Source organism: Undibacterium sp. RTI2.2 (genome assembly GCF_035018705.1).
Classification (GTDB): Bacteria; Pseudomonadota; Gammaproteobacteria; order Burkholderiales; family Burkholderiaceae_D; genus Undibacterium.
Map to the genome: position 1 here is coordinate 1 of NZ_JASJXN010000003.1, position 57,671 is coordinate 57,671.

The 57,671-nt window shown below is 47.9% G+C and carries 47 protein-coding genes and 1 riboswitch; of the genes, 22 read left to right on the forward strand and 25 right to left on the reverse strand.

From position 1 onward, the window contains the following. Window positions 1-159: 159 nt before the first annotated feature. Window positions 160-1,968: a gamma-glutamyltransferase gene (gene ggt / locus QN395_RS02075; RefSeq protein ID WP_322121176.1), complete on the forward strand. Its 1,809-nt coding sequence runs from the start codon at window positions 160-162 to the stop codon at window positions 1,966-1,968. A gap of 304 nt (window positions 1,969-2,272) precedes the next feature. Here the strand turns inward: ggt and hpf are convergent, their stop codons facing one another. The 7 genes from hpf to QN395_RS02110 form a co-directional block, all read right to left on the reverse strand. Further along, entirely contained in the window at window positions 2,273-2,617 is a 345-nt protein-coding gene (gene hpf / locus QN395_RS02080; protein ID WP_323492199.1) for a ribosome hibernation-promoting factor, HPF/YfiA family, read from the reverse strand. Window positions 2,618-2,770: 153 nt separating this feature from the next. Then, a complete protein-coding gene (locus QN395_RS02085) occupies window positions 2,771-4,267 on the reverse strand; it encodes an RNA polymerase factor sigma-54 (protein ID WP_323492200.1) in 1,497 nt (498 codons plus the stop codon). Between the two features lie 17 nt (window positions 4,268-4,284). Further along, a complete protein-coding gene (gene lptB / locus QN395_RS02090) occupies window positions 4,285-5,025 on the reverse strand; it encodes an LPS export ABC transporter ATP-binding protein (RefSeq protein ID WP_322121174.1) in 741 nt (246 codons plus the stop codon). A 4-nt stretch (window positions 5,026-5,029) separates the two neighbouring features. Next, a complete protein-coding gene (gene lptA, locus QN395_RS02095; RefSeq protein ID WP_322121173.1) occupies window positions 5,030-5,614 on the reverse strand; it encodes a lipopolysaccharide transport periplasmic protein LptA in 585 nt (194 codons plus the stop codon). A gap of 40 nt (window positions 5,615-5,654) precedes the next feature. Continuing rightward, on the reverse strand, window positions 5,655-6,287 hold the full coding sequence (gene lptC / locus QN395_RS02100) for an LPS export ABC transporter periplasmic protein LptC (RefSeq protein WP_322121172.1): 633 nt from the start codon (window positions 6,285-6,287) through the stop codon (window positions 5,655-5,657). After that, on the reverse strand, window positions 6,284-6,847 hold the full coding sequence (locus QN395_RS02105; protein WP_322121171.1) for an HAD family hydrolase: 564 nt from the start codon (window positions 6,845-6,847) through the stop codon (window positions 6,284-6,286). Before QN395_RS02105 ends, lptC begins: the two co-directional genes overlap by 4 nt. Next, window positions 6,847-7,884 carry a KpsF/GutQ family sugar-phosphate isomerase gene (locus QN395_RS02110; protein ID WP_322121170.1) on the reverse strand — a complete coding sequence of 346 codons (1,038 nt, stop codon included), beginning with the start codon at window positions 7,882-7,884 and terminating at the stop codon, window positions 6,847-6,849. Before QN395_RS02110 ends, QN395_RS02105 begins: the two co-directional genes overlap by 1 nt. 464 nt (window positions 7,885-8,348) lie before the next feature. Between QN395_RS02110 and QN395_RS02115 the strand changes: the two genes are divergently transcribed. Both QN395_RS02115 and QN395_RS02120 read left to right on the forward strand, forming a co-directional pair. Beyond that, window positions 8,349-10,343: a cation:proton antiporter gene (locus QN395_RS02115; RefSeq protein ID WP_322121169.1), complete on the forward strand. Its 1,995-nt coding sequence runs from the start codon at window positions 8,349-8,351 to the stop codon at window positions 10,341-10,343. Between the two features lie 79 nt (window positions 10,344-10,422). Next, entirely contained in the window at window positions 10,423-10,965 is a 543-nt protein-coding gene (locus QN395_RS02120) for an adenine phosphoribosyltransferase (RefSeq protein ID WP_322121168.1), read from the forward strand. Between the two features lie 282 nt (window positions 10,966-11,247). Here QN395_RS02120 and QN395_RS02125 read toward each other — a convergent pair whose 3' ends face one another. Beyond that, the gene (locus QN395_RS02125) at window positions 11,248-12,351 is read right to left on the reverse strand and encodes an alkane 1-monooxygenase (RefSeq protein ID WP_322121167.1); all 1,104 of its coding nucleotides are present in this window, start codon (window positions 12,349-12,351) and stop codon (window positions 11,248-11,250) included. Between the two features lie 321 nt (window positions 12,352-12,672). Next, window positions 12,673-12,751, forward strand: a riboswitch (S-adenosyl-L-homocysteine riboswitch). Between the two features lie 26 nt (window positions 12,752-12,777). Here QN395_RS02125 and ahcY point away from each other — a divergent pair. The 3 genes from ahcY (at window position 12,778) to metF (ending at window position 15,505) form a co-directional block, all read left to right on the forward strand. Further along, on the forward strand, window positions 12,778-14,232 hold the full coding sequence (ahcY, locus tag QN395_RS02130; protein ID WP_416200138.1) for an adenosylhomocysteinase: 1,455 nt from the start codon (window positions 12,778-12,780) through the stop codon (window positions 14,230-14,232). 104 nt (window positions 14,233-14,336) lie between these two features. Further along, window positions 14,337-14,678: a phage holin family protein gene (locus tag QN395_RS02135; RefSeq protein WP_322121166.1), complete on the forward strand. Its 342-nt coding sequence runs from the start codon at window positions 14,337-14,339 to the stop codon at window positions 14,676-14,678. Continuing rightward, window positions 14,678-15,505 (forward strand): methylenetetrahydrofolate reductase [NAD(P)H], encoded by an 828-nt coding sequence (gene metF / locus QN395_RS02140; protein ID WP_322121165.1) that lies wholly within the window; start codon window positions 14,678-14,680, stop codon window positions 15,503-15,505. The genes QN395_RS02135 and metF overlap by 1 nt, the downstream gene beginning before the upstream one ends. A 46-nt stretch (window positions 15,506-15,551) precedes the next feature. Here metF and argE read toward each other — a convergent pair whose 3' ends face one another. Continuing rightward, the gene (argE, locus tag QN395_RS02145; protein WP_323492198.1) at window positions 15,552-16,718 is read right to left on the reverse strand and encodes an acetylornithine deacetylase; all 1,167 of its coding nucleotides are present in this window, start codon (window positions 16,716-16,718) and stop codon (window positions 15,552-15,554) included. Window positions 16,719-16,861: 143 nt separating this feature from the next. Continuing rightward, window positions 16,862-17,773 carry an NAD(P)-dependent oxidoreductase gene (locus tag QN395_RS02150; protein WP_323492197.1) on the reverse strand — a complete coding sequence of 304 codons (912 nt, stop codon included), beginning with the start codon at window positions 17,771-17,773 and terminating at the stop codon, window positions 16,862-16,864. A 193-nt stretch (window positions 17,774-17,966) separates the two neighbouring features. Between QN395_RS02150 and QN395_RS02155 the strand changes: the two genes are divergently transcribed. Both QN395_RS02155 and QN395_RS02160 read left to right on the forward strand, forming a co-directional pair. After that, window positions 17,967-18,506 carry an acyloxyacyl hydrolase gene (locus QN395_RS02155; RefSeq protein WP_322121162.1) on the forward strand — a complete coding sequence of 180 codons (540 nt, stop codon included), beginning with the start codon at window positions 17,967-17,969 and terminating at the stop codon, window positions 18,504-18,506. Between the two features lie 177 nt (window positions 18,507-18,683). Further along, a complete protein-coding gene (locus QN395_RS02160) occupies window positions 18,684-19,172 on the forward strand; it encodes a hypothetical protein (protein ID WP_322121161.1) in 489 nt (162 codons plus the stop codon). A 100-nt stretch (window positions 19,173-19,272) separates the two neighbouring features. On the opposite strand, the gene uraD is transcribed toward QN395_RS02160, so the two are convergent. From uraD to QN395_RS02175, 3 genes are all read right to left on the reverse strand, one after another. After that, window positions 19,273-19,794, reverse strand: coding sequence for a 2-oxo-4-hydroxy-4-carboxy-5-ureidoimidazoline decarboxylase (gene uraD, locus QN395_RS02165; RefSeq protein WP_322121683.1), 522 nt, complete (start codon window positions 19,792-19,794; stop codon window positions 19,273-19,275). Between the two features lie 39 nt (window positions 19,795-19,833). Beyond that, window positions 19,834-20,772, reverse strand: coding sequence for an allantoinase PuuE (gene puuE / locus QN395_RS02170; protein WP_322121160.1), 939 nt, complete (start codon window positions 20,770-20,772; stop codon window positions 19,834-19,836). A gap of 90 nt (window positions 20,773-20,862) precedes the next feature. Further along, window positions 20,863-21,609: a GntR family transcriptional regulator gene (locus tag QN395_RS02175; RefSeq protein ID WP_322121159.1), complete on the reverse strand. Its 747-nt coding sequence runs from the start codon at window positions 21,607-21,609 to the stop codon at window positions 20,863-20,865. Between the two features lie 504 nt (window positions 21,610-22,113). On the opposite strand from QN395_RS02175, the gene uraH reads away from it, so the two are divergent. From uraH to QN395_RS02205, 6 genes are all read left to right on the forward strand, one after another. After that, on the forward strand, window positions 22,114-22,467 hold the full coding sequence (gene uraH / locus QN395_RS02180; RefSeq protein WP_322121158.1) for a hydroxyisourate hydrolase: 354 nt from the start codon (window positions 22,114-22,116) through the stop codon (window positions 22,465-22,467). Window positions 22,468-22,609: 142 nt separating this feature from the next. Continuing rightward, entirely contained in the window at window positions 22,610-23,836 is a 1,227-nt protein-coding gene (locus QN395_RS02185) for a urate hydroxylase PuuD (protein WP_322121157.1), read from the forward strand. Window positions 23,837-24,008: 172 nt separating this feature from the next. Then, window positions 24,009-25,019, forward strand: a complete 1,011-nt coding sequence (gene alc / locus QN395_RS02190) for an allantoicase (protein WP_323492196.1) — start codon at window positions 24,009-24,011, stop codon at window positions 25,017-25,019. Between the two features lie 63 nt (window positions 25,020-25,082). Next, window positions 25,083-25,613 (forward strand): ureidoglycolate lyase, encoded by a 531-nt coding sequence (locus tag QN395_RS02195; protein ID WP_323492195.1) that lies wholly within the window; start codon window positions 25,083-25,085, stop codon window positions 25,611-25,613. Window positions 25,614-25,662: 49 nt separating this feature from the next. Beyond that, complete coding sequence (locus tag QN395_RS02200; RefSeq protein ID WP_322121682.1) at window positions 25,663-26,583, forward strand: LysR family transcriptional regulator; 921 nt, start codon at window positions 25,663-25,665, stop codon at window positions 26,581-26,583. 237 nt (window positions 26,584-26,820) lie between these two features. After that, window positions 26,821-27,675: a hypothetical protein gene (locus QN395_RS02205; RefSeq protein WP_322121681.1), complete on the forward strand. Its 855-nt coding sequence runs from the start codon at window positions 26,821-26,823 to the stop codon at window positions 27,673-27,675. 166 nt (window positions 27,676-27,841) lie between these two features. On the opposite strand, the gene QN395_RS02210 is transcribed toward QN395_RS02205, so the two are convergent. The 5 genes from QN395_RS02210 to QN395_RS02230 form a co-directional block, all read right to left on the reverse strand. Continuing rightward, window positions 27,842-28,036: a cation:dicarboxylate symporter family transporter gene (locus QN395_RS02210; RefSeq protein ID WP_323492194.1), complete on the reverse strand. Its 195-nt coding sequence runs from the start codon at window positions 28,034-28,036 to the stop codon at window positions 27,842-27,844. After that, a complete protein-coding gene (locus tag QN395_RS02215) occupies window positions 27,954-29,276 on the reverse strand; it encodes a cation:dicarboxylate symporter family transporter (protein WP_323492193.1) in 1,323 nt (440 codons plus the stop codon). Before QN395_RS02215 ends, QN395_RS02210 begins: the two co-directional genes overlap by 83 nt. A gap of 357 nt (window positions 29,277-29,633) precedes the next feature. Beyond that, the gene (locus QN395_RS02220; protein ID WP_322121153.1) at window positions 29,634-30,311 is read right to left on the reverse strand and encodes a hypothetical protein; all 678 of its coding nucleotides are present in this window, start codon (window positions 30,309-30,311) and stop codon (window positions 29,634-29,636) included. A gap of 30 nt (window positions 30,312-30,341) precedes the next feature. Then, window positions 30,342-32,453 (reverse strand): alkaline phosphatase family protein, encoded by a 2,112-nt coding sequence (locus QN395_RS02225; RefSeq protein ID WP_323492192.1) that lies wholly within the window; start codon window positions 32,451-32,453, stop codon window positions 30,342-30,344. 381 nt (window positions 32,454-32,834) lie between these two features. Continuing rightward, window positions 32,835-34,073, reverse strand: a complete 1,239-nt coding sequence (locus QN395_RS02230) for a RimK family alpha-L-glutamate ligase (protein ID WP_323492191.1) — start codon at window positions 34,071-34,073, stop codon at window positions 32,835-32,837. Window positions 34,074-34,653: 580 nt separating this feature from the next. Here QN395_RS02230 and QN395_RS02235 point away from each other — a divergent pair. Next, window positions 34,654-36,231: a methyl-accepting chemotaxis protein gene (locus QN395_RS02235; RefSeq protein WP_323492190.1), complete on the forward strand. Its 1,578-nt coding sequence runs from the start codon at window positions 34,654-34,656 to the stop codon at window positions 36,229-36,231. Between the two features lie 75 nt (window positions 36,232-36,306). Here QN395_RS02235 and QN395_RS02240 read toward each other — a convergent pair whose 3' ends face one another. Next, complete coding sequence (locus QN395_RS02240) at window positions 36,307-38,616, reverse strand: S41 family peptidase (protein WP_323492189.1); 2,310 nt, start codon at window positions 38,614-38,616, stop codon at window positions 36,307-36,309. 897 nt (window positions 38,617-39,513) lie between these two features. Between QN395_RS02240 and QN395_RS02245 the strand changes: the two genes are divergently transcribed. The 5 genes from QN395_RS02245 (at window position 39,514) to QN395_RS02265 (ending at window position 50,032) form a co-directional block, all read left to right on the forward strand. Further along, window positions 39,514-40,962 (forward strand): MdtA/MuxA family multidrug efflux RND transporter periplasmic adaptor subunit, encoded by a 1,449-nt coding sequence (locus tag QN395_RS02245; RefSeq protein ID WP_322121147.1) that lies wholly within the window; start codon window positions 39,514-39,516, stop codon window positions 40,960-40,962. Continuing rightward, the gene (locus QN395_RS02250; protein ID WP_323492187.1) at window positions 40,959-44,108 is read left to right on the forward strand and encodes an MdtB/MuxB family multidrug efflux RND transporter permease subunit; all 3,150 of its coding nucleotides are present in this window, start codon (window positions 40,959-40,961) and stop codon (window positions 44,106-44,108) included. The genes QN395_RS02245 and QN395_RS02250 overlap by 4 nt, the downstream gene beginning before the upstream one ends. Beyond that, window positions 44,105-47,338, forward strand: a complete 3,234-nt coding sequence (locus tag QN395_RS02255) for an efflux RND transporter permease subunit (RefSeq protein ID WP_323492186.1) — start codon at window positions 44,105-44,107, stop codon at window positions 47,336-47,338. The genes QN395_RS02250 and QN395_RS02255 overlap by 4 nt, the downstream gene beginning before the upstream one ends. Further along, on the forward strand, window positions 47,335-48,897 hold the full coding sequence (locus QN395_RS02260; protein WP_322121144.1) for an efflux transporter outer membrane subunit: 1,563 nt from the start codon (window positions 47,335-47,337) through the stop codon (window positions 48,895-48,897). Before QN395_RS02255 ends, QN395_RS02260 begins: the two co-directional genes overlap by 4 nt. A 172-nt stretch (window positions 48,898-49,069) precedes the next feature. Further along, on the forward strand, window positions 49,070-50,032 hold the full coding sequence (locus QN395_RS02265) for a 2-dehydropantoate 2-reductase (protein ID WP_322121143.1): 963 nt from the start codon (window positions 49,070-49,072) through the stop codon (window positions 50,030-50,032). A gap of 105 nt (window positions 50,033-50,137) precedes the next feature. Here QN395_RS02265 and QN395_RS02270 read toward each other — a convergent pair whose 3' ends face one another. Together QN395_RS02270 and QN395_RS02275 are read right to left on the reverse strand one after the other, a co-directional pair. Beyond that, entirely contained in the window at window positions 50,138-50,503 is a 366-nt protein-coding gene (locus tag QN395_RS02270; RefSeq protein ID WP_322121142.1) for a type II toxin-antitoxin system death-on-curing family toxin, read from the reverse strand. An 11-nt stretch (window positions 50,504-50,514) separates the two neighbouring features. Continuing rightward, the gene (locus QN395_RS02275) at window positions 50,515-50,676 is read right to left on the reverse strand and encodes a hypothetical protein (protein WP_322121141.1); all 162 of its coding nucleotides are present in this window, start codon (window positions 50,674-50,676) and stop codon (window positions 50,515-50,517) included. Window positions 50,677-51,052: 376 nt separating this feature from the next. Here QN395_RS02275 and QN395_RS02280 point away from each other — a divergent pair, with 376 nt between their 5' ends. After that, entirely contained in the window at window positions 51,053-52,315 is a 1,263-nt protein-coding gene (locus QN395_RS02280) for a branched-chain amino acid ABC transporter substrate-binding protein (protein WP_322121140.1), read from the forward strand. Window positions 52,316-52,347: 32 nt separating this feature from the next. Continuing rightward, window positions 52,348-52,974, forward strand: coding sequence for a glutathione S-transferase (locus QN395_RS02285; RefSeq protein WP_322121139.1), 627 nt, complete (start codon window positions 52,348-52,350; stop codon window positions 52,972-52,974). Window positions 52,975-53,096: 122 nt separating this feature from the next. On the opposite strand, the gene pcaD is transcribed toward QN395_RS02285, so the two are convergent. The 4 genes from pcaD to pcaH all read right to left on the reverse strand — a co-directional run bounded on the left by pcaD (window position 53,097) and on the right by pcaH (window position 57,531). Beyond that, window positions 53,097-54,359, reverse strand: a complete 1,263-nt coding sequence (gene pcaD / locus QN395_RS02290) for a 3-oxoadipate enol-lactonase (protein WP_322121138.1) — start codon at window positions 54,357-54,359, stop codon at window positions 53,097-53,099. 112 nt (window positions 54,360-54,471) lie between these two features. Then, window positions 54,472-55,848, reverse strand: a complete 1,377-nt coding sequence (pcaB, locus tag QN395_RS02295) for a 3-carboxy-cis,cis-muconate cycloisomerase (protein ID WP_322121137.1) — start codon at window positions 55,846-55,848, stop codon at window positions 54,472-54,474. Window positions 55,849-56,233: 385 nt separating this feature from the next. Beyond that, complete coding sequence (locus QN395_RS02300; protein ID WP_322121680.1) at window positions 56,234-56,761, reverse strand: protocatechuate 3,4-dioxygenase; 528 nt, start codon at window positions 56,759-56,761, stop codon at window positions 56,234-56,236. Window positions 56,762-56,838: 77 nt separating this feature from the next. Further along, window positions 56,839-57,531 (reverse strand): protocatechuate 3,4-dioxygenase subunit beta, encoded by a 693-nt coding sequence (gene pcaH, locus QN395_RS02305; RefSeq protein ID WP_322121136.1) that lies wholly within the window; start codon window positions 57,529-57,531, stop codon window positions 56,839-56,841. Window positions 57,532-57,671 lie beyond the last annotated feature (140 nt).

Genomic DNA, 57,671 nt, shown 5'->3' on the forward strand with positions numbered 1-57,671 from the left:
ATGGCCGCTCCTTTCTCATCTATTTTGCGCTTCTCGCAATAAAATTACTCTCCGGTGTTTCGTTTTGCAAGAACCTCAACTAATAAAAATAATCCTGTCTGCCTGAATAAGAACGATCAAGTTAAAATCGATTATATTGAAACGCCCCAAGGACAATCCATGCGCGCTCCGCTACTTTTCCCAATGCCTTGCCCACTTCTATCAAATTCAACAAGCTTGTTGCGCGCATCACGTTTGGGATTAATCGTGCTGACGCTGGTATCAAGCATTACTACCGTACAAGCGCAATTCGTAACTAAAACCACTCGTATTAATCCCGTCGTCAAATACGATATTGGTTATGACATCGTCAGTCCAATCCATGCGCAGCATGGGATGGTGGCGAGCGAACAAGGCTTAGCAACGCAAGTTGGCCTAGATATGCTAAAGCGTGGCGGGAATGCGGTCGATGCTGCGGTGGCGGTTGGCTTTGCGCTGGCGGTGGTGTTGCCAAATGCAGGCAATATTGGTGGTGGAGGTTTTATGCTAATCCATGATGCCAAATCGGGTAGAGACATCGCACTGGATTTCCGCGAAATGGCACCCATCAAAGCAAGCCGCGACATGTATCTGGATAAAGCAGGCAAAGTCATTCCAGGCAAATCACTCTACTCGCATTTGGCGATTGGCGTACCTGGAACTGTCGCCGGATTGACGCAGGCGCTAAGTAAATACGGCACCATGAGATTATCAGATGTCATTGCACCTGCGATACAACTGGCAGAACAAGGCTTTGAGGTAAGTCCACATTTAGCCAGCATCCTCGACGCAGAATATGATCATTTGGGTGCGTGGGAATCAAGCAAAGCGATCTTTTTTAAAAATGGCAAACCTTTGGTCGCTGGTGAAAAATTAATCCAAAAAGATCTGGCTGCATCCCTCAAGTTAATTGCAAAAGAAGGCGCAAGTGCTTTTTATCAAGGGGCCATCGCAAAGAAAATTGTTGCAGAAATGGCGCAGCATGAAGGCATTATCAGTGCAGAAGATCTGAAAAATTATAAGGTCGTCGAGCGCGAACCCGTCAAAGGTAATTATCGCGGCTATGAAATCGTGTCCATGCCGCCACCCAGCTCAGGCGGCGTACACATCGTACAAATGTTGCATATTCTTGAACACTTTCCGATTAAAGAACAAGGCAGTAACAGTGCACAAAACTTACACCTGATGGCGGAGACCATGAAGCTCGCTTATGCCGATCGTTCTGAATATTTGGGCGACCCGGATTTTGTCAAAGTACCTATTAAAGCACTGACATCGCGCGCCTATGCTGATGAGTTATCAAAGAAAATTAATCCAGAACATGCAACGCCGTCCGATCAAATCAAGCCCGGTAAACTAGCGCCTTACGAAAGTGATCAAACTACCCATTTTGCTACAGCAGATCAGTATGGTAATGTCGTCGCAACCACCTACACGTTGAATCTGAATTTTGGTAGCGGCATCGTTGCTAGCGGCACCGGCATTACCTTAAATAATGAAATGGATGATTTCTCCGTAAAAGCGGGTGCTCCCAACGCGTTTGGATTACTTGGTGGCGATGCCAATGCGATTGCGGCATACAAGCGCCCGCTCAGCTCAATGTCACCGACAATTATTTTAAAAGACGGACAACCATTTTTGACCACAGGCAGCCCAGGTGGCAGCCGGATTATCACCACCAGTTTGCAAATTATTATGAATGTGATTGACCATGATATGAATGTTGCCGAAGCCAGCATTGCGCCTCGTATTCATCATCAATGGATGCCAGATCAATTGCGCGTAGAAAAAGGGATCAGCATCGATACCTTAAACATACTGGAGCAAAAAGGTCAGCATCTGAAATTGTCACCGACTATGGGTCGCACACAAACTATACAAATGAGCAATCAGGGATTTGATGGTTATTCAGATCCGCGCAATCCTGACGGAAAAACTTTGGGGTATTAAGGTCAAATTTAAATGCGTAGAAATTTAAACGGGTACAAACTAATCTGTGCGGCTTAAAGAAATGAATAGCTACGAGTATCGCTTATTTCTCCAGTTATTCAATATAAATACTCTCCCCAAGTATATTTTAGTTGTCCAGGTAATTACTGGACAATAAGCCATATTTATAAAAATAATAGGGGAGTATATTTATATCAGCACATAATCTTCGAAACCAAATCAAGTGTTACGCAAACAAAAAAAGGACGCCGAATTGCGTCCTTTTTTGCTATTTTCTAATCGAAAAAGCGACTAAGTCATCTGCTTACACTGGCGTCGGATCGGGTATGTGTTTGATCGCGTCATGTTGATGATTTTGGATTTTGTCTTTATGTTTAATGACTTGTCGGTCTAGTTTGTCGATGAGAGTGTCGATGGCGGTGTAGAGATCTTGTGCCAGGCTTTCAACATGAATATCTTTGCCACTGATGTGCAGATTAATGTCTGCTTTATGGCGTTTTTCCTTTTCTTTGAGCTTATCCACGGTCAGGATGACGGCGATATCAATTACTTGATCGAAATGCCGCCTGATACGTTCAAGCTTATTTTGCACATGTTCACGAATTGCAGGAGTTACTTCGAGGTGATGTCCACTGATGGTGAGATTCATACTACGCTCCTTGGTAATCTTACTTGTTACAAACATTTTATCTTAACTCAATTAATGTAAATTTAATCAGACGATGAATTGGCAGACTAATATTTAAATTATTTATTGAGCTAAATTATATATAGCAACATACGAGGATATTTCAAGAACAAGTTACAAAGATTTGCGCAGGCTTACTGGCGGGATTTTCAAAGCTTCGCGATATTTGGCGACTGTACGTCGCGCAATTACCATGCCTTGTTCTCCCAGCATGTCTGCAATCTTGCTGTCAGAGAGTGGGATTTTCTGGTCTTCTGCTCCTATCAACTGCTTGATGAGTGCACGTATCGCGGTGGATGATGCTTCCCCCCCTGCTTCCGTCGCGACATGGCTACCGAAGAAATATTTCAACTCAAACATACCATGCGGGGTCAGCATGTATTTTTGCGTCGTTACACGAGAAATAGTGCTCTCGTGTAAACCCAGTGTATCAGCAATTTCGCGCAACACAAGTGGTCGCATTGCAACGGCACCGTGCGTGAAAAAATTACGTTGTCTTTCAACTATCGCTTGTGAAACCCGTAAAATCGTATCAAAGCGTTGCCGCATATTTTTGATTAGCCAGCGCGCCTCTTGCAATTGGGAACCTAGCGTACCGTCACCACGATTTTGCTTCATGATGCTGGCATACATACTATTAACACGTAGCTTTGGCATCACATCTTGGTTGAGTAATACTTGCCAGCCGTTCACTGTCTTTCTGACGATCACATCCGGCACGACATAATCCGAAGCGGCCGCGGCAAATTCAGCACCCGGTTTGGGATTACATTGACGAATAACCACTTGCGCTTCGCGTAAATCCTCGTCATCACAATTGAGAATTTTCTTCAACTTATTAAAATCTCTTTGAGCGAATAAAGTGATGTGGTTCTCAACAATTTTTTGCGCCAGCCGACGCGTCACAAAAGGAATTTTAGGGAAACGTTTAATCTGCAAGGCCAGACATTCGGATACATTTCTGGCACCGACACCGCTAGGGTCAAAGTTCTGCAACATGTTCAGCGCAAAGGATAATTCTTCTGGCTCAACACATAACTCCAACGGCAAGCTGGCATGAATTTCTTCCAGTGTTTCCATCAAATAGCCATTGGTATCCAAGGCATCAATCATCAGCTCAATCAGAGCCCGATCTCGCGGCTCACGGATGTTCAGCCGCATCTGCTCCAGCAAATGATCTCTGAGGCTGGTTTGCGCTGCCTCTAATTGCGGACGTCCGTCATCTTCTTCTGACGATTTGCTGCCTTGAGGAACATCATCAAAGCTCCACTCTTCTTCATTCGCGCTGGTACTATCGGCAGAGGCAGCGACTTCGCTAAGGTCGGCATTTTCAGAACTGGCACTTGCTGTAGCAGCATCGCCATTCTTTTCTGGCGCGGCGAATTCAGTTTCAGAATTATTCATAGTCGCACTGATGGCGCCGTCGGCAAGCAAGCGCACTGCATTATCCATAGGATCATCTACCCGCTCCAACATGGGATTGTCGGAAAGTAGATTTTCTAACTCTTGATGTAGCTCCAGCGTGGACAATTGCAGCAAACGGATAGATTGCTGCAATTGCGGCGTTAACGCCAAATGCTGTGACGTGCGCAGTTGCAGGCTTTGCTTCATCATCATATGGCTTCCCGCTACATGCGGAAATGCTCTCCCAAATAAACTCTGCGGACGGACTCATTATTGATGATGTCGTCGGGCTTACCTGCGGCAAGCACTGCACCTTGATTGATGATGTAAGCGTGATCACAAATACCCAAGGTTTCGCGCACATTGTGATCGGTAATCAGTACCCCTATCCCTCTATCTTTCAGGAAGCCCACAATACGCTGAATTTCAATCACGGCGATTGGATCAACGCCCGCAAAAGGCTCATCCAGTAAGACAAAACGAGGACTAGTTGCCAGCGCCCGGGCAATCTCTACCCTGCGACGCTCACCGCCGGACAATGACAGAGCCTGATTCTCTCGAATACCCTCAATCTGCAATTCAGCAAGTAAGGTGTCTAATTGTTGCTCAATGGCAGCCTTAGTCAGAAATTTACCTTCTGGATTTTTTTGCAATTCAAGTACGGCGCGGATATTGTCCTCTACCGATAACTTACGAAACACTGAGGCTTCTTGCGGCAAATAGGACAAACCCAACTTGGCTCTTTTATGTATCGGCAGGCGTGAAATATCTACGCCATCAATATTAATTTCACCGCCATCCGAGGTGACCAAACCAACAATCATATAAAACGATGTCGTCTTACCTGCGCCGTTAGGACCCAGCAAACCAACGACTTCACCGCTCTTCACATCCAATGACACATCGCTTACCACCTGGCGTGCGCCATAACGTTTTTGTAAACCTTTAATCGACAATGTACTCATCTTGTTATTTGACTTTTTTGTCAGATTTTGGCGCGATGAACAAGGTAGTCCGGCCAGAGCCAGGCACCGTTGTACCGGAACTATTATTCTCAGCGACAAAAAGATCGTTCAGGCTGTCGTAAGACAAATATTCACCCTTTTGTTCTTGAGTGACTACAGTCCCGTCGAGATATTTCACATCGGCTTTAGAAATAAATTTCGTAATCTCGGTTTTGTCATCATACTCAACCCTGTCAGCAACGCCCTCGACCCATAAATCAGCGCCGCCATCTCTTTTTTGGCGGAAAAACACCTGCACTCCCGGTGCTGAAAAAAGCACATAACTAGTACTGGTTGCCGTCTCAGTCATTACGGCACGAGCCGCTTTTACTATTAATGTCCCACGGATAATGATCACATCACCGGTCAACGTAGTTACATTCGTTTTACCGTTACGATCAGATCGGTCTGAGGTGATTGCTGTCATCTTTTGGCTATCTGCTTTCTCAGCAAACGCAGGGGAATGAGTCAACGACAGACTTGCAATTATCAATGCAAATGATATCGATGCTTGATGTTTGTATTTACGTTGATGTTTAAAAAATGTCATGAATATATCCTCATACTGTTACTTGAATTTGGCAACTGATCTACTGTTTTTTAGGCTGGATCTGAATTTGAACTTTACTTAGCAGATTTACTTCCTGAGTTTCATTATTGGCGAACATTCCGATCGCATGCGTTTCCGTATTTTGTGAAAAAAGACTCACTGCCTTGTCAGTTTTCATAATATTCAGATCAGGTAAAAGTAATAAATAGTCGGACTGCAACTCCATGTATTTTGTCGTTGGGCTCTCGGGTCTGGTTACCTTGGCGTGCCCAAATAAGTGAATTTCATCACTATCTCGCGGTGCTATTTTGACGGCTGTCTGCGCATTTTTTTGTTCGATTACCGCTTTGTCAGCTTGCATAAATAAAGGAGTTTTATTTTCGTCGAAGCTATTAATACGCGGCTGTGATATTTCAAAATTATCATAACGCGGACGATGAATTAAGCGATCACCCGAAATACGATAGTTCATTTTCCCCTTGTTTGGCAGCCGAATAAAATTGAAATTTTCAACATAATAATCAGGCTCAATTCTGGTTTGAAGATTTGAGGTATTTTGTACATCATGTTTGCGCATGACTTCTAAAACCCAAAAACTACACAGTACGACAATACCAAGAATCACAATGGATAGCCAAATCCGGAACCGGTCTAAAGAAATAAAGGTTTTCATATTAAAAAAGGCACTAAAGCCTGGTCGTATTTACCTTGAGCCTGCAATATAAAATCACAGACTTCGCGGACTGCGCCGTTACCGCCAGTAGCCCGCGTCACATAATCAACGCGGGAACGTACTTCGGCATGTCCATTCGGCACGCTGACGGCAAAACCAACTCGCGTTAACACGGGTAAATCGATTACATCATCGCCAATAAAACCGCAATACTCTCTTGCGATATTCAGTTCCATACACAACTCTTCAAAAGCAGATCGTTTGTCATGTATGCCCTGGCGCAAATGAACAATCCCCAAATCGGAAGCACGGCGCCCCACAATCGGCGACTGACGTGCGCTGATAATCGCGGTCTGAATACCAGCTTGTTGCAGCAGTCTTATACCTTGACCATCCAGCACATTAAAGCTTTTCATCATTTCGCCCTCAGGGCCAAAATGCAGGCTGCCGTCAGTCAAAATACCGTCCACATCAAAAATCATTAATTGGACTTGGGCTGCCTTGGCAACTCTATTTACTTTCAAGCTCTTCGCTGTCGTTGTCGTTATCGTTGCCGTCATCAAATCACCTTAGCACGAGTCAGATCGTGAATATGTAAAGCACCAACCAACTTGCCTTGTCCATCTGTCACCAGCAACTGATTGATTCTGTGTGTTTCCATAATCTCCACCGCCTCTACCGCCAGTTGCTCTGCGCGAATACTACGCGGATTTTTGTGCATGACTTCGGCAATCACAATTTTAGTAAAATCCTGAACACTCTCCATCAAGCGACGTAAATCACCATCGGTAAAGACGCCAACGACGCGCTGCTCAAGGTCAACTACGGCCGTCATCGCCATGCCTTTTTTGGTGATTTCCATCAACGCAACGGTCAATTTAGTGTCAGGCGTCACTTGAGGAATATCATCGCCGCTGCGCATCACATCACGTACATGCGTCAGCAAGCGTCGACCAAGCGCGCCACCGGGATGGGACCGGGCGAAATCTTCTTCACGGAAACCACGTGCGTCCAGCACCGCAACGGCAAGTGCATCGCCCAGCGCCAGTGTGACTGTTGTACTAGCCGTAGGTGCAAGGTTAAGCGGGCAAGCTTCTTTATCGACATGTACATTTAAATGTACATCTGCCAGTTTGGCCAGACCAGACGTTGGATTACCAGTAAGGGTAATCAATTTGACGCCTAAACGTTTAATGATAGGCGCAATCGCCATCAATTCCGACGCTTCACCTGAATAAGAGATGCCGATAAACACATCTTGCGGCGTTACCATGCCCAAGTCGCCATGCGCAGCTTCTGCCGCATGAACGAACAAAGCAGGCGTTCCGGTCGAGGCGAAAGTTGCGGCAATCTTGCGGGCGATATGGCCAGACTTGCCAATCCCAGAAGCGACGACCCGTCCCTGGCAATGCAACAGCAGATCGGTAGCCTGGGCGAATGCCGCGTAATCGTCAGAAAGCCGAGATTGCAGAACCTTAATGGCGTCTGCTTCTATTTGCAAAGTTTCACACGCTAGGCGCAGCGCACGACGCGCAAAGGCATCGCCAGAAGGAGCCGCTGGCGGGGTTTGTGATGGAATAAGGTTAAAAGTGCTCATCCCCAGAGTATAAACGAATTTGACTAAGCAAAAACTCTGCCAGTTACCATATGTTACCTATATCTAGCCAATACTTGCTTTTTGAATATTTAAATAAATTTTTATTATGAAGATAAAGGATAGTGATAACAGCAAAAGAAACCGACAAATTTTTATATTTGCGATCACCGCCACTAGGCACATACTTAATGAGTATTAATAATAGGACTTATGCAAAAAACAAAACCCCTTACGATAGAGGCACAGAGGAAGAACAAACAAAGGCAGGATTTCGCTGTTCTCCTGATTTTCTCTGTGCCTCTGTGTCTCTGTGGTGAGAGGTCTTGATGTTTTATGTTAGGCCATCTGATCCATGTGAATGGCAGCAAGTAACTTTCGGTTTTTACGTAAATCCTGAATAAATAAGAATTGATCGTTTTGATTTATCGTTTTGATTTAAAAAAAGATTAAGCAATAATGGTCGCATGACCGCACTTGACACCACCCTCCTCTTACTCGCCGCCTCCGTTCTGGGTGTCGTCGCTTTCCGTATGCTGCAATTGCCTCCGATGCTGGGTTATCTAGTGGTCGGTATCTTGATCGGCCCATTTGGTCTGGGGCTGGCAGAAGATAGTGCGGCCACGCATGAGCTGGCCGAATTTGGCGTCGTGTTTTTAATGTTTTCTATTGGGCTGGAGTTTTCGCGATCAAAACTGATGTCGATGCGCAGAACTGTGTTCGGGCTGGGTCTGGCACAAGTGCTGGTCACTATTGTCAGCAGCATGGGGATTGGTTTAGCCGCATCTTACTGGCTGCCCCAACATTTTAATATCAGTTGGGAAGCTGCCTTCGCGCTAGGCGGTGCACTGGCCATGTCGTCTACTGCCATCGTTTCTAAAATGCTGACCGAAAAACTGGAGCTGGAAAGCCCGCACGGCCGACAAATTATCAGCATTTTATTGTTTCAGGATCTGGCATTTGTCCCTTTACTGATCCTGGTACCGGCGCTGGCATCGCATTCCAGCAATTTGATTGAAGCTCTCGCATGGGCCAGCGGGAAAGCCGCTCTGGTCTTGTTTCTGCTGTTATTTGTTGGACAAAAATTAGTACGCGGCTGGTTTAGCATCGTTGTCAAACGCCGCTCGCAAGAACTCTTCATGCTTAATCTGTTGTTGATCACGCTAGGTGCAGCATGGCTGACTGAGCACGCGGGTTTATCCATGGCGCTGGGTGCCTTTGTCGCTGGCATGCTGATCTCAGAGACTGAATACAAGCATCAGGTGGAAGAAGACATCAAATCCTTCCGCGATGTCTTGCTAGGTTTATTTTTTATCACCATCGGCATGCTATTGAATTTACGCCTGGTGTTTGAGCATCCCTTACTCGTGTTGATCTTGCTGCTGGGACCGGTATTGCTCAAATTTTTACTGATTACCGGTCTTGCCAAACTATTTGGCAGCACAGGCAGCGTCGCGTTGCGTACCGGTTTGGGATTGGCACAAGCGGGGGAATTTGGCTTTGTCTTATTAAATCAGGCTGGCGGTTTGCAACTGCTTGATCCGCTGTTATTGCAATTAATACTGGCGTCAATGGTGTTGTCGATGCTGGCATCGCCTTTTATTCTGGCCAAATCTGACGCCATCGTGATGAAGTTGTCCGCTAACGAATGGATGATGCAATCGCTGGCACTGACCCAAATCGCTGCCCGCACCATGAGCACCAAGCGGCATGTCATCGTGGCTGGTTTTGGTCGTAGCGGGCAAAGTCTGGCACGCGTGTTGACCGAGGAAAATATTGACTACTACGCACTCGATCTGGACCCAGATCGCATCCGCGAAGCTCAGACTGCCGGTGCCAATGTATCGTATGGCGACGCAGCTCGGCGCGAAAGTCTGATCGCCGCCGGCATCAAACGCGCCGCCTCGTTGGTGATTACCTACAAAGATACTCAATCCGCATTAAAAATCTTGCATCTGGTGCAAGAACTCAATCCCAGCCTGCCAGTGATTGTGCGTAGTCATGACGATAGCGACATCAATAAATTACGCGAGGCCGGTGCAACCGAGGTCGTGCCAGAACTGATGGAAGGCAGCCTGATGCTCGCCTCGCATGCCCTGGTACAGCTTGGTGTGCCGCTGCGCCGTGTAGTACATCGGGTGCAGGCTGCGCGTGAAGAACGTTATGAATCTTTGCGCGGTTATTTCCACGGTGCCAGTGACGCTGCTGACGGACCAGAAAACATGCAAATTCGTTTGCACACGATTGTTCTGGGTGAGCACGCCAATGCCGTCGGTAACACCTTAGATAAATTAGATCTGGAGAATCTGGATGTAGATGTCACAACGGTGCGCCGTGGCAAGACGCGACTAGAACAAGATCAAGGGAAAAATAGGGGCATCATTTTGCTGGCAGGTGATGTCATCGTGGTACGCGGTACGGCAGAAGCTGTCGCTAGAGCAGAGCAACGGCTGTTAAAATAGCGGGCATTTTTATGTTTGCTCTATCAATTGCTACTTCGGCAATTTGCATCATTCAACCCATTTAAGAAGGCAAGCTGTGATGTTCAATCCATCCGACTATATTAAAGAACATATCCGCACTGTGGAAAACTGGCCACAGCAAGGCGTTATGTTTCGTGACATCACCCCTTTGCTACAAAATCCCAAAGTATTCAGGGTGCTGATCGACATGTTTGTACATCGCTATATGGATGAAAAACTCGATGTCGTCGCTGGTCTGGATGCCCGTGGTTTTATCATCGGATCGGTGCTGGCTTATGAACTCAATCTGGGTTTTGTGCCCATCCGCAAAAAAGGCAAACTGCCCTTCCACACGGTATCCGAGCAATATGAATTGGAATATGGCAGTGCCACGGTAGAACTGCACTCTGACGCCTGCAAACCTGGTGACCGCGTCGTGCTGATTGACGATCTGATCGCCACTGGCGGCACTATGATGGCGGGTAAAAAACTATTGGAACGTCTAGGCGCAGAAGTCGTCGAAGGTGCGGTGATTGTCGATTTGCCAGAACTGGGCGGATCAAAACTGATTCAGGCTAGCGGCATGCCTTTGTATACCGTTTGTAATTTTGATGGTCATTAAGCAAATCAGGAAAATGCCGGGTTGCTATTGTTGTAATCAACAACGCTGAGCAAACCGTCAACACAAAAAAAGAGCCAATTAATTTGGCTTTTTTTACATTTAAAACACATTGCCCAGTTAGATCAAATAATATACTGCACCATGTATTTTTAAGTTGTCCAGAGAATTGCTGGACAATAGGCTATATTTTAAAAAATTAATGGGGAGTATATGAATTCCTTCTGCATTACCTGCCTTGTCAGCTAGCCCAAAACAAGCCCAGCCAACACCTGCTAAAACGCATCAGACATCGGCTTGCCGTACATGCGCGGGAATCCGCGGATGAATAATCCGGAACCATAAAGGCGGACAAAACGCCAGCACCACCATCGCCCCATAACCGCCCGGTAATTGCGGCGCCTCTTCAAAATGGCGCAACTCCTGGTAGCGTCGAGATGCGTAGGCATGATGATCAGAATGCCGCGCCAGATTCATCAAAAACCAGTTCATCAAACGATAGCTGGAATTCCATGAATGCTCTGGACGAACACGCTCATAACCGTTTTCAGTGCGTTGCCGGGTCAAGCCGTAATGCTCGACGTAATTGATCGCCTCCAGCTCACAAAACGCCACGACAGCCTGACCGACAAAAAAACACACACCAGCCCAACCAAAGAGTAAAAACGCTGCCGCAGCAAACACAGTAGATACCGCAGACCAAAGCAATACCTCATTGCGCCAGGCGGACAGTCCACGTTTTTGAAGACGATTTTTTTCGAGTCGCCAGGCATTCAGAGTGTTGTGCCAGACCGCTTGTGGAATAAAGCCATACACCGTTTGCCATAACTTGGCGGACGACGCGTCCTTAGGGGTAGATACGTTCACATGATGTCCATACACGTGCTCAATTTTAAATCCGCCATAACAGACGGAAGACAACAAGATGCCACCAACCCACTGCTCTAAGCGCGTTGGTTTATGGATCAACTCATGCGCCACGGTGATCGCCAAAATCCCCGATACGGCACCGACTGAAAAGATCCAGCCCAGCTTGCCGATCCAATTAAAATCCGTCGTCGTGAACACATGCAAACCCCACCACAGCGACAATAATTGCACCGGCAATGCAGCCAGCGCAATCCACCGATACAGAGCTATATGGCGCACGTTCTCCTCAGGCTGTGAGGTATCTTGACCAACCACGTAATCGATCAGACTCAAAACCCCATACATCACAAAAAAAGGCCAGAACGCAAATAGATTCGGCATCTCCAGAGCACGACCAAATCGCCAGGCATCAAACAAAGACATCGGCACCAACAGGATCAAAAAAAAGCGCAGCGGCCAGATCCAACGCGCAATGAGCGAGGGAGATTGAGCAGGTAAAGATGGCTGTTGGGTCGTCATAGCAAAAACTTTCAGTCGTCGATCAATTAAAACAATATAGCAGGTCAATTAGATTGTTGATGTTGCGATGCATCACGCATGAATAGAATGAATCAGAGGCAAAAATCCAGTGTCTTTGGATTAATACCCATCGAAATATATTCCCTCAACGCCTACTGCGCCAAAACACAATTCTGAATAACCCCGACCTAGACTAGAAACTGATCACCAAGCTTATCGACAATTATTTTTCTTAAAATTGTGACATCAGCACCGTCAAACTGACCCGCAACTGGCAGCGCAAAGTACAGACGTGGCATTCCAAGTGCGCTATACTTCAGCCAATCCGAGGAGCGTTGCGACGAAATCTTGCTATTTCGCCAGGCTTGGATGTTCAACACTGCAACTGCGCTCACGTTACTTTTTTCACTTAGAAAGGAGGGCGTGATGAACGCCACCACCATGACTACCGCAGCCGCCACACCTGTTTCAAACTCAGCAGCAAAATCCACTCAAGACTTTTTCGTCGCCGATATCAGCTTAGCTAGCTGGGGTCGCAAAGAAATCCAGATCGCAGAAACAGAAATGCCAGGTCTGATGGCAATTCGTGAAGAATTCGCTGCCAGCCAGCCATTAAAAGGTGCGCGCATTACTGGCTCCCTGCACATGACAATCCAGACTGCGGTACTGATCGAAACGCTGAATGCACTCGGCGCCCAAGTACGCTGGGCTTCCTGCAATATTTACTCCACTCAAGATCATGCTGCTGCGGCAATCGCTGCGGGCGGCACGCCGGTATTCGCATTTAAAGGCGAAAATCTGGATGAATACTGGGATTTCACACACCGTATTTTTGACTGGACCGACGGTGGTTATTCCAACATGATTTTGGATGACGGCGGCGACGCAACATTGTTGCTACACCTCGGTACACGTGCAGAGAAAGATATTTCTGTTCTGTCAAACCCGGGGTCAGAAGAAGAAATCTGCCTCTTCAATGCCATCAAATCCAGGCTTGCAACTAATGCTACCTGGTACTCCAAACGTCTGGCAGCCATCAAAGGCGTGACAGAAGAAACGACCACTGGTGTGCACCGTTTGTACCAGATGCACAAAGAAGGCAAACTCGCTTTCCCAGCGATCAACGTCAATGATTCAGTCACTAAATCCAAGTTCGACAATTTGTACGGTTGCCGTGAATCTTTAGTCGATGGCATCAAGCGCGCAACTGACGTCATGATCGCCGGTAAAGTAGCCGTGATCGCTGGCTATGGTGACGTGGGCAAAGGTTCGGCACAAGCAATGCGTGCACTATCTGCACAAGTCTGGGTGACGGAAATCGATCCTATCTGCGCATTGCAAGCAGCGATGGAAGGCTATCGTGTTGTGACCATGGAATATGCGGCGGAACACGGTGATATTTTCGTGACGACGACCGGTAATTACCACGTCATCAGCCATGCTCACATGCTGAAGATGAAAGATCAGGCAATTGTTTGCAACATAGGCCACTTCGACAATGAAATCGACGTCGCCGCACTCAAGCAATACACCTGGGAAAACATTAAGCCACAAGTCGATCACGTGATCTTCCCTAGCGGTCGTCGCATTATCTTGCTGGCCGAAGGTCGTCTGGTCAATCTGGGTTGCGGCACTGGTCATCCATCGTATGTGATGAGTTCTTCTTTTGCGAATCAAACCATCGCACAAATCGAACTGTTCTTAAACAATGACAAGTATCCGGTTGGCGTCTACACATTGCCAAAACATCTGGATGAAAAAGTCGCTCGCCTGCAATTGAAAAAACTTAATGCGCAGTTGAGTGAGCTGACAGATGAGCAAGCAGCATATATCGGCGTCAGCAAAAATGGCCCTTACAAGCCAGAGCAATATCGTTATTAATAAGAAGATTTAGTAGAATGCAATAGCCCGTCACCAGTTTGTTGGGGAGGGGCTATTTTTAATACTACTTCTGTTTTTCAATTCGCCATCACACTGGAGAACCCATGCGCCTGCTAGCCACCTGGATCATCAACGGCCTCGCCTTACTTGCCCTACCCTACCTTATGCACTCGGTGTCGATTGACAGCTTTGTTACCGCACTGATTGTTGCCTTGGTATTGGGTTTTGTGAACGCCATCATCCGCCCTATTCTGCTGATTTTGACACTGCCAGTCACTGTGCTGACGCTTGGCCTATTCATCTTCATCATCAATGGTCTGATGTTTTGGGGTGTCGCCAATTTAGTTGATGGTTTCCATGTCGCTGGTTTCTGGTCAGCTGTGGGTGGCGCATTGTTATATAGCGTGATCTCTTGGACGCTCTCCACCTTACTGTTTAAAAAATAATGTCCGAGCACAATTTCAGTATCGAATTTTTCCCGCCTAAAACAGCGGAAGGCGCAGAAAAATTGCGTGTTACACGTGCCAAACTGGCAGAGTTGCAACCTAAATATTTCTCAGTCACCTTTGGCGCTGGCGGTACCACGCAACAAGGTACGCTGGATACGGTGATCGATATCCGCAAAGAAGGTTATGCCGCAGCACCACATCTGTCTTGCGTCGGCGGCACCCGCGATTCTATTCGCGATATTCTCAAACAATATCAGGCCAATGACATCCATCGTCTGGTCGCCTTACGTGGCGATTTACCCAGCGGTTATGGTGCAGCAGGTGAGTTCCGTTATGCCAATGAGTTGGTGGAATTTATTCGTGCAGAAACCGGTGACTGGTTTCATATCGAAGTTGCCGCTTATCCAGAAATGCACCCTCAAGCACGCTCGCCACAAGATGATTTACAAAGCTTTGTGCGCAAGATCAACGCGGGGGCAAACGCGGCGATCACTCAGTATTTTTATAATGCCGATGCCTATTTTCAGTTTGTAGAACTGGCACAAAAAGCGGGCGTTACCGCACCGATCGTGGCTGGCATTATGCCCATCACGAACAGCAGCCAGCTGATGCGCTTCTCAGAAATGTGCGGCGCAGAAATCCCACGCTGGGTGCGCTTAAAACTAGCCAGCTTCGGCGATGACACGGCCTCCATTAAAGCCTTTGGTCTGGACGTGGTAACGCACTTGTGCGAACGCTTGCTGGCAGGCGGTGCCCCTGGCTTGCATTTTTATTCGCTGAATCAGGCGGCGGCGACGACTGCGATTTGGCAGCGCTTGGTTTAAGCGGGGTTTTCTAAATGGTCTAAAGACGCTGGCACGCCAATAATCTTTATTCAGTGGATGCAATTAAACGCTGCATAAATTGTTCGCATTGCGCTAATTGGTCCAGTTCTACATACTCATTCGGAGTGTGAGCCTGCTCAATACTTCCAGGGCCACAAATCACAGTTGGAATACCCGCTTGTTGAAATAGGCCGGCCTCTGTTCCATACGACACAGCACCGTTTGGTGCGTTGCCTGCCAGGCGTGCTGCTAGCTGCACAATCGCATCAGACTCTTGCATTTGCAAACCAGGTGCCGATGCCAGCCATTCAAAATCAATCCGGGCTAGCGGCTCTACTGCTAACATTTGCGGTAACAAACCTGCCGCATAGTCTTGGATTTCTTGATACAAGTTTTCCGCTTTCATCTCTGGCAAGGTGCGTGCTTCAAATTGAAATTCGCAATCGCGCGGCACGATATTGGTTGCTAGGCCACCGCGCATCAATCCGGTTTGTAAGGTGCTGTAGGGAACTGTATAGGCATTATCGCGTTGCTCTTGTTTTGCTAAACGATCAGCGATATCACGGATATAGACGACAATTTTTGCCGCATATTCAATCGCATTAACACCTTGCGTGGTGTAGCTGGAATGTGCTTCGCGTCCACGTACGCAACAACGAAACCGATGAGTACCTTTGTGAGCGATGATGGGCTGCATTAACGTGGGTTCACCAACGATGCATGAGGCTGGCTTAAGACCGATCTCCTCCAGATCACGGATCAGGCTGCGCACACCCAGACATCCGACTTCTTCATCATAGGACAAGGCAAGATGCAAGGCAGTATCTTTGTCCGCTGCGAGGTAGTGTGGCACTGCTAATAGCGCCGCCGCAATATAGCCCTTCATATCCGCGGATCCCCGCGCGTAAACCCGACCATCTTTAATCGTGGTGACAAAGGGATCGCTATGCCAGTCTTGCCCCTCTACAGGCACCACATCGGTATGACCAGACAAGATAATGCCGGGCTTTTTTCCCTCACCGATCGTTGCGAATAAATTGGCTTTTTTGCCAGTGCTGTCATAAGTTAAACGTGACTCCACACCGTAGTTTGCAAGATAGTCCTTGACCCAGAAGATGAGCTCAAGATTTGAATCTTTCGACATTGTTTTGAAAGAAACCAGCTGCCCTAATACATCGAGCAAATTGGAAGAGGCTGTTAAGGTGGTTGTCATAAGATTTTCTCTGCGGCGGTATGATTTTGGGCTTTAGTATTAGTGTCAGATTCTTATCTGTTGAGGACTTACGCAAAATTGTCCCAGTAAGACACTGCAACGCAGCTGAGGCGGTTTTGCATATCTCCTGTCTCAATTGTATTTTATACAGGAAAAATATCTTCCTTAGTACCCAAACGTTTACCGGGATTTTTTTGCTCTAAAGCGAGCAATGCGGCTGAATGATCGGCACCGGGCAAGCTGCCCAAAATACTGCGATATATTTCAGCAATCAGTTCTGTCACGGGCAATTCAAGCTCAGCAAGTTGCGCGGCCTTTCGGATATTTTCCATATCTTTTGCCTGACTTTTTACTTGCCCGCCGGGTAGAAAATTACGCTCCAACATACGTTGTCCATGTACCTCTAAAATCCGGCTCTCAGCAAAACCGCCCCGCAATGCATTGCGTACCGCAGCAGGATCGGCTCCGCCAGCTTGTGCTAACAATAATGCCTCTGCAACGATGCTAATGGTGCCGCCAACAATTAACTGATTACAAAGTTTAGCTAACTGCCCGGTACCCGGCGGGCCAACACGAGTAGGCTTCCCCATCACGCTAAGAATAGCCCGAACACGAGCGTAATCAGCCTCATTCGCACCAGCCATAATCGCCAAAGAACCCGCTTCTGCACCGATCACCCCACCGGAGACTGGTGCATCTATAAAGCCTAACTTTTTATCACGTAGTACTTGATCGAATTGCTGTGCCTCTGCTTGTTGGGTAGAACTCATATCTATCCAAATTTCATCACCACACAATGCAGGCAAAGTCTGTTGGATCATATCCGCGACGATATTCCCTCTTTCCAGCATGCTGATAACGATATTAGCTTTATGACAGCCATTGATGGCGGCCAATGGCGTCTCAGCGATATCGGCCCCTAGCGCACCTAAGGCGCTACATTTGCTGCTGGTGCGATTCCAGACAGTCAATGGATATTCTGCTTGTATAAGGCGTGTGGCCATCGGCTTTCCCATCAAACCGATCCCTAAGAATGCAATACGAGGTTTTGTCATATGAATTGTTGGTTGACCTATGATTTGAGAATGCGAATGAGCCTAAACGCCGAATCTCTTTATACTGCAATATTGGATAAGCTTGCTAAGGTCTGTTATTACTCAAGCCGGGAGTGCGAATAAGTGATAACAGACCCTAATTGGTACAATAGCAAAAATTCTCTTTTTTTATTATTTAATAAGGCATGGTTTTATGAAATCATCTGCAAAAAATTCGCTGTTATGCGCCTTGGTCATTTTATCAACCCAAACGCTGGCACATGCCGTGGATTCGGCGTCATTAGAATTCGCAACAGGAAATAAAACAAAAATGGTACGCGGCGGTGCTCAATGGAACTGGGATCAGCAATGGTTTAAATCTAACGGCACCAATCTCAGTGGTTATTGGGATGCGACCCTAGCTGACTGGCAAGAAAATAATTATCAGGGACATGGCGTAAAACAAAGTCTGATTGATGCTGGCATAACACCTGTTTTCCGTCTGCAAAACGATAGTAAAAAAGGACTTTATGGAGAAGCCGGTATCGGCTTACATATGTTGTCGGAGATATATGACAATAATGGCCGGACATTTTCGACGAATTTCCAATTTGGCGACCACATTGGCGTAGGTTACGTACTCACCAATGGTTGGGACATTGCTTTTAAGATTCAACATTATTCAAACGGTGGCGTAAAACATCCAAACCCCGGCGTCAACTTCGCAGTAGTCAAAGCCGGCTACGCATTTTAAGCTGATAGACAATACGGCAAAATAGCCAGTCTGGTAGGACTTACACAAACCGCACCAGCTTCGATGCTGCACCTTGGCGGGACAATTTTGCGTAAGTCCTATTCATTCTATTGATTACTTCATTAGCAACTTGCATGAATTAATTACCACTCACCCCAGCTGCGACCGATACCTACTATGTCTGACGAAATAAACCAAGATAGTGACACTAAAACCCAAGAGCCACGGCTGTGGCGTGATAAGGGCTGGACTGCGCGCGTAATCAAGAACGACGATGATGAAGGTTGGGCGGTGGCGATGATCAAGGATGGTGAGCCAGAGCCTGCGCTCGTCGGTCCATGGACCATGGGACGCGATAAAAAAAATCCTAAGCCGCTAGATGCGAACGCATTTGGGACGTTGGTAAAAACCGCATCCGAAGTCATTCGCCGTCACGAGCAACAATTGCATGCCATTTTGCACAAGAGTCTGATGGTCAGCACCGACACGGCTGACTTTAAAATTAGTCTGGATATCGTGCCGGATGACGACGATCCCTATGCGATGCTCAGCGCACATGATGCGGATAACACGGAACTTGCCAAAGTGCGGGTTGCGCCGACATTTAAGCTAACGAAAGCCAGCGCAACAACCTGGATAGAAAACGAATTTCGTAAGCCTGATTAATCAGACGCTCAGCTTGAGTCTGAGGGCGCTATTAATCAACTGCATAATCAACTACCTAGCAACTACCTAGCAACTACCTAGCAACTGCCCAAGTAATTGCCTAAGCAGCTACCATATCCGCTAAACGAAAACCACCGATACGAATGATCTGCTCCAGACATTCTTGCATTTCGGTGGTCTGATCTGAGGCTAAGCGACGCGTAAAATGCGCGATGATACTTTGCCGGTCATGTCCCCGCACTGCGATCACAAACGGGAAACCAAATTTTTCGTTGTACGCGCTATTCAATGTTTGCAGCTGGTCAAATTCTTCAGCACTGCATTGATTTAAGCCCGCGCCGCTTTGTTCCCGGGTTGATTCTGCTGACAGTTCTCCGCGCACTGCCGCTTTGCCAGCCAGCTCTGGATGGGCGCGTATCAAGGCTAATTGCATATCGAACTCCGCGCTGCGTACCGCGTCTGCCATCGCGCTGTGCAAATCATTGAGTGAGGCAAACGGACGATGTGGCTCTGCCCGCTCTGCCACCCAGGGCGAGTGCTCAAAAATGCCGCCGAGCAGCCGGATAAATTCAGCACGGTCCATGTGGTTTAGTTCTGCGAGTGAGATTGTTGTGGGCATGATGATCGTAATATTTACGTTTATTTCTAATTTATTTCTGATTTATTTCTGATACGGATGCTGTGCCATCCAATGCTGGGCGATATCAATGCGGCGGCAAATCCACACCTTGTCATGCATCTGCACATAATCTAAAAATCGCTGTAAGGCGCGGAAGCGTCCGGGACGACCAAGCAAGCGGCAGTGCATCCCGATCGACAGCATCTTTGGTGCATTGAGGCCGTAAGGATCGCCTTCGGCATAGAGCACATTAAAGCTATCTTTTAGATATTGATAGAAATGATCGCTGGTGTTAAATCCTTGTGGCGTGGCGAAACGCATGTCATTACTGTCGAGGGTGTACGGCACGACCAAGTGTGGTTTGCTGCTGCCATCGGAGACGGTGACATCAGTCCAGAACGGTAAATCATCGCCGTAGTAATCCGAGTCATAGGCAAAGCCACCATGCTCTACCACCAGCTTGCGCGTATTCGGGGAATCGCGTCCGGTGTACCAGCCCAGCGGCGCGCTGCCGGTCAGCGTGCGCATAATCTCGACCGCCTGTTGCATGTGCTCGCGCTCTTTAGCTTCTTCCATATGCTGATAATGAATCCAGCGCAAACCGTGGCAAGCAATCTCATGACCCAGCTCACCAAAAGCTTGAGTCACGTCAGGATGGCGTTGCAATGCCATCGCGATACCAAATACGGTGAGCGGCAGCTTACGTTGTTCGAACTCGCGCAAAATCCGCCAGACACCCGCGCGGGAACCGTATTCGTAAATCGATTCCATCGACATATGCCGCGCTTCATAGGCAGCAGCGCCAACGATTTCGGATAAAAATTGTTCCGAGGCAGGATCACCATGCAGTACACAATTTTCACCGCCCTCTTCATAATTCAGCACAAACTGGACAGCAATCCGCGCTTGTTGTGGCCATTGCGCATGAGGCACGTGACGGCCGTAGCCGATTAGATCACGTGGATAGGTACTTTCACTCATTTTTAATATACTCCCCATTATTTTTATAAAATATGCTCTATTGTCCAATGATTATTTGGACGATTAAAATATACCTACTGGGGTATATATCTAAGCAGAGCGAGATTTTCCTAAGGCAGCGCGCAGGTCAAAGCCTTTATCCGCTTTCTTTTGTGTCCGGCAAGCACACTGCTCCAGATGGTGTGCCATGGCGTGCAATGCGGTAGCGCGATCTTTTTGTTCCAGCGCCGAGATCACATTTAAATGTTCATCAAAGGAGCAGGGTTGTGCGCTGGCAGGTGCGCCGGACGCCTCCAGACTGGAGATCAAGAGTGTGGTTCGTGATACCAGCCGACGCAGCATATCGACCAACAACTGGTTACCACTCAGCTTCGCTAGTTCAATATGAAAATCCGCTGACAACCGGATCCAGAGTGAGCGATCGCCCTGCATGTAAGCGGCACGCTCACGCTCCACCATCTCGCGCAGCGCTGTTAATTGTGTGGCTTTGTCATGACTGGTCGATTGCACAATTTTTTCTAGCACCAGTTGCTCCAGACTCTGGCGTAATTCAAACATGTCTTGCGCCTCTTGCTCGCTGGGACTGGCGATAAACGCACCACGGTTAGGCTCCAGATCAACCAGACCATCGGCGGCTAACTGACTTAAAACTTTCCGCACGCCGTGGCGGGCGAGCTGATATATCTCGGCGAGCGATTGTTCTGCCAGTTTGGTCTTGGCAGGCAGACGGTGCTCCATAATGGCGTCGTAGATCTCGCGGTACATACGTTCTTCCGCTGGCTGATCCGTTGTGGCTGACTTGCCGTCTAGTGCGGCAAGCTTGAGAGTGTCGTTCATGGTTTTACTTAGGATCGGGATGATCGGTTCATTAAAATATAGATTGTCGACAATTACAAGCGATTTTTAATGACAAAAAGAGTTGGGTGCTGAATTTCAGTAATTCATCAACGACTCATCAGCATCCGCAATGACTGCGACGGCTGGGCGAAGTGATTAAAACCCAATTGCATCGCCAAAAGAACCAGCACAATCCGGCATTTATTTTAAAATCTGTTTGACAGCCAGAAATTACCTCCCTACTATTGTCTACAATATTGTATTTTTTTGTTGTCAATATTTTCAGGCGATCCGCATTTTTATTCTCTCTATTGACCGGCACCATCGATAATAAAGAGCAATAAAATCAGTCGCCATCCCGACACTTCGATAATAGAAGGTCGCTCATCAGTTTCAGCTCGTTTTCAGGCCAATTTTTAGCCCAGTTTTCAGGCCTGCTTCAACCAGCAAGAGCGCCCCCAAAGCTAGTGTTTTAATCGTGAAGGAATCAGGATGGGACACATCATGGGACGTATAACTACCCACGTACTAGACACCGCACATGGCAAACCCGGTCAGGGCGTTGCCGTTCAACTCTATCAAATCAAAGACGGGCAACGGCTGGTAGTTTGTTCCGTGCAGACCAATGCCGACGGTCGTTGCGATCAGCCTTTGCTGGAAAGTGATGCGCTCAACACCGGCGTGTATGAGATCGATTTTGATGTCGGCAGTTACTTCCAAAAAATGGGCGTCAACTTGCCAGAGCCTAGCTTCCTTGGCGTAGTGACATTGCGCTTTGGCGTCGCACATCCGCAGCAGCATTATCACGTTCCGCTGGTGGTGACGCCATGGAGTTATTCTACTTATCGCGGTAGTTGAGCCTAGGATTTGCGGCAACAATTTGAGGCAACGAATTGACATTGCATCGACTCGATTGAACTACCTCAATTTGTATATTTAGACTGAACTCACTCAAACCAAACGCCAATCACTAAGATTCAAACAAGGGAAGCTATAAAGCATGGAAGCATATTTATTAGAGTGGGCCAATCTGCTGCTACGCTGGCTGCATGTGATCGTCGCGATCGCGTGGATAGGCTCGTCGTTTTATTTTGTCTGGCTGGACAATAGTTTAAAACCGCCGGTGGATGAGCAATTAAAAAAACAAGGTGTCGGCGGCGAACTGTGGGCAGTGCACGGGGGCGGCTTTTATAACCCACAAAAATATACTGGCACACCACCCAAACTGGTCGACGATTTACATTGGTTTTATTGGGAGTCGTATAGCACTTGGTTGTCGGGTTTTAGCTTATTTTCTCTGCTGTATTTGTTCAACGCAAAAACCTATCTGATTGATCCGAGAGTTGCTGATCTGACGCCAACGATAGCGGTCGTATTGGCGCTCGGATTTTTGGTTTTGGGCTGGATCGTTTATGACTTACTGTGCAGGGCGTTGAATCAAAATAGTCGTCTATTATCGGCGCTGGTGGCGGCGTATGTGCTTGCTGCTTCATGGGGTGCCTGTCATTTATTTTCTGGCCGTGCTGCCTTCCTGATCATCGGTGCCATGATTGCCACGATCATGAGTGCGAATGTATTTTTTGTGATCATTCCCGGGCAGCGCAAAGTCATCGCCGCGATGCGCGCGGGCGAGCCGGTGAATCCAATCTACGGTCAGCGCGGCAAACAACGCAGCGTCCACAATACCTACTTCACCCTACCTGTCTTGTTTGCGATGTTGTCCAACCATTACAGCATGACCTATGCCAGCGAGCATAATTGGCTGGTGCTGGTATTGATCATGGCCGCAGCCGTGTTGATACGTCAGTTTTTTATTCTGCGGCATAAGGGCAATACCAACTATGTATTTCCTGTTGCAGCGATTGTCATCTTGGCGGCAGTCGCAGCATGGATTGCGCCAAAACCTGCTGCTTTGGTAGCTACACCCACAGCTTCGATTGGGACAACTGCAGAGCCTGCATCGAGTGTCAAAGTCGATACAGAGTTTGCACAGGTTCAGCAGATCATACAGTTACGCTGTATCCAATGCCATGCAGCCAAACCTAGTCTGATGGCGGTGGCGCCGAAAGGACTGATGCTGGATGATCCCGCGCAAATCAAAGGTAAAGCGCAACTGATTTATCAGCAAGTGGTGCAACAGAAGATTATGCCGATGGGGAACATCACTAATATCACCGATGCCGAGCGTGCAACGATTGCGCACTGGGTTGAAAACGGCGCGAAGTGACGACTACCATTATGCGATCAAACATTAGCCCTATTTATTAAAACTAGGACTTACGCAAAATTGTCCCAGCAAAGCGTAGCGACGAAGACAGTACTTTAGTATGGCGAGTCGCTGTAACGCAGCTGGGGCATTTTTGCGTAAGTCCGAAAAACACTTAAGAGAAGAGAAGCCCATGACCATCATTCAACTCGATGCAAATGCTCCCGACTTTACGCGCCGCTACCCCAATCTCGCTGATCCGCGTTTGGGTGCCGCTACCCTTGCTTGCAGTGACGATTTTTTTGCTGAAATGTCGCGCATGCTCAATCCCGATCCGGCAGTATTTATTGTCGGCAAATACGATACCAACGGCAAATGGATGGATGGTTGGGAGTCCCGTCGCAAGCGTGTCAGCGGTTATGACTGCTGCGTGCTTAAACTGGCACGCGCCGGCGTAATCAAGGGTGTGGATATCGACACCAGTCACTTTACTGGTAACTACCCGCCAGCAGCATCATTGGAAGCTGCGTATGTCGCCGACGGTGCGCCTGATGCGCAAACAGAGTGGCAAGAAATTCTGCCCTCGGTCAACTTGCAAGGCAATAGCCATCACTATCACGAGATTAAGACGACGCAAGCATTTACCCACCTGCGACTGAATATTTATCCCGACGGTGGCGTTGCCCGATTGCGTGTGTATGGACAACCACAAGCAAATTGGGACACAGCAGACCGCACAGAATTATTCGATCTGATTTCTGTTGAAAACGGTGGCTATGTCGTCGCTGCGGCCAATCAGCATTTTGGTCTGGCATCCAATATGTTAATGCCAGGACGTGGAGTTAATATGGGTGATGGCTGGGAAACCCGTCGTCGGCGCGAACCGGGGAACGACTGGTGCATCATCGCATTAGCACATCCGGGTATTGTAGAAAAAATTGAAGTCGATACCTGCTATTTCAAGGGGAATTTCCCTGATGCCTGCTCAATTCAGGCAGCGCATGTGATTGGTGGTACGGATACTTCTCTGGTTACACAAGCGATGTTCTGGCCGATACTATTAAGCGAACAAAAACTGCAAATGGATCATCAGCATTATTATGCCGACCAGATCAAGTCGCTAGGACCTATTACGCATATCCGGTTTAATATTGTGCCGGACGGCGGTGTGTCGCGGTTGCGTTTGTGGAGTCGCCTGCCGTAATTATCGTCATATTTTTTTCTGAATTTTTTTCGTTCGATTTTTACTTTTTTTTGTTAGAACCCTATGCCAGCACTTCTCATCGAACCTCTCAACCGCGACAGCTTTGCCGCTTTTGGCGATGTGATTATGCTGGAGGGCGCGCGACACTATCCCATCAATCAGGGTACGACTGAACGTTACCATGCACTGACCAGTGCGGATACGGCAGATCAGGGCGGGCAAACGATCATTAGTCTGTTCCGTGGTCAGCCGCGCGCGTTGCCGATGGAAATCACGATCATGGAACGTCATCCTCTCGGTAGTCAGGCGTTTATTCCCGTGACACAAAATACAGGGGATGAATATCTGGTCGTCGTTGCGCCTGCCGGTGATTTCAAAGTAGAGCACTTACGGGCATTTTTGGGTCGCGGATTTCAGGGTGTCAATTATGTTAAAGGCGTCTGGCATCATCCGTTGATCACACTACATCAAGTCAGCGATTTTGTTGTAATGGACAGAATAGGCCAAGGACACAATTGCGACGAACTGTTTTTGCAAACAGATCTCTGGCTGACAGATGACAGCCTTGAGCAGGCGCGAAAGTCGTCAACGTGAACATGATAGTGACCGCAATAGTGACCGCAGCTCCGCAAGCTTTTCTTCTATGCGCCTGACACTCAGACAGCTACAAATTTTTCTGGCGATTGCACAATCCGGCACCACTACGGCTGCTGCCGAGACGGTGAGTTTGTCGCAGTCGGCCACCAGCGCTGCCCTCAATGAGCTCGAAAGCAGCTTGGCTACCAGTTTGTTTGACCGTGTTGGCAAACGCTTGGTGTTAAATGACAATGGCCGCCTCTTGTTACCGCAAGCCAGCCAGATACTCGATGCCGCCAACACCATAGAGCAACAATTTCTGGATCAGAACGCGACGTCCGGCGCGGGTCTTCGCATCGGTGCCAGCACGACCATTGGCATCTATCTGCTGCCTGCGATCATGGCCGCACTGAACACCATGAGCAACAAGAGCCAGACGACTTCCGGCGCGCATCATCCCAATGTCACCATCGCCAACACCGGCGACATCGCGCTGGCGGTCAGCAATTTTGAAGTGGATATTGGGTTGATTGAAGGCCCTTGCCATCAGGCCGATCTGACAGTGGAGCCGTGGATCAGCGATGAGCTGATTATCGTCTGCGCCCCTCATGATCCCATCCTGGCTGGCAGACCGGGCGACAAGGTTCCGCTTAAAGCGCTGCGTAGCGCTCATTGGCTCTTGCGCGAAGCCGGTTCTGGTACGCGTGAAGCCGTCGAACATGCGCTGTTGCCACACCTCCATCACTTACAACCTGCTGGGGAATTTGGCAATTCAGAAGCCATCAAATACGCAGCGGCAGAAGGTCTGGGGGTCGCCTGCCTGTCGCGCCGCGTGGTCGCGGATTTGCTCAGTATCGGTCGCTTGGTGGAGATGAAGACCAGCATCCCCAAGTTAGAACGGCGCTTTTATTTAATCCGCCATCAGAATAAAATGCTATCTGCACGTCTGGCTTATTTTCTAGATTTTTGCCGTCACTGGACGGCTTGAATATGTCTTAAAGTGGCGTAATGTCCACTATGTAGATCGCGTTCCATCCGCTTTTTCCGATATACTCCCTATGATTTCTTAATAATATGCCTTATTGTCCAATGATTATATGGACAAATAAATATACTCACCGTGAGTATATTTTATACCGATGAACGATTTCTCGGCAAGCATGTGGCGCAACAGCCATCAATCACTCTGCGACAGCACACTGACCAATCCCTATTTTTATCTTCAATGAATATCAAAATCAATCAAGACCTGCGGGCACAAGTTGCTTTGATCGACCCGTTAACCCCAAACGAATATGAAGCACTAGAACGTAGCATCCTGCGGGAAGGTTGCCGCGATGCGCTCGTTCTTTGGGGTGACACCCTGATTGATGGGCACAACCGCTATGCAATTTGCCAGCAACATGGATTGCCATTTAACACCGTACAAAATACCAGCCTCAACAGCATGGAGGATGTGGTGTTGTGGCTGATCGATAACCATATTGGACGCCGCAGTGTCACCGACTTTCAACGTGGCATGCTGGCATTACGCAAACAAGAAATTGTAGCAGCACGGACACAGCAACAATCCAGTGCGGCGGCCGAATCGCCTACGCAAGATACGGTGGAACTAAATAGTGAGACAGCAGCCGACAAACCAGTCGAGCCTAAATCCAAAGTCAACCGTGAAGATATCGCCAAGGCCGCAGGTATTAGCAGCAACGCGGTTACTCAAATTGAAAAAATCCAAAAGGCAGCCTCACCTGCGCTAGTGGAGGCCGTGCGCGCTGGCACAATCTCGATCAGTGCAGCGGCCGCGATTGCCTCTCTCCCCAGCGAACAGCAAATCGCCGCTGTCGCCGGTGGTAAAAAAGAGTTACAACAGGCAGCAAAATCAGTGCGAGAGATGAAGTCATCAAACAAACAAATAAAACTGACGGTGCCCACAGAAAAAGCTGACCCAAATAATACTGTGAGTAAAGAAATAAATACGCTTCAAGCCGAAATTACCCGGCTCAACGCACTCGTTGCAATGCTAACGATAGAAAACAGTGATCTGGTCGAGCACCTTACAAGGTTGAACGCTAAAGACAGTTAGACACTAGCATTCTATCGACTAAAAATATTTGAATCTTAATTGAGCCTCTAAATTTAAATCGTCCTAAAAGTAACGTCCTGAATTACATTTCTAATTTAATTCAGCAAAATATTGCGCCAATCGACGGCAAATGGAAACATTAATGCTTTTAATCTGATGCTGATCATCAAATCGCCTTTTCAACTTCATCAAGGTTAAGGGTCACGTCGTTATTAAATACATCCATATCGGTCACCCCTAATATCCTGCTGGTAATAGTACCGGCAGTGATTGCACCGCTAACGTTTAGCGCGGTGCGACCCATATCGATTAACGGCTCGACCGAAATCAACAAGCCAGCCAACGCGACCGGTAAATTCATCGTTGAAAGTACAATCAGCGCAACAAAAAGTAGCGCCGCCGCCGACGCCTGCAACGCCGATTGAACCAATGGTAACGACAGCAATCAGTTGTGCGATGAAGCTGAAGGTGAAGGGATCAATCCCAACAGTCGGTGCGATCATGACCGCAAGCATGGCGGGATAAATTCCCGCGCAGCCATTCTGTCCGATAGTGGCGCCAAAAGATGCCGCAAAATTAGCGATACCCTCGGGCGTACCCAAGCGCTGCGTCTGAGTTAGTACATTCATCGGTATTGCACCCATGCTTGTACGGGAAGTGAAGGCGAACGCCAGCACAGGAAAAATCTTTTTTGCAAAACGAGCGGGATTGAGTCCGGCCCCAGCGATCAGACACAGATGCACACCAAACATCAGCAACAATGCGCTGTACGAAGCAACTACAAAGTTGATTAGTTTCAGAATATCGGCATAACTTGATTCTGCGACGACCATGGTCATCAGGGCAAATACGCCATAGGGCGTGAGACGAAGTACCAACGTTACCATCCGCATAATGATTGCTTGCGCCACGCTGACAAAGTGCGTAAAAGATGCGAACAATAGCGGTTTGACATTCGCAATACCGGTAGCAGAGATGCCAATAAAAATCGAAAAAATCACAACAGCAATGGTGGAGGTTTTGCGTGCCCCTGTTAAATCCAGAAATGGATTGGTCGGTATAAAACTGATCAACAAGCTAGGCAGACTGACTGCCTTTGCGCTTGCCAGTGTGCCTTGCAAATATTCTCCACGCGCAATCTCCGCCGCATTGGAACTTAAGCCTATTGCAGTAAGGCCAAATAGTTTGGCCATCAAAATACCGATACCTGCTGCCACCATGGTCGTTGCGAGCAAATTACCAATCGTCAGCGCACTGATTTTGCCAAGCGAACTAGCCCCCTTAAGTTTGAGTATCGCCCCGACGATCGATACCATAATCAGTGGCATGACGATCATCTGTAGCAGCTTCACGTAACCGGTGCCGACGATATCCAGATAGGAGTTGGTTGTCGTGATGACCAATGCAGTTGATGGATCGCCGCTGTAGGTCATATGCATCAACGCACCTAAGACCACACCCACCCCAAGACCGGTCAATACCCGTATGGTGAATGTGGCGTGGATGTTCTGCTGATGGAACATATAAGCTCCGATTACCAGAGCAATGACCAGGTTAATCAACACAAAGACGATGGAATATAATGCGATCAAACTGGTCATGGACTGCCTCTATTGGGTTGAAATGAAGTGTTGCAACAAATTGATGATGAAAAATACTGTTCAATATTATCGTCAGCCAGAATTAGGACGTATTAAATGAGTTACTTATCGTCATTAGTTGGCAATCATAGCGAACGATATGCATTGACGACAAGCAACTTCCCTAGCATAAACTCACTAAATCAGATTTCACCGTCGTTTCAACATCGCATGCAATACGCTGCGCGTCTGTGCGCTTGAACTCTTATCGTTATATCGGGCGAAATACTCATTTTTAAGTGGTTTCTATCAACAAAAAAAAGCTTCTCAATGGAAGCTTTTTATGATCACTCTCGTCCAGATATTCAATTAAAAAAATCAATCTGCCTGAATATCCTCATTCGCATTATTTCGAACAAATCCTTGATCTTTTATCTGAAATACGAATGGTGTAATATTTTGTGTCTCTGCTTTGGTCACTTTCCATTGCACTTGATTATTAAGATCCGTGATCAGCAAAGGAATACGCAATTTTTTGCTCCAACAAATTTTGCTTTCAGTTTGACCGCGGGTCAGGCTATACCAAGTGCATGCCGTTACTGGCTGATCCCGGATCATCGGTGCATTAGTGGTACTGAGCTGATAGGCACCAGAGGGTCGACTCAGCGAATGCGACATGCTAAACCAGTCAGTGAAATGACCGATACGATATAAATTAGTGCGATCAATATCTGTGCGTATCTTGCGCTTGAGATCAAGCACTATCATGCTCCATTCTGTCTGTTTTGCTGGCTTAAAAATAAATGTCTCGACGGCGTCATCGGTACGGCGCTTGAGTTGTTGATTGCGGTCACGCCAGATATCAACTTGATGTATTTTTCCATCTAACGAATAAGTCGCCTGGTAATGCAATTGGCGGGACTCACCTTTGTCATTGAAGGTTTTATCAAAATCTAGTCCGGCAGCCTGACTACTCGCGGCAAACAGAGTTGTTGCGATTATAAAAAAAACCCGCGCCAGGCGCGGGCTTACCGTGTTGAACGATTTTACTTGCATCAATTTCATTGATAATTAGTATTGAATAGATCAGTTACGAACAGCTTGTGCGTAGTCAAAATAACGGTAAGTTTTACCATCGATCGTCAAGTCTTTAACGACTAAATTGACTGAGTAGCTGCCATTGCTGTACGCAGTGTCAATGGTAACGCCGGTTGGATCAGTAGGCAGTTTAAAAGTCAGTCCTGTGGATGGCGTGGTCGGATTCAGGATCGATGGCTTTACTACCAATGAAGATGTCGTGGCGGGTTTAAGTAACGCTTCGCTGAGCACGCGTCCATCGGCTTGCGGCATAGATTGTCCCAGAATATAAGCAACTGTAGGTGCTACGTCTACGTTACCGGTTGGGGTGCTGATAGTGATGCCTGAGCGGAAAGCCGGACCATTGGCGATCAAGGTATTATGTACATCGATCGGGCTGAAGCTGCCATGCATGCCGCGATTGCCGCCGGTACTTTCAAACTCAATGCCTGGCAAACCATTGACTAACTGTTGCGAATCCCAATTGAAGCTCACCACCACATCCGGCTGCCCTTTACTGGAACGTACACTGTTTTCCAGATTAATCATCGCCATAGGCAATGTGCCTGGAATCGCACCGTAACGACTATCAACAAAGATCGCACCGTATTCTTCGCGTGACTGCAAGAAGCGCACAACATTGGTCACTGTAGTCAGATCATGATCTGGCATGTAGAGGTAATCAGAGCCACCGTTAGCCGCGATTACGATGCCGTTCGCTGGCAATGTTGCCGGCACTTTAAAACTGGCAACCGGTGTAGCTAAAGTCGCGCTGATTGCTTGATATTTAGCGTTGGCAGTGCCGCACAAAGTACCTGTGGTGTCGACACCGACGTTATACACATTGCTGCCATCAGATTTAATACCGTACATGGCGCTCGTGCTGCAACCGTTGCCGTCAAATGCTTTAAAGCCAGCGAAAGTCAATAAATCGGCAGTACGTACGTCACCAGAAACTGAGAAGCCAGCAACAGAATCTTTAGCGCCCAGCGTCGCATTGGTTACGCCACTGGTCACTGTTGTGCTTGCGTTGATTGCGCGTAATGGGAACAAACTGGTTGGGCCAGATACATTGCTGTGTGCGTGATCAGACACCACAATAATATTTGTTGTTGTATCCAAACCAGCGGCCTTCAAACCGGCTTGCAATTCACCCAAACGCGCATCTTGTGATGCTAGCGCTTTACGGTAATTAGCTGAACCTGGTCCATAAGCATGCTCAGTATTATCTGGTGTGCGGAACCAGATCAAAGACAAGTCTGGTAATTTTTTCGGTAAGATGAAACTGGTGTAAATGTTCATCATGTATTTGTTGGCAGCGTCTTCTGGATTGCCTTGCGTTGTATCGGTCGCATCTTTGGCTTGCAGGCCATTTGGTAGGGCAAACGTCAATGCACCAGCACGCGCTGTTGGGTTGCCGTTAGTGGCGCTCAGCGTCACTGTGCCAGCCGGATAAGCAAAGGTCGTATTCAGCGGTAAAGCATAATTAGCGGCCTGCAAATCAGTCACCAAAGATTGCGGCAATACCGCGTTCTCATCAAGAAAAATCCCGCCACGCCTCAAATCCTGAATAAACGCAGCGCCAGATTTACCGATCGTAGCTGTTTTAAGACCTGCATCTTGTGCCGTCTTAAACAGGGTTTTGACCAACAATAATTGACCACCGTAATAATCATTGAGCGTGCTCAATACAGCGTAATCCTCTGTAAATACTGGATCTTGATAATCTTGAGCCGCGCCAGCTGCTGACTTACCAACAGGGATAGGCTGAGCCGCGCCAGCTTGTGGCGGCGTCCAGAATGTATTGCCGTAGAAGCCGCTAGTTTTTGGAAAAGAACCAGTAGCAAAAGACGAACCATTCATCATCGTAAAGGTCGGATAAGTAGAATGATGATCGGCAAATTGCACACCTTGTTGACGCAAGGCATACAGGTTAGGCGTATCGGTTGGGTTGACTGAATCTGGACGCAAACCATCCCACACCATGATGATGGTACGTTGCACTGGGGCTGCCACTGGAGCAGTAGTCGTTGGAGTACTGGCGACATTACTGGAACCACCGCAACCAGCAAGCGAGGCAAGCACAGTTGCCAGGCTGAGAACTAATACAGATTGACGCATAGTAGGATCTCTTGAAGTTAATGATGAATAAAATAAATAACGGCAAAATGAACATCAGCAAAACAACTAGCTAAGCATGTACAGGTGACATAACTGTTCACAAAGCATGCGTAGGACAGCGCGCAGTTGAGGCTGACATTTAATTGGATAAAATTTGGTAAGAACGAATTAGCAAAGACGTCGGAAAAACCGTTGAAAAAACGTGGGCAAAGACGTGATCAAAAACATCGCCAAAAAAATATTACTCAAGGTGCGATGTTAGAGAGTGCGAATGACAGCGAAGTGACGCTGATATGACAAATTAATGAAAACTGTAACAGTTGTTACATTTTAAAATGACGGACATGAGTGGCAATGTTCAAGTGATCGTTAAGTACAGCCTTAGGATACAGCAGGTCTATTTTGCGACCTCTTCAACAGCATGGATTGGAAGGCGGCAAAGAGTTTATTCATGTGAGCGAGCTTATAAGAGAATACGCCAACTGCATCAAAAGCATGCACAAAGCCCGTGTTGTCTACCTCAAAAATCAACAACCGACCATCCTGGGTTTCCGCACAATCAATTACGACATAGTCTAGCTGCAAGCGCTCATGTATCGTAGAAAAAGCTGCCTGATGACGCTGCGCAAAGTCATCATCAAAACTATCCATTAGCTGAGATTCTTCAGCGCGTTTGGCGGCACTTTGCTCCATACCCGCATTCAGATAATGAACGATCCAATTGTCTGACAAAGCCATATGACAAATATACGGACGAGCATCTATTAAGGCGACGCGGTATTTGCGAAACAATCCGTCCTGGCTGCGATAATCAACATAAGCTGCCAGATAAAAGAGCTCGCTATCATGCGTTTGCAGATAATCACTTATTGCGCTAGCGTCATCCAGCTTAGCTAGCCCCTTGCCGCCGTGAGAATCTAGCGGCCGGATGATGAGTGGAAAATTCAGTTCGGTTGTTGATGCAGAATTGGCATCGGCATGATCAAGCGCAAATTGCTGCAACTGCTGACGAGACAAGCGTAAAAATACTGGTATCGTCAACGATGCTGATGTTGTTCCTGATAAGGTGTCACCCAGCATATCGCTGACGCCATTGCGAGATAAGACCGCAATACGCTCAGCAGGATTTAACACGGGACGAGGCCAGTTTTTTAACTTGGCGCCGATCTGATGTAAAAGCGAATTGTTTTGATCTGACTGGCTGATGGCTACAAACAAGATGTCGTGCTCTGGAACTGACTCAGGAAACGCTAGGTTGTCTCCCAGATAAATCAAATCCACAGCGATATCAGATCCCTCCAGCAAGAAATCGACAGGCGTGTTGTCCATCATCTCGCCCGCGCGCAACAGCACTAGCATCCTTAAAGCAGCATGACCACTGGGCGCCACCATCTGGTAATGCTGACTCAAGCTCAGTGCCTTGGCTTGCAATTCCAGCGCCAACGGCGTGTTACCCGAAAATTGAAAAAATATCGCCAGACCCATCAGCATGGTAGCGTCATCCGGGCTGCTGGCAGCGCGACGGACATAGGGCAAGAGATCAACGCCATTGTGTGCCATCCGCATCAGGCATGCCAAACCTAGCAACGGCGGATTATCGTCAGCAAGCGAAGAAGTCAAGATCAAAGCACCCACTCCATCATCTTAGTAAACTCGTGGTTTTAATGCTGAAGTAATGGTCATACTCAACTACTGATGAATAAATACTCATATCTAGTATATTTTAATCGTCCATAGATTAACTGGATAATAAGGCGTTTTTAATAAAAATAAAGGGGAGTATATTAAAAATAAGTTGCCGTCAGCAACTTAAGTAACAGAAAGAAACGCTTTTCATCCTACTCTCTCACACCGCTTTTGCGTCAATTCTAAGAACGATTTTTATACCATTACTACAACATCAAACTCAAATGATGGTGGTACACTTTTGACGTTAGACGTTTCTTATTTGCACTACAAACATCACCCCACTGTCGAAGTATCTTTATTTAGTATTCTCATCTTAATCGATGGCGTCATTGGCGGTTCAGCTAACAGCTGATTGAATCACCTGATTATTAATTCATTAAAGAATTCATTAAATAATTCCAACAACATGCACCAGCAAGTAAATTAGTAACTCACTGCACAATTTAATTAATGAGTTAGTTTTGTACCGTACGTAACCCAAGCTAAAAAACCTACCCCAAGAGGACGCGCTATGAATTGGTTTTACGACTTAAAAATTGGCAAAAAATTGATCTTAGCGTTTGCCATCGTGATTGTGATGACCTGCTTTTTGGGAATTTTTTCTATTTCCCAACTGGTCAAAGTAAATAATGCCTCGACCGATATTGCCACCAATTGGCTACCCAGCATCTCTGCTGGCGGACAAATGCAGGTCTCGCTCGCCCGTTTTCGTATTTCTGAATCCACTCATATTATGTCTGCCGAGGAAGAAGAAATGGCAGCAACAGAAAAATCGATGGCGACTCGCCTGGAAATATTTAAAAAACAGCAAGCAACCTATGCCGCCTTGATTTCAGAATCCAACGAAAAAATTATTTACGCTGAATTACTAAAAACTTTAGACGATTATCTAAGCACGAACAAGAAGATGCTTGCGCTATCACGCGAGGGTAAAAAAGACGAAGCCAGAACAATCTTCCGCACAGACTCCAGCAAACTATTCCGCGCAGCGACAGAAAAAATAGATGCCCTCATCAAAATCAATTCCGATGGTAGCGATGCGTCCAACAAGTCTGCTGATGAAGCTTTTACACTATCGCGTAGCTTGATCATCGGCATACTAATCGCGCTGATGATCATCGGGATGTTGCTGGCAGTGTTTGTGGCGCGTACCGTTTCTGTACCGCTAAACGAAGCAGTCAGCATTGCCAAACGTGTTGCCGGAGGCGATTTGACTGGCAATATTGTATCGTCCAGCACCGACGAAACTGGCCAGTTGATGGAGTCCCTGCGCGCCATGAACGACAGCCTGCTGCACGTCGTCGGACAAGTACGCTTAGGCACCGATACGATTGCCACAGCATCATCAGAAATCGCCAGCGGCAATCTGGATTTATCCAGCCGCACAGAAGAGCAAGCCAGTTCGCTGGAAGAAACCGCTTCTGCTATGGAAGAATTAACCTCCACCGTCAAGCAAAATGCCGACAATGCCCGTCAAGCGAATCAACTTGCTCAATCGGCGTCCGGGATTGCAACCGATGGCGGCAAAGTGGTGGGCGAAGTGATCGCCACGATGGAATCGATCAGCGCATCGTCTAAAAAGATTGTCGATATCATCAGCGTGATTGACGGCATTGCGTTTCAAACCAATATTCTCGCTTTAAACGCTGCAGTCGAAGCCGCGCGTGCGGGTGAACAAGGTCGTGGCTTTGCGGTAGTCGCTTCTGAGGTGCGCAATCTGGCGCAACGCAGCGCGGCGGCAGCCAAAGAAATCAAATCACTGATTGACGATTCTGTACAAAAAGTCGATTCCGGTACTACCTTAGTTCAAAAAGCTGGCACGACGATGGCAGAAGTCGTCGCCAGCGTGCGCCGCGTCACTGATGTAGTGGCAGAAATTTCTGCCGCTAGCAGCGAACAAAGTACCGGCATTGAAGAGGTCAATCTGGCGATTACCCAAATGGACGAAGTCACGCAGCAGAATGCCGCACTGGTAGAGCAAGCCGCCGCAGCAGCGCAATCCATGCAAGAACAGGCAGCCAACCTGGCATCCGTCGTCAGCATATTCAAGCTTGATGCGGCACATAGATATACGGCAATACAAGCTTAAATACTTGTCAGCGCGACAGGATCGAACATTTCTCCGATGTTGCACTACAGAAGTTGAAAAATACAATACGCTATTTTATTTTTCTGTGAGGAAATTCATTGCCTTTTCTAACATCACGTCATGACCAGAAATCGCATCTTCAATCGTTATTTTATAAGGGACAGTGGGAATGATTCCAATGCCGTGGAATTGAGATCCGTCTTGTTTTAAGACTTGCATCCCAGTCCAAAAAACTTTATACCCGCCAGGAAGAGGCAAACAAGTAATGTTTCCATTTGAGCCTGCAGTCCGTGTGCCTATGATTTCACCCAGTTTGTAGTGCTCTACGATAGTCATCAAGGTTTCTGCAGCACTGATCGTATTGCCGCTTATCAAAAATACTAATTTGGCATCGATATAGGGAGCTTGAGGTTGAATTGCTTTTCCCAAACGCTCCCATTGCCAATGATCTCGCTCAGGCCCACTGATGACTGGGACATTATATAAAGGTACCTCTAGCGGTTTTTTTGTAAAATGACTTAATAAATTTATGGTACCGCTATTCACATAATTTCTGACATCAAAAATGATCCCTTTAATGTTATTTTTTTGAACGATCAATTGTTCAATATCTCTGCTATCCGCTCTGTCGATATCCACGTACCAAATACCGCTCTTCAGTTGTTGAATCGCTCCTAACGGATTTTCTTCTCTTAAATTGACAATCGGGGTATCCCGAAGAAAAGTCTTTGTTTGGTTGAATCCTGTAGTATCTCGGTAGCTAATTTCTAGGTTAGAATTTTCTTCGCCCGTGAGTAGTTCGACGGATAAGATTCCATCTTGCATCGTATCTGTTGCGGACAGGTTTTCTTTGTTAATTTCTGACAGCCTGTGCGCAATTGGCAAACCATTTAAGCGGGTGATTTCACTTCCAAATGGAATTAATGGCTGATTACCTGACGTTAGGCTAGACCTTGCAACGATGGGCACACCATCGATCATTTTGATTTTGATAAACGGTGAAAAAGTATCAAGCTCCCGCGGCCCAGTGACGCGCGTATGTCCATCGTGCAATGCGGAAGTGAAGCGCATTAGTGTATGCGTAAAAGCTTTTTCATCTTTATCACTTGAAGCGGATGACAAGAGTGTGTCTAACTCCTTATCCCAATCAATTTTAATGATGTCGGAATACGGATAGAAATAACGAAGCGCATTCCATATTTGTATTGCATTCCCTATCCTTGTGATTCTGTCATTTCCACTGAAGTCCGGTGCTATATTTTTCAGCAGATAATCTGATTTATTCAACTCCTTGTCGGGTTCTACTTTTGAAATAGTTTCGTGATTCTTATCTGCGAATACGGTGTCAGACATCCATAAGTTGACTTGTCCTCCCAGTTCAATTTTTTTTTGTTGGACAATGTTATCTTGCATTGAGACATCATCAGCAAGTTGTTCACTAAGTTTTTCATACACGCGGTCGCTGTGATAAAAATAGTTGCGTTGAGCAAGACCGTGATGTATCCATTTAACCTGGAAGTGAGCATTTGTTGGTTGCGATAATTTCTTTGGAATTTCAACGCTGGTAAGCCATTGTGTGGTCGGGGCGTAGGGGATAAATAAAGTTTTTAAGGTATTTTTCAATTCAGAATCTGACTTAGCAATTGCGACTGCCGGAACTGCTTTTTGAATAAATTTATTCCAGTCCAACCTGGTCAGTGCGTCAGTAGCATGGAAATATCGTATGTACCCGACAGCTTTACTCAGTGCGCGTAAATTGTCCAGTTCGATGGCACTCAATGTTCTGCTGCCAGGATCGCTGATGTTGGGTTTTGCGATATCACTGACCTCATGTACTTCTAAGTTTGCGAACCAGATTTCCCCCTTTGTATCGGAGTCGGCACCAAATCTCAGCTGATATGCCGCCCTGTCGACGGCAATACTTGCGCAGGCTCTTTGCCAGGTTGGCTGCAATGGCAAACTATAGGTCGCTGCGGCTCGTAAACTATTGCTTGGTATATCTGTGCGTATCCATAAACCGGATCTAGCGGCCTCCCTAAAGTCGGCCTTTAAATCTCCGCAGATTTCTACGATCTTGCCACGCCATGACTTTGCATCCACCTGTTGAGCAAGTGAGATAGTTTGACCATCTCCGTCATTATCTAGTACTAAGATCTTGTCTCTGCTTGAAGGACGCGGATCTATTTGCAAACGAATAGAAATGCTTTTTCCCTCTATGTCCCAAGATTCATTGATCTCTCCAGATCGTGCTTCTGATTCAAATTTCAATTGAATTGGTTTATTTTGAGGAGCGAATTGGGTATTTAAATCTCTGCCAGAAACGCACGTACAAGTGCAGATAAAAGAGATCGAGACGAAAGTAAATATATTTTTCAATAAACGCATAGATCGAATGTTGTTTAATAGCTTAATCGTGTTTTCCCTACTTTTTGAATGAAGGAAAAATGTATGCATACTAGGATTTAAGGTAGCTTAAATAGAAGAAGACGAAAAAATGAGGTCAAATATCTGCTTAATTGACGTGACAGAGGGCTACATCAAATAAGACTTCAGACTTGGAGAAATCATCTTCGTCACACGTTAAATCTGCATGCGCAAATATCCTTTAAAACTGAGGGTGGGTTGGCACAATATGTTTTATTAAAGAACATTTCAAGCAATGAATTTTGCAGTGACATGGAGTCGCAACTGTCAAAACCATCCAAAATAAACATACTCCCCTCTTTTTCTTAAAAATACTGCTTATTGTCCAATAAATAATTGGACATATTGAAAATACACGGCCGAGTATTAAATTTCCTTTCTTTGCGCCTGCAGACACTCAACGACAATGGCCACGTATCGGCTTCCGAATATCGTCGAACATTTTTGCTCAATCACCAGTCGGATCACAGCTAAGTCTCAAGTTCTTTGATTGAGATACGGCAAAAAAAAACTAAATAGCGTCAATTGGATCAATGCTCAGGGAATATGTTTCACCCACTAAGCAATCGCGTAGCAGCAATTGAAACCTGGCCGCGCTGCGCGAGACAAATCATTCAATGCGGGTTACATTTAGAAAAACGGTGTCATCTCGCCCATATAATTTGTTACAAGCTGGTACTTCTGGGAAATTCTTTTACCTTCGATCGATGCAATACTCTGCCCCAAACTTGCAACGGGCATACTCTGGTTTGTTGACATTGGTATTTGCGTTAAACATTACGTGCGAAATTGCGTGTAAAAATTACTTTCAAAAATTCTTAAAAAATCCTCTGCCCTAAAAGGACTTCAATGAGCAATATGAATAACGATCTCAGCAAGGGAAAAAAACCCGGCTCGGCCAGTAATGGTAAATGGTTTTTATGGCTGTTAGTCGTCATTGCCCTGATTGCCGCGGCCTGGTTTGGCTGGAATCATTGGCGCAATCCTGCGGCGACGGGCACCACAGGCGCGACTGCTGAAGGTGCCCCCCAAGCTGGGCGCGGACCGGGTGGGCCTGGAGGGCCTAGTGGCCCAGGAGGACGGCAGCGAGGCATCACCACTGTCGTTGCCAGTCCGGCAGTGAGTGGCAGTATGGATATTTCGGTCAATGCTCTAGGTACAGTAACGGCGCGGAACACCGCGATAGTTCGTGTGCAAGTATCTGGTCGTTTAGAGCAAATATTTTTTCAAGAAGGTCAAAGTGTGAAAGCAGGGCAGGTATTAGCGCAGATTGATCCGCGTACATTCCAACTCCAGCGCGATAGCGCTAAAGCCCAATACGACAAAGATCTGGCGCAGTTAAATGTGGCCAAACTAGATTTGGTTCGTTATAAAACTTTATTGTCTCAAGACTCGATTGCATCACAACAAGTTGATACTCAAGCAGCGCTGGTAGCGCAAAATCAGGCGACTGTGGCGTCCGACGCAGCCGCGATTGCCCAAGCCCAATTGCAACTGGGATATACCAAAGTCACTGCGCCTATTGCTGGCAAAGTCGGCCTGCGCCAAGTCGATGTCGGCAATCTGGTGCAGACATCGGATGCAAACGGTCTGGTAGTGATTAATGAAGTCAATCCGATTAGCGTTGTATTTTCAGTCCCCCAACAAAGTTTGCCGTCCGTGATCAGAGGTATGAAAGGGACAGAGCCCTTAATTGCAGAAGCCTGGAGTGCAGACAACCGCAGAATGCTGGCTACCGGCAAGCTGAAAAGTGTGGATAACCAAATTGATACAACGACTGGCACCATCAAGCTAAAAGCAGAATTTACCAATGACGATGACAGCTTATTCCCGAATCAATTTGTGAATATCCGCCTGGTCACGAAGAAACTCGACAACGTCACACTGATCCCATTGACGGCTGTGCAACAAGGTACTAACGGCCCTTATGTGTATGTCGCCAAACCAGATAACTCCGTCACTCTGCGCCAGATCGAAACCGGTGCTGCGGATGCCAAATCCGTTACTGTGACTAAGGGTGTTGAAGTGGGTGAATCGGTAGTCGTCGACGGTACAGATCGTTTGACTGACGGTATGAAAGTACAAGTGATGGCGCAACGTGTCGTACCAACGGCAGCAGCTCCAGGAGGAAAACATCGCGGTGGAAAACGTCCTGATGGCGCTGGCCCTGCTGGAGCATCGGCTGCAAGTTCTGCAGCAAGTTCTGCAGCAATTACGTCAGGAACTGCGAACACCGATGCAGTACCAAAAGAGGGACACAAAAATGAGCAGAAAGGTGAACAGAAAGCTGGCGGTCGTCCACAATGAATATTTCACGCATCTTTATTGAGAGGCCAGTCGCCACGGTGCTGTGCATGGTGGCGGTATTGTTGTCCGGCTTGCTGGCCTACCGCCAATTACCTTTAGCAGCGTTACCGCAAGTCGATTATCCGACCATTCAAGTCAGTACTTTGTACCCCGGTGCTAGCCCGGATGTGATCGCCTCCACCATCACTGCGCCGCTTGAGCGCCAGTTTGGGCAGATGCCGGGTCTGACGCAAATGTGGTCAGCCAGCTCCGGTGGCGGCTCCAGCATTACACTGCGATTTGATTTGTCGCTGAGTCTGGATACGACGGAACAAGAAGTCCAGGCAGCAATCAATGCAGCCGCCAGCCTGTTGCCAAAAGACTTGCCGCAACCACCGGTCTACAACAAAGTCAACCCGGCAGATGCGCCGATTCTGACGTTAGCAGTGACCTCCAGCACCTTGCCGTTAACGCAGTTGCAGGATTTGGCCGATACCCGCATGGCACAAAAAATTTCGCAACTTCCGGGTGTTGGTCTGGTGACCTTAAGCGGTGGACAAAAACCTGCCGTTCGTCTGCAAGTCAATCCGCGCGAAGTCACTGCACGTGGCCTGACTCTGGACGATATCCGTACCGCCATTTCAGTACAAAATGTGTTTCAGGCCAAGGGGAGTTTTAACGGTGCTGAACGCGCATCCACACTGGATGCCAATGACCAGTTGAAATCGGCGGAAGAATATCGCAACGTCGTGATCGCATATAAAAACGGAGCACCAATTCGCATCTCTGATGTTGCTTCCGTAGTAGACGGTGCTGAAAATATCCGTCTGGCTGCATGGGCAAATAAATCTCCAGGCATCATCATCAACGTACAGCGTCAACCGGGCGCCAACGTCATTCAGACGGTTAACCGGATTCAGGCGCTGTTGCCATCCTTGCGCGCTAGTTTGCCTAGCGCGGTAGAACTGGTCACCCTGACCGACCGCACTACCACGATTCGCGCCTCGGTCAATGATGTGCAACTAGAATTAATTTTTGCGATCTTACTGGTGATTGCAGTGATTGCGATTTTCTTGCGCAGCGCGCGCGCCACCCTCATTCCCGCTGTCGCCGTGCCATTGTCATTGATCGGTACTTTTGGCGTGATGCATCTGGCGGGATTTTCCGTCAACAATCTGACCCTGATGGCACTGACTATTGCGACCGGCTTTGTGGTCGATGATGCGATTGTGATGGTAGAAAATATCGCACGCTATATTGAAGAAGGTGAAACGCCGATGCAAGCGGCACTCAAAGGGTCGAAGCAAATCGGTTTCACAATTATCTCTTTGACGATTTCACTGATTGCAGTGCTGATCCCTCTGCTGTTTATGGGCGATGTCGTAGGCCGTTTATTCCGCGAATTTGCCATCACCTTAGCAGTCGCGATATTGATTTCCGCAGTCGTATCATTGACGTTAACACCGATGATGTCATCGCGCTGGCTGCACGCACATGATGAAGAAAAAGAGGGGCGTATTTCACGCGGAATTGGCAATGCGATCAGCTCGGTGATTGCAGGATATGACCGTACTTTGTGCTGGGTATTAGACCGGCAAAAATTAGCGCTGTTAGTCGCAGCTGCCACACTGATCGTCACAGTTCTGCTGTATATGCTGGTTCCGAAAGGATTTTTCCCATCCCAAGATACAGGCGTTATACAGGCTACAACCGAAGCCTCACAGTCCATTTCTTTTAGCGCGATGGCGGATCGCCAACAAGCAATGGCGGCAGCGTTACTGGAAGACCCAGCAGTAGAAAGTCTGTCCTCATTGATTGGTGTTGATGGCACGAATACTACGGTCAATAGCGGCCGTATGCTGATCAATCTCAAGCCTTTAGAAAGCCGGGATCGCGCGCCTGCGGTAATCCAACGTTTGCAAGAACTGGCAAAAAAAGTACCTGGCGTTCGCTTGTATTTGCAACCAGTACAGGACTTAAGTATTGAAGACCGGACTACCCGCACTCAATATCAATTTACCGTCGATAGCACCCGCTCTGCCGATCTGGCGACATGGATACCAAAGCTACTGGATAAACTCAACACGCTGCCGCAGCTACAAGATGTGGCAACTGATTTTCAAAATAACGGCTTGCAAGCGTATATTGAAATCGACCGTGATGCGGCATCCCGCCTTGGCATCTCGGTCTCTGCTATCGATAATGCTTTGTACAATGCCTATGGTCAGCGACTGATATCGACTATCTTCACCCAGTCAAATCAATACCGTGTAGTGCTGGGTGTACCTAGCCAATTTCAAGCAGGACCTGATGCGCTTTCGATGTTGTCTCTTACCGGCAATAACGGTGTGCAAGTGCCACTGACAGCAATTGCACGCGTGAGTGAACGCCCTACTCCACTGGTATTAAATCATCTGGATCAGTTCCCTGCTGCAACCATCTCTTTTAATCTGGCGCCCGATGCATCTTTAGGTGAGGCGGTCGATGCGATTGATCAGGCGAAGATCGATGTAGGTCTACCTTTGTCTATCAGAACTAATTTCCAAGGTGCGACGCTGGCGTTTCAGGCAGCATTGTCTAATCAACTTTGGCTCATCCTGGCGGCAGTCGTCACGATGTATATCGTGCTGGGTGTGTTGTATGAAAGCTTTATTCACCCTGTCACGATTCTATCCACCTTACCGTCCGCAGGGATCGGTGCTTTGCTCGCACTGCTGGTGAGCGGCAATCAACTGGGTGTGATTGCCATCATCGGCATCGTGCTGTTGATCGGTATCGTGAAAAAGAACGCGATCATGATGATTGACTTCGCACTCGACGCGCAACGTAATCAAGGTATGTCACCTTTGGACGCGATACATCAGGCATGCCTGCTGCGCTTCCGCCCGATTTTGATGACGACTTTAGCGGCCTTACTAGGTGCTTTGCCATTGATGCTAGGCCGAGGTATGGGGTCTGAATTGCGCCATCCACTGGGGCTGACCATGGTCGGTGGTTTGATTGTCAGTCAGTTCCTGACCTTGTACACCACGCCAGTTATTTATCTTGCCTTTGATCGCTTAGTACAAAAGCGTAAACCGCCAAAGCAAAAATCTGCATCTTTAGTATCGCCAGCATCATCAGCTTCACCATCCCAGCCTGCAACTGATACGCCGACGACACCATGAGCTACCAACGTATTTTAATTGGTCGTCCGATCGCGATTACCTTGCTGACGCTGGCCTTGGTATTGGCAGGCGGCGTTGCCATGCTACAGTTGCCGGTAGCGCCTTTACCGCAAGTCGATTTCCCTACCATTACGGTCTCAGCCGGTCTACCGGGCGCTAGTCCGGAGACCATGGCAGCGACCGTCGCTACGCCGCTGGAACGTGCTCTCGGCTCGATTGCCGGAGTTACCGAAATGACTTCGTCAAGCTCGCTGGGTTCTACCCGCGTTACCTTGCAATTTGATTTGTCACGCGACATTGATGGCGCTGCAAGAGACGTGCAGGCCGCAATCAATGCATCGGTCGGTACCTTGCCGAGTAGTTTGCCGCGCAACCCGACCTATCGTAAAGTGAATCCGGCTGATCAGCCTATTCTGACTTTATCGCTAACCTCTGATCAGCTTGGTCGTGGTGAATTGTATGACGTAGCATCGACCTTGCTGGCACAGCGTATCGCCCAGGTAAAAGGCGTTGGCAATGTCGATATTGGCGGCGGTGCTTCACCTGCTGTGCGGGTACGCGTCAATTTGCCAGAACTTGGCCGCATGGGTCTTTCACTGGAAGCCGTGCGCACTGCTATTTCTGCAGCAAATGTGGCGACCCCAAAAGGTAGTCTGGATGATGGCGAGCATAGCTGGTTTGTGGCGACCAACGACCAATTAAAAAAAGCGGACGACTACAAGAGAATCATCGTCCGCTGGCAAAACGGTGCCGCTATTTATTTGGGTGATGTAGCTGAAGTCAAAGACATGCAGCAGGACTTATACAACCTTGGCGTCACCAACGACAAACCCTCAGTGCAGTTGCAAGTCTTCCGCCAACCGGGCGCCAATATTATCGATACGGTAGAGGCGATCAAAGCGATTTTGCCGATGCTACGCGCTACAGCTCCAGCCAATGTCGATATCGATATGCCACTAGAACGAACAACGACAATCCGTGCATCCTTGCATGAAGTCGAACGGTCATTAGCGATCTCTGTTGGGCTGGTTGTGCTGGTGGTATTTCTATTTTTACGTAACCCAAGTGCGGTGTTAATCCCTGCGGTAGTCGTACCCGTATCACTGATCGGTACGTTTGCGGTGATGTATTTGATGAATTACAGCCTAGATAATTTATCCTTGATGGCATTGACGATTGCAACCGGATTTGTGGTGGATGATGCAGTGGTGGTATTGGAAAACTGTATGCGTCATATCGAAGAAGGACATTCACCAATCCGCGCCGCAATGCGCGGAGCGCGTGAAGTTGGCTTCACGGTAGTGTCGATGACGATATCACTGGTCGCTGTATTTATTCCAATTCTGGCAATGGGCGGAATTATCGGTCGCTATTTCCGAGAATTTGCAGTGACCTTATCGGCAGCAGTATTAATCTCTATGGTGGTATCGCTAACGACGACACCGGTCATGTGCGCTTATCTATTACGCAAACCAAAAAAATTAAGCGAAGAAGAAAAGCAGCAAAAAAACAAACGCGGATGGCAAAAAATATCCGACTGGTTTGCACCGATGGCGGTGTGGCTAGAAAATGGTATGAACAGGCTGCAGGCTGGTTACGGCAAGTCTTTGAACTGGGCACTCAATCACACCAAAACTATGCTGTTACTTTTTTTCATTACGGTATCGGCTAACGTATGGCTGTATGTGATCGTTCCTAAAGGCTTTTTCCCACAACAAGATATCGGCATCTTAGTTGGAGGTGTGCAGGCAGATCAGAGTATTTCGTTTGCTGCAATGAGCGAAAAGCTCAAATCGCTAGTCACCATTGTCAAAGACGACCCCGCTGTTGCCAATGTCATGGCCTACACTGGCGGCTCACGCAGTAACGGCGGATTTATGTTCGTAGTGCTGAAACCGTTGAAGGAACGCGGTGTCTCTGCGGACGTGATTCTGAATCGCTTGAGACCAAAATTAGGACGCATCGCTGGTGCCAATCTGTTCCTACAGGCGGCAAGTGATATCCGGATCGGCGGCCGCCAAAGTGATGCCGCTTATCAATATACCTTGCAATCAGATGATCTCGATCTGCTCAGAAAATGGGAACCGATCATCCGCGCAGCAATGTCACAAATACCCGAACTCACCGACGTGAATACCGATGCACAAGAAAAAGGTATTCAAACCCGTTTGGTCATTGATCGTGACGCAGTCGCGAGACTGGGGCTGAATATGCAAATGGTGGATGCTACTTTGAGCGACGCATTTGGTCAGCGCCAGATATCCAATATTTATCAGGATCTGAACCAATATACGGTCGTCATGGAAGCTATGCCAGCCTATCTGAAAGGGCCGGAAGCCTTGCGCCAGATAACCCTAGTAACAGCACAAGGCGGGATCGTCCCTTTATCAGCGATAGCACAATGGAAAGGCGCAAACACTGCGCTATCGGTCAATCATCAAGGCGGGTTCGCAGCATCCACCGTCTCATTCAATCTGGCGCAGGATGTCTCTTTGAGTCAGGCGACGCAGGCGATTGATGTCGCATTGATGAATGCCGGTGTGCCAAATACAGTCCGGGCGACTTTCCAGGGGAGTGCGAAAGCTTTCCAAGATTCCCTCAGCAACCAACCTATGTTGATACTGGCGGCGCTGCTGGCAATTTATATCGTGCTGGGTATTTTGTATGAAAACATGGTCCATCCGATTACGATTTTATCCACCCTGCCATCTGCCGGCTTAGGCGCCTTGCTCGCCTTAATGTTATGCGGTAGCGAGTTCAGTGTGATTGCCTTTATTGGTGTGATCTTGCTGGTCGGTATCGTCAAGAAAAACGCGATTATGATGATTGACTTTGCCATCGTCGCTGAGAAGCGTGATGGCCTCGATGCTAGAACAGCGATTCATCAAGCATGCCTATTACGCTTACGTCCGATTTTGATGACGACTGCTGCAGCGATGCTTGGGGCGCTGCCACTGGCACTTGGTAGTGGCGACGGTGCTGAGTTACGTCGACCGCTAGGCATTGCCGTCGTCGGCGGTCTGCTAGTTAGCCAATGGCTCACTTTGTACACCACGCCTGTCATGTATCTGGTACTCGATTGTCTGCGTCTTAAATTTAAGCGCTGGCGTCATCCAAACTTAGATAAGCTCAGTGGCAACCGCAGTGACAATCACGTTGACAACTACATTGACCCCGCGACTGCGCAAACTAATCGCCCTAACCTGATTCCTGGAAAACTGCCATCATGAAACTAAAGGCTACGTCTACACCTCGCACGCACTCAGCAATCAAAGTTGGGGCACTCGCCATTGCAGTGACAGCCGCGCTGGTAAGCTTGAGCGGCTGCAATATGGCGCCAGACTATCGTCGTCCCAATATGGCATTGCCTGCGCAATATAAAGAAAGTTTGCCCGCCAACTGGCAGTTCGCCCAGCCATCGGATCAAGCGCATAAAGGCAATTGGTGGCAACAATTTAATGATCCTATGCTCGATCAGTTAATGGTGGGATTAGAAGCATCCAATCAAAACCTGGCTATCGCGCAAGCGCGCTGGCGGCAAGCCTCTGCCTTGTCGCAGCAAGCCCGCGCTAGTCTTTTCCCGACGATTGGTGTGCAAGCCAGCGCGACCCGTTCAGCCAGCGGCAGTAACAGTGGTGGCAGCAATAGCGCCAGTAATGGATCAAGTAATAGTGTAACCAGCTCTGGCAGCAACATTAGTAATAGCACGCAGGTAGGTGGCACTTTAAGCTGGGAAGCCGACATCTGGGGACGTGTGCGGCAACAAGCGAATTCTCAAAGTCTCACCGCACAATCGAGTCTCGCGGATTTAGCGAATACTCGGTTAAGCTTGCAGGCGGAATTAGCGATAGATTATTTTTCTCTACGGGTCGCATCAGCACAAGATAACTTGCTCAAAGAAAGTGTCGCCGCCTATAAAGCAACACTTGAGTTAACCCGTAATCGCTATGCTGCTGGTGTGGCGACGAAGTCGGATGTATCACAGGCAGAAACCCAATGGCTATCTACCTCAACCCAGCTCGCCGACAATCAAATCACTCTTGCCCAGCTTGAACACGCAATTGCTGCTTTGCTTGGCAAACCCGCTACCGGTTTTTCGCTGGCACCAGAGGCCGAGCAAACCGGTGCGCAGATGTTAGCGATACAACTGCCGAGTATTCCAGTTGAATTGCCAGCCAACTTACTAGAGCGTCGCCCTGATATTGCCTCGGCAGAACGACAAGTTGCCGCAGCCAATGCCAGTATTGGCGTAGCTAGAGCCGCCTTATTCCCCGTATTGAATTTATCTGCGGATGCGGGGTATCGTGGTAGCAATTTATCTGGCTTATTTGATGTTGCTCATCAATTCTGGTCGCTTGGACCTAGCCTTGCTTTAACCGTTTTTGATGCCGGTGCCAAACAAGCGGCCGTCGATCAGGCTAGAGCAAGCTTTGATCAGGCATCCGCCAATTATCGGCAAACAGTTTTAACCGCATTGCAAGGAGTGGAAGATCAGTTAGTCGCATTGCGTTTGCTGCAACGCGAGGCCGACTTACAGAAACAAGCGGTAGCATCCGCCAACGTCACCCTCAATCTAGTGACCAATCAATATCGTGCGGGAACGGTACCTTATCTGAATGTCTTGAGCGCACAGCAAACCCAGCAAAACGCCAGAAGCAGCGAGATCAATATTCGCGGACGTCAATTGAGCGCGACAGTACAATTGCTCAAAGGTTTGGGCGGTGGTTGGCAAGGACTCGATGCAGAAGCGAACAAAAATAGTGCGATGGATAAAATAACTAGCCGATAATCAACGCCTCAATATCGATTCAAATTTCTGTCTACTCAATTTGCGGCTCTTAGGACTTACACAAAATTGTCCCGGCAAGGCGTAGCGACGACGACAGTATTTAGTACGGGTAGTCGCTGCAACACCGCTGGGGCAGTTTTTCGTGAATCCCAACTCTAACGAAAGAAATAAAGTGACTCCATCATCAGAAAAAACCAGAGTACTGGTCGTAGGTGCAGGAGCAATTGGTAGCTTTTATGGTGCGCTACTCGCAGAGGGAGGCGCAGATGTCTCGGTTGTTTGTCGCTCCGACTTTGACGCAATAAAATCACATGGATTTGATATCGATAGTCCCTCACTCGGCCAAATACATTTCACACCTGCGCAAGTCTTACAACACACTGCAGACTATCAGGGCGGCTGGCCCGATTACCTGATCCTCAGCGTCAAAGTCGTACATGGCGTGGACAGAGCCGCAATGATTAAAGATGCAGTCGGTCCCGATACCACCATCGTTCTGATCGAGAACGGGGTTGAAATCGAAGCAGAAATCGCTGCGGCATTCCCCGACAATGAACTGATCAGCGCACTTGCGTACGTCCAGATCAGCCGCGTTGCGCCAGGCAAAGTCAAACATCATGCATTAGGCGACTTAACATTCGGCACTTATCCCAGTGGCATCTCATCGCGCTGCGAATTGTTAGCAAGCTTGCTGGAACGTGACGGCATTAAAATGACGCTGACCGACAATGTCGTCAAAGGGCGCTGGCATAAATGTGTTTGGAATGCGGTGTTTAACCCGATTTCTGTACTCGGCGGCGTACTCGATACGGCGTCTATTCTGGGACCTGACGAAGGCAAAGCACTAGTTAAAAAAGCCATGCTGGAAGTGATCGAAGTCGCAGCCGCGACCGACAATCCTTTGCCAGTAGCAATGGTCGATCAATTCATAGAACGTACCAAAAATGGCCCCGCCTACAAAACGAGCATGGCATTAGATTTTGAAAATGGTCGTCCGATGGAAGTAGAAGTCATCCTAGGCAATGTCGTCAGGGCTGGACGCCGCGAGCAAGTCGCTATGCCTGTATTGGAAACGATCTACGCCCTGATGAAAATGATCGATGCCAGAGACGTAGCCAAGGATGCAGCAAAATAAAAAAAGTACCTCACCAAGCCCTAATTTTTATGCGGGTTCCCAAGGTATATGCTCTGGAGGCCCTCGTAAACATTGGACTCTGGGAAGACGAGTGAGATCGGTGTGTCAAAGATAAATAAAGTAGAGTAAATCCGCTAATTCAACTTGGCTCAGCGTTCCGTCAGCGACGTCAACCATGATCTCCTCAAGATTATCATCGCGCTCTATATCAATACCTTGCAACGATAAATAGGTCAAAGCCGTCACCAGCGCGGTACGCTTATTGCCGTCGTTAAAAACATGACCACGCGCTAATGCAACTGCATACATCGCTGCAATTTCAAAAACATCATCTAACTCTTCATAGTCTATGCGACGATCAATTCTTGAAAGCGCGCCCTCAAGTGCGTCAATGCCATGATCGCCACTTAAGCCCGGCTCCAAGCTAAGGATTAAATCATGAATTTCAACTACTTTTTGTGCGTCGATCATTGAAATCTATCTTATCGATTTGCAAGTGCTTTAATGACTTTGGAATGAGTTGAAATCACTCTTTTGGCCGCGCTTAGCACGACTCTTGACCCTTCTTTATTTGAGAGGTTCATAGGTACAGGTTTTTGTTTTTCTCTGACTGTTTCAAGAACTACACCATATGTCTTTTTCATGATGCTCGCTTCCTCATAAATCATTTAATAGAAATCATTTTAAGTGTACTTGTGAACAACATCAAGTAAGTTCACTTAAGTGTATATGGAGTTTGTAATCCTAATTTACAAAAACATCGTAAATCAGGCAAGTTGTATGCACAAAATTCATACACGATCATCCACAGAAATCATTCGCGTTATTCCTCACATCGTCCTATGCTGTATCTTCGTTTGATTTTGGGACAACGTTAGCACCAAGTTCGACCTCTCACTAATCAAATGGCGCCACAATTCACGGCAAGTAATTTCTAAACATCTCAGCGTATCCGACCTGTCGATCTAATAACGTCAGGCTGATGCCGATCTCAGCTTCAATAGCCAACAGGAGACACCCATGGCCTATCAGTTACGTCCTTTTGCGAAAGCATTATCTGCCTCAGTTTCGCTTTCAATCGCTGCCCTGCTAGCTCCGGCGGCGCATGCAGAGAACGTCAAAATTGCATTTATCGATGCTTTGTCGGGAACGTTCGCACCGACGGGCCAGACTGCCTTGAAAAATTTTCAGATGGTGACTGAAGTTGCGAACAAGGAAAAATGGGGGGGACCGGCTAACACGATAGAAATGGTAGGGTTCGATGGGAAAGGTAGTCCACAAGAGTCGCTGACTCAACTGAAAATAGCGATTGATCAGGGCTATCATTACATCACTCAGGGCGGCGGATCAGGGGTGGCGCTGGCCTTGGTTGATGCCATCAACAAACATAATGAACGTAATCCGGGTAAAGAAATTGTGTATCTGGATTTTGCGGCACTAGATCCGGATCTGACGAACAGCAAATGTAGTTTTTGGCATTTCCGCTTTGAGCCAAACTCTGACATGCGGATGGAAGCGCTGACGAGTTATTTAGCGAAAGACCCAAGTATTAAGAAAATTTATATCATCGGACAAAACTACGCACTCGGGCACCAGGTCAGCCGCGCTGCTAAAGAATATCTGAAGCGTAAACGTCCTGATATTCAGATCGTCGGCGATGATTTGCACCCGATTGCCACTGTTAAAGATTTCTCTCCGTATGTCGCTAAAATCAAAGCCTCGGGTGCCGATGCGGTCATCACCGGCAACTGGGGGAACGATCTCGCCTTGCTGATTAAAGCAGCGAAAGATGCCGACCTCAAAGCCAACTTTTATACCTACACCGCATACACCACTGGCGTACCGACTGCAATGGGTGCTGCGGGTGTAGACCGGGTTAAAAATGTCAGTAACTGGAATATCAATAATGAAGTCTTTGCCGGTAAAGATATGGCTGAAGCAGTTAAGAAGAAATACAATGAAGATTACTGGCTGATGTCTAGTCACAGCGCCATCACCATGTTAGCCAAGGCGATCAAAGATACTGGATCAACCGATCCGGTCAAAGTCGCTTTTGCGATGGAAGGCATGACGATCAAAAGCTATAACGGTAATGTAGAAATGCGTAAATCAGATCATCAGGCACAGCAACCGATCTACATTACTAACTGGGTAAAAACGAACGGTAAAGATGTCAAATTTGATCAGGAAAATACTGGTTTTGGCTGGAAAACTGAGCAAAAAATTGATACCTTTGTGGCCTCGCAACCGACTTCATGTCAGATGAAGCGGCCTACCAGATAACCTCTTCAGCAACTAATGAAACGAGCACTACTATGATTAAAGTCCATCACCTGAATAACTCGCGCTCGCAGCGTATCTTGTGGTTATTAGAAGAACTGGGAGTTGACTACGACATCGTCAACTATCAGCGTGATCCGGTGACACGGCTGGCACCAGCAGCGTTGAAGGCAATCCATCCTCTCGGCAAATCACCGGTCATTTCTGACGATGATTTAGTGGTAGCAGAGTCCGGTGCGATCATTGAATATCTGGTCAATAAATATGGTGATGGTCGCTTGCGGCCAAAGTTAGATACTGCGGCTTATATCAAATACTCTCAGTGGATGCATTTTGCTGAAGGCTCTGCGATGTTGCCGCTCTTGCTGGCTTTGTATGTTGGTCGTTTAGGTGAAGCTGGTGCGCCATTGGGACCGCGGATCAGCAGTGAAATCGACAACCACATTAGCTATATTAGCGCTGAGTTAGGTGACAATCTGTACCTGATGGGAAATGAACTGAGTGCCGCCGATATTCAAATCAGTTTTGTTGTAGAAATTGCAGAAGCACGCAAGATGCTGGGCGCTTATCCAAATCTGCAAGAGTATGCCAAACGGCTGCATGCCAATCCGGCATATATTCGTGCTTTAGAGCGTGGCGGTCCCTATTCTTTAGGGGCGTAAATCGGGAAGTCTCTCGACACCATATCACCATGTTCAACGCTGGAGTGAAGCCACTCCAGCGGTTTTATTTTTGGCACCCTTTGGCAGCTTTAGCACCCTTTAGCACTCTGTACTGACCTGCTTCAAATCTCGCTCAAAAATTGAGTCACCGCTTGCGCAAATGCCTCTGGCTGCTCGATTGCACTCAGATGCGAAGCATTGTCTAAAATATGCAGTGAAGCGCCTGCTATCCCGTCTGCCAGAATCTGCGCCATTGCTACTGGCGTGCCTTGATCTGATACACCGGCGATCACCAGGCATGGCAAAGTAATTTGCGACAAGCGATCGGTGGTATTCACATTAGCAACTGCATCACAACATCGGATGTAAGCATCGCCATCCGTAGTAACTACACGCTGACGAAAACGGGCAACCGTTGCAGGATGAGCAGCGCGAAAATCCTCATGAAAATAGCGTGCCATCACGGCATCAGCAATGACCTCGATTCCCTGCGTGCGAACAGTAGTGATGCGTTGGTTCCAGATCTCGCGCGCCGCGGCTGGATATTGCGAGGTGGAATTAGCAATCACTAAGGCGCGTAACAAACTGGGGTGCCGTAAAGCCAGCTCCTGTCCCACCATCCCGCCCATCGATAAACCGATCCAGACAACCGGCCCGGTATCTAATTCGCGCAATAAGCTAGCGGCATCGTCGGCTAAATCAGCCATACTAAATTGCCCCAAGGGCGCGTCAGAACTGCCATGCCCACGATGATCGTAGCAAATGACGCGGCAATCTTCAGCTAACACGGCAGCGAGCTGATCCCACATCGTTAAGTCACAACCCAAGGCGTGACTTAGCACTATCGTATGACGGGGCACTTTACCATTACGTGCTTCTCGCACGCTGTAATGCAAGGCTGGCTTGCTATTAGTCCGCCCTTGCTTACCTGAGCCGGGATGACTGACTTCAAACGGTGAGAGCGGTTCTATTACGTAACCTATCTCTGCACTGACTTCACGCAAAATCTTCAGCGCCAATGAGAACGCAGTATTTGCGGCGGGCACACCTGCATAGATCGCCGATTGCATCAGGACTTCTTTTAACTCATCTGGCGATAAGCGATTGTCTGGCGCGCCAAGCAAGGCAGCACGCAGGTGCAACTCATATTCTTCCCAACGGCCTAGGGCAATCGTCGTCGCCAGTACGATAACGCGTCGGGTTTTGTAATCCAGACCGGGACGGCCCCAAATATCATTCCAGGCAAAACGGCTAATTAACTGCTGAAACTCAGCGTTGAAGCTATTCGCATTATTGATAGAGCGATCAACCCAGGCGTCGCCAAGGATAGTCCGACGATTTTGTAAACCGCGTTCCAGATCATGATTCAGTGGGTCGTAGCTCATCGTTTTTATGTAGGAAAAATAGTTAAAGTAAGTGGGCAGATGTACGCAAAATCAGCTACATCCGTGTTGATTGTGATCATCAGCGTGAAGTAATCATTGCTAAATATGGTTACTAAATATGCTTACTTGCTACGCCCTGCCGCAATGCCGCCAGTTGCGTACTTGCCAGCGCCGCGGCGACTTCGGTTGCTACATGCGGATCAAACAGTTTTTGTAATATAGCCAGATCAATCACTTCGGATAAACGGGCATCGTTACGCACCACCTCTGTAACGACATCCAGCAAATGCGTGTGGTCGGCAACTGCTTTTTGGGTCAGGGTTTCCATCAGACTATGTGCCTTTGGACGACCGATCACGCTCGCCAGATAAATAGAAATACTCTCGGCAAATACCAGTCCCTGCAACGCATCGATGTTCACAAGCATACGGCCAGTATCGACTTGCAAACCCGCCATCGCTTCCGATAATGCATTGACTGCGCCATGCGCGCTTAGAAATAAGCCCGGCCATTCTGCTAATTCGGCCTGCCAGTTGCCTAAGCCACGTTCATGTTCTTGCCCCATATTGGCCAGTAGCGCGGCGGCGCGTTGTGGCGCTCTGGCTGCTGCAGCTAAGGCGATCATGCAAGACACAGGATTACGCTTATGCGGCATCGCCGATGAACCGCCACGACCTTTGCCCGACGGCTCTGCCAGCTCTGCAATTTCGCCTTGCGCTAGCAGACTCAGATCGGTGGCAATTTTGCCCAGCGAGCCGACCAGCACGGCGACTTCCAGTCCCAGCCGCACCCACTCATCACGCTGCGTATGCCAGGCTGCTGGCGGCAGGATTAATCCCAAATCTACTGCCATCCGCGTGGCAACCGCTGGCCCTTTTGCGCCCATCACTGCCAGCGTGCCGACCGCGCCGCCGAGTTGCAAAGCCAAGGCGCGGGTGGCAGTCTGACGCAACTGCTCACGTGCGCGTACCAAAGGTGCAAGCCAGCTTATTAGTTTGAAACCAAAACTGGTGACTTGCGCAGGCTGCATTAAGGTCCGCGCCAATATGGGCGTGTGTAAATGCTGCTCTGCTAGTTGCATCAAGCGTTGGATCAGTACTTGCAAGTCGCGCTCAATTAAGCTGATTGCCTGCCTGGTGGCTAACACCATGGCGGTATCAATCACGTCTTGGCTGGTGCTGCCCCAATGCACATGCGTGGCAGATTCTTCACTATAAAGCGCGACTGTTTTGGTCAGTTCTTTCACCAATGGTATTGCCAGACTACCGGCGCGGCGGCTGGCATTGACCATCACAGGGATGTTGTAAAGCTGCGCATTGCAGACGCTGGCAATATCGCGTGCGGCGGTTTCCGGAATGATGCCCTCGGCTGCCTGAGCCTTAGCCAACGCAGCCTCAAACTGCAACATCGCCTGCACAATGGCAGCATCGTCGAACACGGCAATCATGTCCGGCGTGGTCAAAAAATGTTCAAAAATCGATACGCTCATTGATCTCTACTTTGATTTATGGCTGGCTTAATTGGTAAGCTTAATTAGTACGTTCAATTGGTGCGAGAGCATGGTGCAAAACTAGGTCGAAATTACTATACGGCTTACGCAAAAATGGCGTCAACTAAAGTCAGCTCCTAAGTTCAGATAGGTCAGCTTAAGTGCGAATCTGCTGATGCATCGCTAAAGTTAATTAACTATACTCCACCTATGTATATTTAATTGTCCTCATATTATCTGGACAATACGGCATTTTTCCATAAAAGTAAGGGGAGTATATTGGTTTTCCCAGTGTATTTCGCTATTAAGTCATCGCCAGTAAATCGCCCGAAGTCAGCCCGCTGTCCATCTTTAGTCAGCACACCAACACCAGCATCAATAGCACTTACACATAGTCAAAAAAGACTGTCTCTTTATCTGTCTGCATCCAGATATCCCAACGGTAACTACGCTCGGCCTGTTTGATCGCGATCAAAGTGATTCTACGCTCTGCCGGCACCTGCGTCAGAATCGGCGCATCAGCTAATCCAGCATCGTCCTCCAGGAACACCGCAGTAAATTGATGCTTGACCAAGCCACGCGCAAACACGGTCACAAACATGGCTGGCTGCCCGAGTTGCGCCGATTCTGTTGCCAGTGGTATCGATAGTTCAAATTGAAAACTACCGTCTTCAGCGCTGGGCACCCGCCGAAAACCCGGTATCGCATGCGCTGCTTCCACACCTGCGCTGCCGGGCAACCAAGCCTCGATCATCGCGTCATTCATTGGCGTGCCGTCACCGTCGTAAATCACGCCACTGATCGTGATGGTCGGTGCGCTACTGCTCATCTGTGCAGTTGCATCCACTGCCCAGCGCCACGCCTCGTGCGAAAAAGGACCGATGGTTTGTGAAGTGGTCAGCAATACGCTCATGTCAGACGCTGTATTAGCCAACGCACCGCTTTGTTTTATCGTTGATGTCATATCGTTTCCTAGTCTGCCCAATCTGTTTACAAATCCATGGGCGTCGCATCGCGACCGCGCAAGACAATATCAAATTCATAGCCTAGCATTTTGTCATCCACCGTTTCGTCCATACTGAACCGGGCGATCAAACGCTGACGCGCGGCCAGATCGGGAATACTCTGAAAAATCGGATCGTAGTCAAACAAAGGATCGCTAGGAAAATACATCTGCGTCACCAGACGTTGCGCATAAACATTGCCGAAAAGTGAAAAGTGAATATGCGCAGGCCGCCAGGCTTTATGATGATTACCCCAAGGGTAAGGACCAGGCTTGATGGTCACAAAACGATAACGCCCGTCGTCATCCGTGAGCATCTTGCCGAAGCCATAAAAATTAGGATCAAGCGGCGCATCATGCTGATCACGTTTATGCCAGTAGCGTCCGGCTGCATTGCATTGCCATACTTCCAGCAAAGAATTACGCACTGGCTTGCCATCCTCATCCAGGACGCGACCAGTGACCACAATTTTTTCGCCCAGAGGCTGGCTTTGCCCATGTGCAGTCAGATCCATATCGTTCGGCAAAATCAAACTACGGCTTGCAGTGATATTGGTCTCTACAGGTTCCGCAGCGACGATACGCAACGCCACTTGCGTCGGGCCTCGTTTGATCGTGGATTTATAAGAGGGATAAATGAGGGTTGGGTACAGTCCCGGTTCTACGGAATCAAACTTCACAGCGTGCTCCTATGTTTTGTCTGGCTGACGTGCTTAAGTGCCTGGATGTCTGTGCATCGTTAGTTATTGATCGCTCTGGCTAAGTTAATAGAGCAGAACATCATGCAGAAAGATAGATCGCGACAGAATAAAGATCAAGT

Coding starts and splice junctions, on each gene's coding strand:
- ggt (WP_322121176.1), top strand. CDS start 160: ATGCGCGCTCCGCTACTTTTCCCAATGCCTTGCCCACTTCTATCAAAT.
- hpf (WP_323492199.1), bottom strand. CDS start 2,617: ATGAATCTCACCATCAGTGGACATCACCTCGAAGTAACTCCTGCAATT.
- QN395_RS02085 (WP_323492200.1), bottom strand. CDS start 4,267: ATGAAGCAAAGCCTGCAACTGCGCACGTCACAGCATTTGGCGTTAACG.
- lptB (WP_322121174.1), bottom strand. CDS start 5,025: ATGAGTACATTGTCGATTAAAGGTTTACAAAAACGTTATGGCGCACGC.
- lptA (WP_322121173.1), bottom strand. CDS start 5,614: ATGACATTTTTTAAACATCAACGTAAATACAAACATCAAGCATCGATA.
- lptC (WP_322121172.1), bottom strand. CDS start 6,287: ATGAAAACCTTTATTTCTTTAGACCGGTTCCGGATTTGGCTATCCATT.
- QN395_RS02105 (WP_322121171.1), bottom strand. CDS start 6,847: ATGACGGCAACGATAACGACAACGACAGCGAAGAGCTTGAAAGTAAAT.
- QN395_RS02110 (WP_322121170.1), bottom strand. CDS start 7,884: ATGAGCACTTTTAACCTTATTCCATCACAAACCCCGCCAGCGGCTCCT.
- QN395_RS02115 (WP_322121169.1), top strand. CDS start 8,349: ATGACCGCACTTGACACCACCCTCCTCTTACTCGCCGCCTCCGTTCTG.
- QN395_RS02120 (WP_322121168.1), top strand. CDS start 10,423: ATGTTCAATCCATCCGACTATATTAAAGAACATATCCGCACTGTGGAA.
- QN395_RS02125 (WP_322121167.1), bottom strand. CDS start 12,351: ATGACGACCCAACAGCCATCTTTACCTGCTCAATCTCCCTCGCTCATT.
- ahcY (WP_416200138.1), top strand. CDS start 12,778: ATGAACGCCACCACCATGACTACCGCAGCCGCCACACCTGTTTCAAAC.
- QN395_RS02135 (WP_322121166.1), top strand. CDS start 14,337: ATGCGCCTGCTAGCCACCTGGATCATCAACGGCCTCGCCTTACTTGCC.
- metF (WP_322121165.1), top strand. CDS start 14,678: ATGTCCGAGCACAATTTCAGTATCGAATTTTTCCCGCCTAAAACAGCG.
- argE (WP_323492198.1), bottom strand. CDS start 16,718: ATGACAACCACCTTAACAGCCTCTTCCAATTTGCTCGATGTATTAGGG.
- QN395_RS02150 (WP_323492197.1), bottom strand. CDS start 17,773: ATGACAAAACCTCGTATTGCATTCTTAGGGATCGGTTTGATGGGAAAG.
- QN395_RS02155 (WP_322121162.1), top strand. CDS start 17,967: ATGAAATCATCTGCAAAAAATTCGCTGTTATGCGCCTTGGTCATTTTA.
- QN395_RS02160 (WP_322121161.1), top strand. CDS start 18,684: ATGTCTGACGAAATAAACCAAGATAGTGACACTAAAACCCAAGAGCCA.
- puuE (WP_322121160.1), bottom strand. CDS start 20,772: ATGAGTGAAAGTACCTATCCACGTGATCTAATCGGCTACGGCCGTCAC.
- QN395_RS02175 (WP_322121159.1), bottom strand. CDS start 21,609: ATGAACGACACTCTCAAGCTTGCCGCACTAGACGGCAAGTCAGCCACA.
- uraH (WP_322121158.1), top strand. CDS start 22,114: ATGGGACGTATAACTACCCACGTACTAGACACCGCACATGGCAAACCC.
- QN395_RS02185 (WP_322121157.1), top strand. CDS start 22,610: ATGGAAGCATATTTATTAGAGTGGGCCAATCTGCTGCTACGCTGGCTG.
- alc (WP_323492196.1), top strand. CDS start 24,009: ATGACCATCATTCAACTCGATGCAAATGCTCCCGACTTTACGCGCCGC.
- QN395_RS02195 (WP_323492195.1), top strand. CDS start 25,083: ATGCCAGCACTTCTCATCGAACCTCTCAACCGCGACAGCTTTGCCGCT.
- QN395_RS02200 (WP_322121682.1), top strand. CDS start 25,663: ATGCGCCTGACACTCAGACAGCTACAAATTTTTCTGGCGATTGCACAA.
- QN395_RS02205 (WP_322121681.1), top strand. CDS start 26,821: ATGAATATCAAAATCAATCAAGACCTGCGGGCACAAGTTGCTTTGATC.
- QN395_RS02210 (WP_323492194.1), bottom strand. CDS start 28,036: ATGAATTTACCGGTCGCGTTGGCTGGCTTGTTGATTTCGGTCGAGCCG.
- QN395_RS02215 (WP_323492193.1), bottom strand. CDS start 29,276: ATGACCAGTTTGATCGCATTATATTCCATCGTCTTTGTGTTGATTAAC.
- QN395_RS02220 (WP_322121153.1), bottom strand. CDS start 30,311: ATGCAAGTAAAATCGTTCAACACGGTAAGCCCGCGCCTGGCGCGGGTT.
- QN395_RS02225 (WP_323492192.1), bottom strand. CDS start 32,453: ATGCGTCAATCTGTATTAGTTCTCAGCCTGGCAACTGTGCTTGCCTCG.
- QN395_RS02235 (WP_323492190.1), top strand. CDS start 34,654: ATGAATTGGTTTTACGACTTAAAAATTGGCAAAAAATTGATCTTAGCG.
- QN395_RS02240 (WP_323492189.1), bottom strand. CDS start 38,616: ATGCGTTTATTGAAAAATATATTTACTTTCGTCTCGATCTCTTTTATC.
- QN395_RS02245 (WP_322121147.1), top strand. CDS start 39,514: ATGAATAACGATCTCAGCAAGGGAAAAAAACCCGGCTCGGCCAGTAAT.
- QN395_RS02250 (WP_323492187.1), top strand. CDS start 40,959: ATGAATATTTCACGCATCTTTATTGAGAGGCCAGTCGCCACGGTGCTG.
- QN395_RS02255 (WP_323492186.1), top strand. CDS start 44,105: ATGAGCTACCAACGTATTTTAATTGGTCGTCCGATCGCGATTACCTTG.
- QN395_RS02260 (WP_322121144.1), top strand. CDS start 47,335: ATGAAACTAAAGGCTACGTCTACACCTCGCACGCACTCAGCAATCAAA.
- QN395_RS02270 (WP_322121142.1), bottom strand. CDS start 50,503: ATGATCGACGCACAAAAAGTAGTTGAAATTCATGATTTAATCCTTAGC.
- QN395_RS02275 (WP_322121141.1), bottom strand. CDS start 50,676: ATGAAAAAGACATATGGTGTAGTTCTTGAAACAGTCAGAGAAAAACAA.
- QN395_RS02280 (WP_322121140.1), top strand. CDS start 51,053: ATGGCCTATCAGTTACGTCCTTTTGCGAAAGCATTATCTGCCTCAGTT.
- QN395_RS02285 (WP_322121139.1), top strand. CDS start 52,348: ATGATTAAAGTCCATCACCTGAATAACTCGCGCTCGCAGCGTATCTTG.
- pcaD (WP_322121138.1), bottom strand. CDS start 54,359: ATGAGCTACGACCCACTGAATCATGATCTGGAACGCGGTTTACAAAAT.
- pcaB (WP_322121137.1), bottom strand. CDS start 55,848: ATGAGCGTATCGATTTTTGAACATTTTTTGACCACGCCGGACATGATT.
- QN395_RS02300 (WP_322121680.1), bottom strand. CDS start 56,761: ATGAGCGTATTGCTGACCACTTCACAAACCATCGGTCCTTTTTCGCAC.